Origin of the sequence: Clostridioides sp. ZZV14-6345, assembly GCF_020657775.1 — a bacterium.
Classification (GTDB): Bacteria; Bacillota; Clostridia; order Peptostreptococcales; family Peptostreptococcaceae; genus Clostridioides; species Clostridioides difficile_D.
The window spans coordinates 1-57671 of record NZ_JAGWCX010000013.1 but is presented as its reverse complement, the minus strand read 5'-3'; the positions used below and the strand labels follow the sequence as shown (position 1 = coordinate 57671).

The 57671-nt window shown below is 27.9% G+C and carries 58 protein-coding genes (1 of these 58 running past the window's edge); 3 read left to right on the top strand and 55 right to left on the bottom strand.

Features of this window, described 5'->3' with window-relative positions; genetic code table 11:
* The 12 genes from ffh to KGF39_RS05210 form a co-directional block, all read right to left on the bottom strand.
* Nucleotides 1-1145, bottom strand: partial view of a signal recognition particle protein gene (gene ffh, locus KGF39_RS05265; protein WP_054273257.1) — the 5' portion only. 208 nt of this gene lie to the left of the window's left edge; 1145 of the gene's 1353 nt are visible here — the first part of the coding sequence; the start codon lies at nt 1143-1145; its stop codon lies beyond the left edge, outside the window.
* Nucleotides 1142-1510: a YlxM family DNA-binding protein gene (ylxM, locus tag KGF39_RS05260; RefSeq protein WP_003419333.1), complete on the bottom strand. Its 369-nt coding sequence runs from the start codon at nt 1508-1510 to the stop codon at nt 1142-1144. The genes ffh and ylxM overlap by 4 nt, the downstream gene beginning before the upstream one ends.
* Nucleotides 1511-1612: 102 nt before the next feature.
* Nucleotides 1613-2881 (bottom strand): signal recognition particle-docking protein FtsY, encoded by a 1269-nt coding sequence (gene ftsY, locus KGF39_RS05255; RefSeq protein ID WP_107594207.1) that lies wholly within the window; start codon nt 2879-2881, stop codon nt 1613-1615.
* Between the two features lie 26 nt (nt 2882-2907).
* Entirely contained in the window at nt 2908-6462 is a 3555-nt protein-coding gene (gene smc / locus KGF39_RS05250; RefSeq protein ID WP_227821467.1) for a chromosome segregation protein SMC, read from the bottom strand.
* 27 nt (nt 6463-6489) lie between these two features.
* Nucleotides 6490-7560 (bottom strand): radical SAM protein, encoded by a 1071-nt coding sequence (locus KGF39_RS05245; RefSeq protein ID WP_227821466.1) that lies wholly within the window; start codon nt 7558-7560, stop codon nt 6490-6492.
* A 53-nt stretch (nt 7561-7613) separates the two neighbouring features.
* Entirely contained in the window at nt 7614-8324 is a 711-nt protein-coding gene (gene rnc, locus KGF39_RS05240; RefSeq protein ID WP_054273254.1) for a ribonuclease III, read from the bottom strand.
* Nucleotides 8325-8486: 162 nt separating this feature from the next.
* The gene (locus KGF39_RS05235; RefSeq protein WP_227821465.1) at nt 8487-8939 is read right to left on the bottom strand and encodes a CD1247 N-terminal domain-containing protein; all 453 of its coding nucleotides are present in this window, start codon (nt 8937-8939) and stop codon (nt 8487-8489) included.
* Nucleotides 8940-9030: 91 nt separating this feature from the next.
* Nucleotides 9031-9588: an elongation factor P gene (gene efp, locus KGF39_RS05230; protein ID WP_009889023.1), complete on the bottom strand. Its 558-nt coding sequence runs from the start codon at nt 9586-9588 to the stop codon at nt 9031-9033.
* Between the two features lie 311 nt (nt 9589-9899).
* A complete protein-coding gene (locus tag KGF39_RS05225; protein WP_227821464.1) occupies nt 9900-10430 on the bottom strand; it encodes a hypothetical protein in 531 nt (176 codons plus the stop codon).
* Nucleotides 10420-10839 (bottom strand): hypothetical protein, encoded by a 420-nt coding sequence (locus KGF39_RS05220; protein WP_107594205.1) that lies wholly within the window; start codon nt 10837-10839, stop codon nt 10420-10422. The genes KGF39_RS05225 and KGF39_RS05220 overlap by 11 nt, the downstream gene beginning before the upstream one ends.
* A 19-nt stretch (nt 10840-10858) precedes the next feature.
* Nucleotides 10859-11578 (bottom strand): hypothetical protein, encoded by a 720-nt coding sequence (locus KGF39_RS05215; protein ID WP_227821463.1) that lies wholly within the window; start codon nt 11576-11578, stop codon nt 10859-10861.
* Nucleotides 11562-11924 carry a hypothetical protein gene (locus tag KGF39_RS05210; protein WP_227821462.1) on the bottom strand — a complete coding sequence of 121 codons (363 nt, stop codon included), beginning with the start codon at nt 11922-11924 and terminating at the stop codon, nt 11562-11564. Before KGF39_RS05210 ends, KGF39_RS05215 begins: the two co-directional genes overlap by 17 nt.
* 680 nt (nt 11925-12604) lie before the next feature.
* Between KGF39_RS05210 and sigK the strand changes: the two genes are divergently transcribed.
* Nucleotides 12605-13246 carry an RNA polymerase sporulation sigma factor SigK gene (gene sigK / locus KGF39_RS05205; protein WP_107594202.1) on the top strand — a complete coding sequence of 214 codons (642 nt, stop codon included), beginning with the start codon at nt 12605-12607 and terminating at the stop codon, nt 13244-13246.
* Nucleotides 13247-13343: 97 nt separating this feature from the next.
* Here sigK and KGF39_RS05200 read toward each other — a convergent pair whose 3' ends face one another.
* The 17 genes from KGF39_RS05200 to KGF39_RS05120 all read right to left on the bottom strand — a co-directional run bounded on the left by KGF39_RS05200 (nt 13344) and on the right by KGF39_RS05120 (nt 31268).
* Nucleotides 13344-15008, bottom strand: a complete 1665-nt coding sequence (locus KGF39_RS05200) for a peptidoglycan D,D-transpeptidase FtsI family protein (protein WP_054273236.1) — start codon at nt 15006-15008, stop codon at nt 13344-13346.
* Nucleotides 15009-15079: 71 nt separating this feature from the next.
* Nucleotides 15080-16327, bottom strand: a complete 1248-nt coding sequence (locus KGF39_RS05195) for a peptidase U32 family protein (RefSeq protein WP_227821461.1) — start codon at nt 16325-16327, stop codon at nt 15080-15082.
* Nucleotides 16314-16988: an O-methyltransferase gene (locus KGF39_RS05190; protein ID WP_054273234.1), complete on the bottom strand. Its 675-nt coding sequence runs from the start codon at nt 16986-16988 to the stop codon at nt 16314-16316. The genes KGF39_RS05195 and KGF39_RS05190 overlap by 14 nt, the downstream gene beginning before the upstream one ends.
* Before the next feature lie 171 nt (nt 16989-17159).
* A complete protein-coding gene (gene mltG, locus KGF39_RS05185) occupies nt 17160-18239 on the bottom strand; it encodes an endolytic transglycosylase MltG (protein ID WP_227821460.1) in 1080 nt (359 codons plus the stop codon).
* A 213-nt stretch (nt 18240-18452) separates the two neighbouring features.
* Complete coding sequence (locus tag KGF39_RS05180; RefSeq protein WP_227821459.1) at nt 18453-19778, bottom strand: pyrimidine-nucleoside phosphorylase; 1326 nt, start codon at nt 19776-19778, stop codon at nt 18453-18455.
* 203 nt (nt 19779-19981) lie between these two features.
* A complete protein-coding gene (locus KGF39_RS05175; protein ID WP_054273231.1) occupies nt 19982-20794 on the bottom strand; it encodes a purine-nucleoside phosphorylase in 813 nt (270 codons plus the stop codon).
* A gap of 55 nt (nt 20795-20849) precedes the next feature.
* Entirely contained in the window at nt 20850-22022 is a 1173-nt protein-coding gene (locus tag KGF39_RS05170; protein WP_107594196.1) for a phosphopentomutase, read from the bottom strand.
* Nucleotides 22023-22063: 41 nt separating this feature from the next.
* Complete coding sequence (locus KGF39_RS05165; protein ID WP_227821458.1) at nt 22064-22978, bottom strand: tyrosine-type recombinase/integrase; 915 nt, start codon at nt 22976-22978, stop codon at nt 22064-22066.
* An 11-nt stretch (nt 22979-22989) separates the two neighbouring features.
* Complete coding sequence (locus KGF39_RS05160; RefSeq protein ID WP_054273228.1) at nt 22990-23595, bottom strand: stage II sporulation protein M; 606 nt, start codon at nt 23593-23595, stop codon at nt 22990-22992.
* 67 nt (nt 23596-23662) lie between these two features.
* Nucleotides 23663-24199, bottom strand: coding sequence for an NUDIX hydrolase (locus KGF39_RS05155; RefSeq protein WP_227821457.1), 537 nt, complete (start codon nt 24197-24199; stop codon nt 23663-23665).
* Between the two features lies 1 nt (nt 24200).
* Entirely contained in the window at nt 24201-25268 is a 1068-nt protein-coding gene (locus KGF39_RS05150) for a DUF3866 family protein (protein WP_227821456.1), read from the bottom strand.
* 4 nt (nt 25269-25272) lie between these two features.
* Nucleotides 25273-26097 (bottom strand): glycosyl transferase, encoded by an 825-nt coding sequence (locus KGF39_RS05145; protein WP_227821455.1) that lies wholly within the window; start codon nt 26095-26097, stop codon nt 25273-25275.
* Between the two features lie 7 nt (nt 26098-26104).
* On the bottom strand, nt 26105-26797 hold the full coding sequence (locus tag KGF39_RS05140) for a glycosyltransferase family 2 protein (RefSeq protein WP_227821454.1): 693 nt from the start codon (nt 26795-26797) through the stop codon (nt 26105-26107).
* A gap of 23 nt (nt 26798-26820) precedes the next feature.
* Nucleotides 26821-27696, bottom strand: a complete 876-nt coding sequence (locus KGF39_RS05135; RefSeq protein WP_227821453.1) for a copper transporter — start codon at nt 27694-27696, stop codon at nt 26821-26823.
* 17 nt (nt 27697-27713) lie between these two features.
* A complete protein-coding gene (gene steA / locus KGF39_RS05130; protein WP_107594194.1) occupies nt 27714-28835 on the bottom strand; it encodes a putative cytokinetic ring protein SteA in 1122 nt (373 codons plus the stop codon).
* A 411-nt stretch (nt 28836-29246) separates the two neighbouring features.
* Nucleotides 29247-30071 carry a sporulation transcription factor Spo0A gene (spo0A, locus tag KGF39_RS05125; protein WP_003424711.1) on the bottom strand — a complete coding sequence of 275 codons (825 nt, stop codon included), beginning with the start codon at nt 30069-30071 and terminating at the stop codon, nt 29247-29249.
* A 141-nt stretch (nt 30072-30212) separates the two neighbouring features.
* Nucleotides 30213-31268: a SpoIVB peptidase S55 domain-containing protein gene (locus tag KGF39_RS05120; protein WP_227821452.1), complete on the bottom strand. Its 1056-nt coding sequence runs from the start codon at nt 31266-31268 to the stop codon at nt 30213-30215.
* Between the two features lie 160 nt (nt 31269-31428).
* Between KGF39_RS05120 and KGF39_RS05115 the strand changes: the two genes are divergently transcribed.
* Together KGF39_RS05115 and KGF39_RS05110 are read left to right on the top strand one after the other, a co-directional pair.
* Nucleotides 31429-31869, top strand: a complete 441-nt coding sequence (locus KGF39_RS05115; RefSeq protein ID WP_227821451.1) for a GNAT family N-acetyltransferase — start codon at nt 31429-31431, stop codon at nt 31867-31869.
* Nucleotides 31870-31928: 59 nt separating this feature from the next.
* Entirely contained in the window at nt 31929-32420 is a 492-nt protein-coding gene (locus KGF39_RS05110; protein WP_227821450.1) for a GNAT family N-acetyltransferase, read from the top strand.
* Between the two features lie 160 nt (nt 32421-32580).
* Here the strand turns inward: KGF39_RS05110 and KGF39_RS05105 are convergent, their stop codons facing one another.
* From KGF39_RS05105 to KGF39_RS04985, 26 genes are all read right to left on the bottom strand, one after another.
* Nucleotides 32581-33306, bottom strand: a complete 726-nt coding sequence (locus KGF39_RS05105) for a hypothetical protein (RefSeq protein WP_227821449.1) — start codon at nt 33304-33306, stop codon at nt 32581-32583.
* Between the two features lie 353 nt (nt 33307-33659).
* Nucleotides 33660-35339, bottom strand: coding sequence for a DNA repair protein RecN (gene recN / locus KGF39_RS05100; protein WP_227821448.1), 1680 nt, complete (start codon nt 35337-35339; stop codon nt 33660-33662).
* 19 nt (nt 35340-35358) lie between these two features.
* Nucleotides 35359-36171, bottom strand: a complete 813-nt coding sequence (locus tag KGF39_RS05095; protein WP_227821447.1) for a TlyA family RNA methyltransferase — start codon at nt 36169-36171, stop codon at nt 35359-35361.
* A gap of 132 nt (nt 36172-36303) precedes the next feature.
* A complete protein-coding gene (gene dxs / locus KGF39_RS05090) occupies nt 36304-38169 on the bottom strand; it encodes a 1-deoxy-D-xylulose-5-phosphate synthase (protein WP_227821446.1) in 1866 nt (621 codons plus the stop codon).
* A gap of 33 nt (nt 38170-38202) precedes the next feature.
* A complete protein-coding gene (locus KGF39_RS05085; RefSeq protein WP_227821445.1) occupies nt 38203-38640 on the bottom strand; it encodes a divergent PAP2 family protein in 438 nt (145 codons plus the stop codon).
* 29 nt (nt 38641-38669) lie between these two features.
* On the bottom strand, nt 38670-39557 hold the full coding sequence (locus KGF39_RS05080; RefSeq protein ID WP_054273213.1) for a polyprenyl synthetase family protein: 888 nt from the start codon (nt 39555-39557) through the stop codon (nt 38670-38672).
* Between the two features lie 2 nt (nt 39558-39559).
* A complete protein-coding gene (xseB, locus tag KGF39_RS05075; protein ID WP_054273212.1) occupies nt 39560-39775 on the bottom strand; it encodes an exodeoxyribonuclease VII small subunit in 216 nt (71 codons plus the stop codon).
* Nucleotide 39776: 1 nt separating this feature from the next.
* Nucleotides 39777-40982: an exodeoxyribonuclease VII large subunit gene (xseA, locus tag KGF39_RS05070; protein ID WP_227821444.1), complete on the bottom strand. Its 1206-nt coding sequence runs from the start codon at nt 40980-40982 to the stop codon at nt 39777-39779.
* Nucleotides 40979-42046, bottom strand: a complete 1068-nt coding sequence (locus tag KGF39_RS05065) for an O-sialoglycoprotein endopeptidase (protein ID WP_227821443.1) — start codon at nt 42044-42046, stop codon at nt 40979-40981. Before KGF39_RS05065 ends, xseA begins: the two co-directional genes overlap by 4 nt.
* Nucleotides 42030-42536 (bottom strand): transcription antitermination factor NusB, encoded by a 507-nt coding sequence (gene nusB / locus KGF39_RS05060; protein ID WP_054273209.1) that lies wholly within the window; start codon nt 42534-42536, stop codon nt 42030-42032. The genes KGF39_RS05065 and nusB overlap by 17 nt, the downstream gene beginning before the upstream one ends.
* A gap of 84 nt (nt 42537-42620) precedes the next feature.
* Nucleotides 42621-42983 carry an Asp23/Gls24 family envelope stress response protein gene (locus tag KGF39_RS05055; protein ID WP_054273208.1) on the bottom strand — a complete coding sequence of 121 codons (363 nt, stop codon included), beginning with the start codon at nt 42981-42983 and terminating at the stop codon, nt 42621-42623.
* 109 nt (nt 42984-43092) lie between these two features.
* Nucleotides 43093-43779, bottom strand: a complete 687-nt coding sequence (locus KGF39_RS05050) for a SpoIIIAH-like family protein (RefSeq protein ID WP_227821442.1) — start codon at nt 43777-43779, stop codon at nt 43093-43095.
* Nucleotides 43780-43805: 26 nt separating this feature from the next.
* Nucleotides 43806-44360: a hypothetical protein gene (locus tag KGF39_RS05045; protein WP_054273206.1), complete on the bottom strand. Its 555-nt coding sequence runs from the start codon at nt 44358-44360 to the stop codon at nt 43806-43808.
* An 11-nt stretch (nt 44361-44371) separates the two neighbouring features.
* The gene (locus KGF39_RS05040; protein WP_227821441.1) at nt 44372-44989 is read right to left on the bottom strand and encodes a stage III sporulation protein AF; all 618 of its coding nucleotides are present in this window, start codon (nt 44987-44989) and stop codon (nt 44372-44374) included.
* Between the two features lie 60 nt (nt 44990-45049).
* Nucleotides 45050-46255, bottom strand: coding sequence for a stage III sporulation protein AE (spoIIIAE, locus tag KGF39_RS05035; protein WP_054273204.1), 1206 nt, complete (start codon nt 46253-46255; stop codon nt 45050-45052).
* A gap of 84 nt (nt 46256-46339) precedes the next feature.
* Complete coding sequence (gene spoIIIAD / locus KGF39_RS05030; protein ID WP_227821477.1) at nt 46340-46717, bottom strand: stage III sporulation protein AD; 378 nt, start codon at nt 46715-46717, stop codon at nt 46340-46342.
* A gap of 24 nt (nt 46718-46741) precedes the next feature.
* Nucleotides 46742-46939 (bottom strand): stage III sporulation protein AC, encoded by a 198-nt coding sequence (gene spoIIIAC, locus KGF39_RS05025; RefSeq protein WP_009888937.1) that lies wholly within the window; start codon nt 46937-46939, stop codon nt 46742-46744.
* 16 nt (nt 46940-46955) lie between these two features.
* The gene (locus KGF39_RS05020; RefSeq protein ID WP_227821440.1) at nt 46956-47477 is read right to left on the bottom strand and encodes a stage III sporulation protein AB; all 522 of its coding nucleotides are present in this window, start codon (nt 47475-47477) and stop codon (nt 46956-46958) included.
* Complete coding sequence (gene spoIIIAA, locus KGF39_RS05015) at nt 47467-48435, bottom strand: stage III sporulation protein AA (RefSeq protein ID WP_227821439.1); 969 nt, start codon at nt 48433-48435, stop codon at nt 47467-47469. The genes KGF39_RS05020 and spoIIIAA overlap by 11 nt, the downstream gene beginning before the upstream one ends.
* Nucleotides 48436-48603: 168 nt before the next feature.
* On the bottom strand, nt 48604-50589 hold the full coding sequence (locus tag KGF39_RS05010; protein ID WP_227821438.1) for a fructose-1,6-bisphosphatase: 1986 nt from the start codon (nt 50587-50589) through the stop codon (nt 48604-48606).
* Nucleotides 50590-50677: 88 nt separating this feature from the next.
* Nucleotides 50678-50809: a hypothetical protein gene (locus tag KGF39_RS19845; protein WP_255643246.1), complete on the bottom strand. Its 132-nt coding sequence runs from the start codon at nt 50807-50809 to the stop codon at nt 50678-50680.
* Between the two features lie 205 nt (nt 50810-51014).
* A complete protein-coding gene (locus KGF39_RS05005) occupies nt 51015-52328 on the bottom strand; it encodes an APC family permease (RefSeq protein ID WP_227821437.1) in 1314 nt (437 codons plus the stop codon).
* A gap of 21 nt (nt 52329-52349) precedes the next feature.
* Complete coding sequence (locus KGF39_RS05000) at nt 52350-53075, bottom strand: gamma-glutamyl-gamma-aminobutyrate hydrolase family protein (RefSeq protein ID WP_227821436.1); 726 nt, start codon at nt 53073-53075, stop codon at nt 52350-52352.
* A 35-nt stretch (nt 53076-53110) separates the two neighbouring features.
* Nucleotides 53111-53356: a TIGR03905 family TSCPD domain-containing protein gene (locus KGF39_RS04995; RefSeq protein WP_054273198.1), complete on the bottom strand. Its 246-nt coding sequence runs from the start codon at nt 53354-53356 to the stop codon at nt 53111-53113.
* A 357-nt stretch (nt 53357-53713) separates the two neighbouring features.
* Nucleotides 53714-55714, bottom strand: coding sequence for a sigma 54-interacting transcriptional regulator (locus KGF39_RS04990; protein ID WP_227821435.1), 2001 nt, complete (start codon nt 55712-55714; stop codon nt 53714-53716).
* A 30-nt stretch (nt 55715-55744) separates the two neighbouring features.
* Nucleotides 55745-57463, bottom strand: a complete 1719-nt coding sequence (locus KGF39_RS04985; protein ID WP_227821434.1) for a diguanylate cyclase — start codon at nt 57461-57463, stop codon at nt 55745-55747.
* Nucleotides 57464-57671 lie beyond the last annotated feature (208 nt).

Here is a 57671-nt window from a genome sequence, read left to right as displayed (position 1 = left end):
GATTGAATTATGGCTTTAGTTCTATTCATTTCTTTGCCATTCAAATCTACATCTCCAAGTTGGTCTTTTACATTTCCCATACCAGGTATCATACCAAGTATCTTGTCAAGAGGACCCATATTTTGTATTTGTTCCATTTGTTGTAAGAAATCCTCAAAATCAAGCTCTTGTTTTTTAATTTTTTGCTCTAGTTCCTTAGCTTTCTCTAAGTCTATGTTTTCTTGTGCTTTTTCTATTAAACTTAAGACATCTCCCATACCTAATATTCTCGATGCCATTCTGTCTGGGTGAAAAGGTTCTATATCATCTAACTTTTCTCCCATACCCATAAATTTTATAGGCTTTTGTGTAACTGCTCTTATTGAAAGTGCAGCACCACCTCTAGTATCACCATCTAATTTAGTTAATACTACTCCATCAACGCCAAGTGCTTCATTGAAGCTTTCTGCAACATTTACAGCATCTTGACCTGTCATAGAATCTACAACCAAAAGTATTTCATGTGGTTTAACTTCTGTTTTAATAGATTTTAACTCATCCATAAGTACTTCATCTATATGAAGTCTACCAGCTGTATCTATAATAACTAAATCATTAGCATTTTTAATTGCATGGCTTAAACCTGCTTTTGCAATATTTACTGGATTTTCCTTATCTCCCATATTAAATACAGGGATATCCAATTTTTCTCCAACAACTTGAAGTTGCTTTATAGCTGCTGGTCTATAAATATCACAGGCTACTAATAAAGGTTTTTTACCTTGTTTTTTAAAATATCCTCCAAGTTTTCCTGCTGTAGTAGTTTTACCTGCTCCTTGCAGTCCAACCATCATTAAAATTGTAGGAGGTTTTGAGGAAATCATCACTTTACTTTGTACATCCCCCATTAAACTTGTAAGTTCTTCATTTACAATTTTAATTACATGCTGAGCTGGAGTTAAGCTTTGCATAACTTCTTGTCCAACACATCTCTCTTGAACTTTTTTTATAAAATCTTTAACTACTTTAAAGTTAACATCTGCTTCAAGAAGAGCAAGTTTAACTTCTCTCATAGCATTTTTTACATCTACTTCTGTAAGTTTTCCTTTTGATTTCAACTTACTAAATGCCCCTTGTAGTTTATCAGACAATCCTTCAAATATCATTTTATCATCTCCCTACATACATCTTCTATATTTTCTAGCTTAGGGATTAAATTAGCACAATCTCTATTGTGCAATAAATCTTCTTTAATGTCAATAATTTTATCTTTTATAATCTTAATATTTTTTTCCTGCTCTTGAATCTTTGATACTAAGTGTAACTTCTCTTCATAATCTCTTAGTATTTTTTCTGAACGTTTTAAAGTATCATACACACCTTGTCTTGATACATTAAGATTTTCACTAATTTCACCTAAAGAATAATCTTCTTCATAGTATAGAGCAACTATTTCTTTCTGCTTGTCAGTTAATAATTCTTTATACTGTTCAAATAACAATCCAATTTCGACCATTTTTTCTATATTCATATCTTACACTTCCTAGCAGTATACTGTAAAGGTTATTTACTTTACACTATTGTATTTTATATCATATAAACACTCTTGTCAACCATTATTTTTAAAAGAACACTAGTTACCAAATAATGCATCTGAAAATGATTTTGCATTGAAATCTTGTAGGTCTTCTACTCTTTCTCCAACTCCAATAAGTTTTACAGGCACATCTACTTCTGATTTTACTGCAAGCACTACTCCGCCTTTTGCGGTTCCATCAAGTTTTGTAAGTACTATACCTGTTATATCTGCAACTTCTTTAAATGTCTTTGCTTGAACAACTGCATTTTGACCTGTTGTAGCATCTACTACAAGAAGCACTTCACGCTTTGCTTCTGGAAATTCTCTATCTACTATTTTAAATACTTTTCCAAGCTCATTCATAAGATTAGCTTTATTGTGTAATCTTCCTGCTGTATCACATATTAATACATCTGTTTTTCTAGCCTTTGCAGCCTTTATGGCATCAAATACTACTGCTCCAGGGTCTGCTCCTTCTTGATGCTTTATTATATCTACATTAGTTCTATTTGCCCAAATTTCTAATTGCTCTGTAGCTGCTGCTCTAAATGTATCTGCTGCTGCCAATAAAACTTTTTTTCCTTCTTTTTTATATCGATTTGCTAGTTTACCTATTGTAGTAGTTTTACCAACTCCATTTACACCTACCATTAAGATTATACATGGTACTGGTTCTATATCCAGTGTAGAGTTTTCATTTGTAAGAATGTCTTCAACTATAGATTTAAGTTCTTCTCTTACCTTTATTGGTTCAGTAATACCTTTTTGCTTTATTTTATCTCTTAGTTTTTCAATTATATCCATAGTCGTATTTACACCAACATCTGCTGTTATTAAAATTTCCTCTAAATCTTCAAGCAATTCTTCATCTACTTTTGTATATGATTTTAAAACTTCATCTATTCTATCAGTTATTCCTTGTTTTGCCTTTGTTAATCCTTGTTTTAGTCTTTCAAATAAGTTAACTTTCTTTTCACCTTTATCGTCCACTTCTTCAGGTTCAACATCCTCATCATAACTTTCTAATTCTCCTGTTATCCCCTCATGAGAATCACTATCTAAAATAGATTCTACTTCTTGCTCATCACTATTTATCTGACCTTTTGCTTCTTCATTTTCTCCAGTAATTTCATTAGTAGTATCTTCTTCAGCTTTTTCTTCAATATCTTCTACTTTATCTATCACTTCTTCTTCAAGACCCGAAAAAATGGTTTCTTCCATATTTTCTAGATTATCACTACTACCTTCTATTTCTTCTTCTGATTCAGTATCTTTTTTTTCTATTTCCTTTTCTTTCCCAAAACCAAATAATTTTTTTAACACTGTTCTTCCTCCTATGTCAATTTAAGTTATATAATATCAGTTATTTGCTGAGCTTCTTTTAATTTTAAACTAATAACTTTTGAAATAGCTTTTTCTTGCATTGTAACTCCATAGATATAATCAGCAGCCTCCATAGTTCCTCTCCTATGAGTTACTGATATAAATTGTGTTTCTTTAGATAAATCCTTTAAAAATTCTCCAAATCTAAATATATTTGCATCATCAAGTGGAGCTTCAATCTCATCTAGTATACAAAATGGTGTTGGTTTTGTAATTAATATAGCAAATAGTATACTTATTGCTGTTAAAGCTTTTTCTCCACCAGATAATAGATTTAAGTTTTTCATTTTTTTACCTGGTGGTTGAGCTGTTATTAGTATATCACTTTCTAATAAATTTTCTTTATCTAGAATAGTTAATTCTCCACAACCTCCACCAAATAATCTCTTATATACATACTTAAAGTTTTTACTTATTTCTTCAAATTTAATCTCAAATTCAGATTTCATATTTTCTTCTAATGTATGTATAAGTTTTTCTATCTCTTCCATAGATTCTTCTAAATCTTGTTTTTGTGCACTATAAAAATCATATCTTTCTTTTATTTCTTCGTATTCCTTTATAGAATCTATATTTATATTTCCAAGACTTCTTATTTCTCTCTTTAGACTTTCTAAGAATTTTTTGTCTATATCTAAATCTTCATTTTTAATTTCCAATGCTTGTACTAAAGTCATTTCATATTGCTCAAATAACTTATTTATATATGTGTCTTGACTAGACTTTAATCTTTCTAATCTTCCACCAACTTTGAATAAACTTTCTTTAAGTTCTATATGTTGTCTATCTATAGTTTTTAATTCTTTATTAATTTCATCAAAACTATTTTTCAAATCATCCTTTGCAATTTTTCTAGTTTCAAGATTTCTATTACTATCTCCTAATTGTTTTGTTAAATTTTCTTTTTCTTTTTCCTCAATAGCTATAGAATCTTGCAATTTAACTATTTCTTTTTCTTCATAGTTTAATGATTCCTCTAGCTGTTTATTTTTTTCTTCTAACTCACAGTTTTCACCAGATATTCTTTTTATATCTCTAACTATACTGTTGTAAGCTTCTGTTTTCTTTACTATAGTCAAGTTTAATTCATCAAATTCAGATTTTTCTTTATCATACAAATCGTTATATTTTTTTATTTCTTCATTCAATGCATCAATTTTTTCTTTGTTTTGGCTGTGTATATTATCTAACTCTTCCATATCTCTTCTAACATCATCACTTTTTTCGAGTGTGTAATTTAAATTGGAATTCAAATCATTCTTCTCATTCTCTAATTTAGTAATACTACCTTTTAAAGATTCAATTTCAGATTCAATATTCTTTATACTGGTACTTTTTATTATTATACTTTTTTCTAAATCTTTTATTTTACTTTCATGCGATTCAATTTCATTTTTTATATTTTTTATATCTTTGTCTAGAGATTCTCTTTTTAATTCTAATTCTGAAATCTGAATCTTGATATTATTTATCTTTTCTGTATATTCATTAATGTATCTTTTTCTCGATAGTATATTACCATTAGTTTTTAAACTTCCTCCAGTCAAAGACCCTCCTGGATTTAAGATTTCACCATCCAAAGTTACTATTTTAAACCTATGACCAGTTTCTTTTGCAAATTTTATACCTTCGTCTATATTATTTATAAGAATTGTTCTTCCAAGTATATTTTCAATTATATTTCTATACTTTTCATCAAATGTAATTAAATCACTTGCTATTCCTATGAATTTAGTATTCGCTTTTAAGTTTCCTAGACTTATTTTATTTGATTTAATTATATTTAATGGAAGAAAGGTTACTCTACCTAAATTATTCTGCTTTAAATAGTTTATTGCAGATTTAGCACTAAACTCATCATCAGTTATTATATTTTGCATATAAGCACCAAGAGCTGCTTCTACAGATTTCTCATATTTTTCAGGTACATTTATAATTTGACCTAATGCTCCATGAACCCCTTTTAAATTTTTATTTTTTAATACTTCTTTTACACCTCTGTTAAATCCTTCATAATGATTTTCCATGTCTATATAGACATTTAATTTTGAATTATATCCATTTAGATTATATTTATTTTTCTGTATTTCATCTTCTAGCTTATTGTGTTTACTAATTGAATCTTGCAAATTAGTTGATAATTCTTTATTTCTATTATTTACATTCTTTAAATTCTCATTTTGCATATTAAAGTCTTTATTTATACTGTCTAATTCAGATGACTTTATTTCAATACTCTTATTTAATTCTGCTATTTCTGAGTTTATATTTTCATCTCTGATATTCATATTTTCTTTATTTGCATTTAAAGTCGACAATTTATTACTAAACTCTTGTTTCTTATTTAATATATCTATTATACTTTCTTTCAATAATTCTACATCATTATTTAAGGATTCTAACTTAACTTTTTGTTTATCTTTGCTGGATTCCAATATTTTTATATTTTCTTGCAAAGTAGATAGCTCTTCACTACCTAATAATTTATTACTTTCTAATTCTTTTATGTACTGCTTATTTTCATTTAGTTTTTCTTTTATATCATTTATTTCTAAATTTTTTCTATGAATTTCATTCGTAAAATTCCTTATTCTTTCCTTAATTAAATTTATTTGAGACTCTTTTTTTGATATAACACCTTTAATTGAGTTTATATAATCTACAGATTTTTCAATTACATCTTGTAATACCTCTACCTCTTTATTAATATCCTCTTGCTTTTTCTCTACAATACTTTTTTGTTCTTCTTTTTCATTGAGTTCCTTTTCAATGACCTTACTATGCTCATTAACTTCGCTTAATTCTTTTTCTATCCCTTCAATTTCTCTTATAAAACTATTTACTTCCAGTATCTTCAATTTCTCACTTATTTCCAAGTACTTCTTTGCTTTTGTCTGTTGATTAAAAAGAGGTTTTAATTGATTTTCAATTTCTATATATATATCATCTATTCTTTCTAGATTTTCCTTTGTATTGCTTAAATTTCTTTCTGCTTCCTGTTTTTTATATCTATATTTTGATATACCACAAGCTTCATCAAAAACTTTTCTTCTACTTAAAGGATTATTACTTAATATTTCATCTACTTTTCCTTGTTCTATGATTGAATAACCATCTTTTCCAATACCAGTATCTAAAAAGACTTCTTTTATATCTTTTAATCTACAACTCTTATTATTTAGAAAAAATTCACTTTCACCATTTCTATAAGCTCTTCTTCTTATAGTTACTTCTGTAAAATCTAATTCCAATTGATTTTCAGAATTATCAATAGTAAGAGCAACCTCACAGTAATTCATAGGTTTTTTTGTATCTGTACCTGCAAATATTACATCTTCAAGTTTATCACCTCTAAGACTCTTAATACTCTGTTCTCCTAGCACCCATCTTACAGCATCAGATATATTACTTTTTCCACTTCCATTTGGCCCTACTATTGCTGTTATTCCTTCTTTAAAAATAATATCTGTTTTTACTGGAAAGGATTTAAATCCCTTTAACTCTAGTCTTTTTAAATACAAATCGTTTCTCTCCCTTCATCGTTAAAACTAAAGGTTATAAATGTCATACAATTTTCTATGAATGTCTTTCATATTAGTAATAATTAAACTTTTCCCATCTAACACAATTTCTAATTGATTTATATCTAAATCTGATTCTTGTGTTTTTAAAATCACGCCAAATTTTTCTTTCATATATTTAACATTTGTTTTTTTATTTCCTATTATCTTAGAAAGATTCTTTTTATTAGATTTCACCAACATCTGTTTTATATTTTTATTTTGTAAAATAATAAATTCCAAATAATCTTTTATCATGTCAGCTTCTACCAATTCTCTAAATGCAGGGTGATATGGTCCTGCTAAAACAGCTTTTCCAATTTGTATGTCATCAGTAGCTTGAAGTCCAACTCTTATTACATTGATATTATTGACATAAAACAATACAAGAACTTTTTTTACTATGTTTATACTCTGTTCAAGAGTAAATGGATTATACTCATTTTGTTGCATTAATTTTTCAAGACCTGTATCTTTTACTACTAAGGTTGGATAAACTCTAACACAATCTGGTTTTAGCTCTACAAATTTCTTTGCTGTAAATATACATTTTTCTTCTGTATCAGCTGGAAGACCAATCATCATCTGTAAACCAAGTTTAATTCCACTATTTTTTATCATATTTGAACTCTTGTATACAATTTCTGATTGATGGCCTCTAATACTATCTAATAACACTTTTTCATCTAAAGATTGTACTCCAAGTTCAATTATGCTTGTCTTATATTCTTTTAGCATACTTAATATATCTTCATCAATACAATCTGGTCTTGTAGACATTCTAATATCTTTTACTAGACCTTTTTCTACATATTCTTTAGCAACTGATAATAAACTTTTTTGTATATCAATATCTATAGCAGTAAAGCTACCACCAAAAAATGCTATTTCTACATCAGCATCTTTATCTATAGTCTCTAAACATTCTTCAATTATGTTTCTTGCATCTTCACTTGTAACATCAGTACTCACACCTGTTATTTTTTTTTGATTACAAAATATACAATCATGAGGACATCCTTTGTGAGGGACAAATATAGGTATAATTCTCTTTTTCATCTACAACATCCTTCTAATCTAAATATTTCTTTTTATATTTTTACATATTATATTTATTTTTCCCATAATTTTTTCTTTAAAGCTACTTTAGCAGCTAACTGTTCAGCTTCTTTTTTACTCTTACCTTCTCCTATACCCAATACATCTTCATTAATTCCAACTTCCATTACAAATCTTTTATTATGGTCTGGTCCTTTTTCTTCTATAAGCCTGTACCAGATATTGTTTTCTCCATTACCTTGTAACACTTCTTGAAGATGTGTTTTGTAGTCTCTAAATATGTTTCCTTTTCTTGAATCATAAATTATATTTTCCATGTAATGAAGTATAAACTGTCTTGCACTTTCAAAGCCTCCATCAAGATATATGGCTGCTATTACAGCTTCAAATGCATCTGCTAATATTGAAGTTCTATGTCTTCCTCCAGTTGCTTCCTCTCCTCTGCCTAATAACATGTGAACACCTAAATTTATATCATTAGCTACTTCACTTAACGAATCTTCACAAACTATATTTGCTCTAAGTTTAGTTAGTTCCCCTTCGGGCAGATTTGCTTCTTCATTGAACAAATAATCACTTATCACTATGCCTAAAACTGAATCCCCTAAAAATTCTAACCTTTCGTTAAAATTATACTTTTTATTTTCATTAGAATATGAACTATGAGTAAGAGCTTCTAGTATATATTCTTTATTTTTAAATTTATAATTTATAACATTTTCAAATCTTTGTATATTATCTAGTAATTTTTTACTTATTTTCATATTTACATCCCTCCAAAATCCTATTCTATAAATTCTAGTGTACTATTTTTGTCCAAGTATTGCAAAACCAAAATCTATAATACTCTTCCTCATAAAAATAAAACTACCTATGAAACAAAATATCTCATAGGTATCATAGGCAGTTTTAATTCTTATGAATTTTTACTCTCTATCATCACAACTTGAACAACCACCACATGTACAATCATCATCGCAATCATCTTCTGATGATAATATTACAGCCTTACAATCAGGACAAACAACATCTACTTCATCATCATATAACAAATCTTCGTCTATTTCTACTAACTCTCCACAATTTGGGCATTCCATTTCTATATAGCTGAAGTCCTCATCATCCTCATCATCTTCTTCATAAAGATCTTCTTCCATGTCAGCAATATCTTCTTCTAAATCTGCTAAATCTTCATCTATAGATTCAACAAAATCTTGAAGTTCTTCTTGTTCTTCATCCAATGTTACAATAGCATCTGCAAATACTTCTAATGCATCAACTATTTTATGTATCATTTTCCCTTCTTTGCTTTCAGTACTTATTTCTAGTCCTTCTGCTAGGCCTTTTAAGTATGCAACTTCTTCATATAAATGTTTCATGTAACACCCCTCGCTTTCTTTTTTATATATAAACTAAAAGCTCATATATCTTATATTATTAAGACATATAAGCTTTTATATACATAAATTTTTATACTCTTGACAAATATTCACCTGTTCTAGTATCTATCTTTACTTTATCTCCAGTATTTATAAATAATGGTACTTGAACAACTGCTCCAGTTTCAACTGTAGCTGCTTTAGTTACATTACTTGCTGTATCACCTTTTATACCTGGTTCTGTATCTGTAACTTCTAACTCCGCAAAGTTTGGAGCTTCTACTTGGAATGGTTGCCCTTGATAAAATCTTATTGTAGCAACTTCATTTTCTTTTAAGAACTTAATTGCATCTTCAACTTGTTCATAGTTTAATGGTATTTGTTCAAAATTTTCTTGATCCATAAAATAATATAACTCACCATCATTGTATAGATATTGCATTTGTCTTGTATCTATAACAGCCTTAGGGAATTTTTCACTTGGATTGAAACTTTCTTCTCTTATAGCTCCTGTTTTTAAGTTTTTGTATTTAGTTCTAACGAAAGCAGCTCCTTTACCTGGCTTAACGTGTTGAAAATCAACTACTAAACATGGTTGTCCATCTTTTTCAAATGTAACACCTTTTCTAAAATCACCTGCTGATACCATTTTTTGTTCCTCCATATTAAAATAAATTTCTTATTTTTTAGTAAATTTTAAATTACTATGCCTCTAAAATTATATCTCTTACTTGAATTCTGTCAAGTCAGGATTACAAATTTTTACTAATATCATAATATCATAAGTTATACAATATAAACAAGTATTTGGCAAATTACTTATTTTATATTTTTATTATTCTCCTATACAATCTTAATCTATACATTTTACATATTGATATTATTTAATTACATAGTTCTTAGTAATTATACTTTATATGATTAATAGCTTTTATTTCTTTCTCATAAATCTATTCGTTTTCATATGCTTTCGCTAAAATTCCACACTTTTATTTTAAACTTAGTTTCATAGTTTTGACTACGCTTTGATAATTTCAATTTTATATTAACATATTGACCATTATTACTAATTGATACATACATTTCATCTACATAATCTCCAATTTCATAACCACCTGCTTGACTATTTTCACCATTTAAAGAATTCACAAATAACTTATTTCGTCTTTCATTTAATATGATTTCTTTATTACTTATGTATTCTTCATTATTAGTTATATTTTCATCTACATATCTACACTTTATAGATGTTGTCCTTTTAAAGGTTTCTTCGTCATTAGATACATTTATTATTCCCATAGAATTACTAATAATTCCTTCCATAGATTTTATGATTTCAAGAACTTGTTGTTGTAATTCTATCCTATCTTCTATTTTTAGTTTTAAATCTATTGTAAGCACGAATATAGAATATAAAACCATTATCAGAATTACAATCGAAGTTAATGATACCACACTTTCCAAAAGTAAATAGCCATATTTACGTTTCATATTTTCCCTCTTTCAGAAGTACTCTTCCACTTACAGGTGTAATTGTTATAGTTTTTCTTAATCTATTATTATATATCTCTATTGTAGATGCTTTTTGAGGTGAGCCATCAGACTTAAATTTTATTATATCAATGCTTCTAGCTATTTTTACATTTTTAGGCAGTATTATTGATTTAATATTTTTACCATCTTTTCTCAATACATAACCTTCATGTTTATCTTGATTTATATAGTATATATATGTATTGTAGTTGCTAAACATATTAATTCGCCTAACATACCTTATATCTGAACAAAGTTGACGTGCAAATAAATTTATTTTATGATTTTCAAGATTATCTTTTGGAAAAGATAATGTAACTATCAATAGTATTATACTGATAGATACTACTAATTCTATTACAGTCACATTCCTTCTTTTTTCAAAGTTATACACCCCTATACTTATACACATATACTAATTTTTTTTCATCAAAATTCTTTTTTATGTTTTCAATTATGTTTTCTTTAAGTTCTTCTTCAGATTCTTTAATATCTATTTCTGTGGATTCAGCAATCTCTTGATTGCTGATATCTTCATTCTCAGTTTTGAATTCATTTAGAAATTCATTCTTTTTAGATTCTCTATAACCATTAAACATTTTGTCATTAATTTTATTGTTATTAGATTTATCCATATAATCTTCAATATCAATTCCTACCCATGGATTTTTAATTTTTACTCTTGCTTTTATTACTTTTAATAATTCTTTTTCTCTAACTGTACTTGCTATATCAAATTCAAAAAAATCACCTCTATCGTAGATAGTATTATTTTCTACTTTTAAAGAAAGTTCTTCTAACCCGCTATAAGACGTATCTTTTATTTTTTTTATACAATCAATCATGTTATTTCCTAAGAAATATTCTCTAAATTCATCTTCATTATTAGCTTCATTAATAGCTTCTTCAACACAAGAAAGTACATTACTTACCGATATTTCTATTCCACTTAAAGAAATTTCTTTTAGTTGAGTATCCTTGTACCCTAACTCAAATATATTATTATGTGTGTAGATTAAACCTATACACATAATACACACAGTACTTATAATAGAAAATATTATCAATGTTATTATTAATATAGAGCCTTTATTTTCTAGTAACATAGCTATTAAACCTCAACTTTTTAAATTTATTTTTTATTTCTATATTTATTTCATAACATTGATAATAATCTAAAATTTGTTTTACTGTACTGCTAATCTCATATCCATTTATGTAATTTTTTTCTGTTTCATCTTCAATTGACTCATATTTACTATTTTGTATTCGATACTTCTCATCTTCTATATATTTTTTTGCTGTAGCTAACATTTCTCTATCAGATGAATTTCTACTGATAAAACCATAGCAACTATACAATGATGTAGAAACTAAGTAAACAGCCACATATAATATAGCAATACTTATTATACATTCGATTGATATAAAACCACTCTTTCTTATTTTCAATAATAAAAACCCCTAAGTAATATTTTATATAAAAATTTAACTATAAGTTTTTTCATAAATGTCTTTTATAAGTTTTTTCATTGTTACTTAAAGTTTTTCATGTTCATATACAAACATAGATTTTTTAAATCTTATTGCACCAGTAATTATATCCTTTTAATACACCACCTTCACTCTTAATAACATTAACTGAAACTACTAATCTTTACTTGTAATCAACATTGTAAAAATAATTAATTATATTTACTTTATAATGTATTGTAAGATTCTCCACCCCCTATACCTATATTTTTTATACAGTCTACTGTTTTTCTTAAATCTTTTGCTCAATATCAAAACATACATAAACATTATTTTTTATATTTTCAAATAAATAATTATGAATGATTTGTGAAAAGCATTGTTTCACTATTTATAATAATATCTTTCTCATTTATATTTATTGACACCTAAATTTCAATTTATACTTCATAAGTTAATAATTCTTTCGCCCTGTTTTATGCATCTACAACAAAACCTTAAATTTAAGTTACCATTTTTCATGTCATGTTCTATCCAAAAGTTTGCAAATATATGCTTTAAATTCTAAAAGTATGCATATTATTTTATTAGATAACAGTCAACTTGGATAAGTCTCTTTCATATAATTTAAAGTGACCGTTGAAAAGGGGGGTGACCTATTGGCAGCTCTTAAATCTTTTGAAAAACCCTTAACCCCTGAAGAAGAGATTGAGTATTTAACTAAATTTAAAATAGAAAACGATAAAAGTGCAAAAGATACATTAATTGAAAGAAACATGAGATTAGTAGCTTATATAGCAAAGAAATATAATAATTCGACGGAAGACCAAGATGACTTGATATCCATAGGTACAATAGGATTAATTAAAGCTATAGAAACTTATAATATAGACAAAGGAACTCGATTGGCAACATATGCCTCTAGATGTATTGAAAATGAGATTTTAATGAATATTAGGTCTAACAAAAAAAATAAAACTCAAGTATCTCTACAAGACCCTATCGGAACAGATAAAGAAGGTAATGAAATAAGCCTTTTAGATATACTTGGTACAGAGGCTAACTATGTTCTTGATGAAGTTGAGCTAAAAGTTCAAGTTGGAAAACTTTACGAGCAACTAAACAAAATTCTTACTCCTAGAGAAAGAGAAATTGTCCAGTTAAGATACGGGTTAACTCCTTATGGCTATAAGACGCAAAGAGAAATTGCACAAAAACTCGATATATCGAGGTCATATGTATCTAGAATCGAAAAAAAGGCTCTTAAAAAACTAGAAAAAGAGCTTGTTCAAGAAAATTAATACTATATTTAAAAGGATATATCGTACATTGTTAGACAAAACTTTCTGTCTGAAAATCAAAATTACGATATATCCTTAAATTTTAAGCTACATAATTTTATTGTATACTTTCACATATTTCTTTAAATATAGGTATTGCAGATTTACTTCCTTTTTGAGTTCCTTCTACTAGTACAGTTATTACATACTTAGGTCTTTCTTCTGGATAAAATCCAGTTATCCATCCGTGGTCTATTGCTTTTTTGTTCAAACTACTTTGAGCTGTACCTGTTTTAACTCCACATCCACCATCTAAATCCTTCAAGTCTTTGGCTGTACCAACCTTAGACACAGACTTCATATATTCTTTAACTTGTGTACACACATAGGGAGAAATAAGTTCTTCCTTTTTTGAAGATTTATAAGTTTTTATTGTATTCATATCATTGTCCACAAGACTTTTATATAAGTACAATGGTTTGAATGTTCCATTATTAGCCATTATTTGAGTCATTTGATTTATTTGCAGTGGTGTGAATTCTATATTTTCTTGACCTATAGCTAAATTTCGTATTGATATATTTTTGGGAGCTTCCCTAATTTTTTCTTCATCAAGACCAATATCAACTTTTTCAAATAAATGCAATTTTTCAGCAGATTTCAAAATCTTTTCTTTGCCAAGCTTCATAGCTATATCTAAAAATGCAGGATTGCATGAATTAGAAAAAGCTTGTCTTAAATTTTGAAAACCATGCCCATCTCTTTTGTTACATCTTAGTATCTCATTAGTATTCCCAACTTTAGTCTTTCCTGTACAATTATAAGTGTAGTTCTCATCTATAACACCATTTTCAAGTGCAGAAAATAAAACTACCATCTTAAATACAGACCCTGGTGGATATGTCGCTTTTATAACTCTATTTTCAAATTCCCCATTTTTTCCTTTTAAACTTTTTGATATGTCATTTTGGTCAAAATTAGGTCTAGAACACATTGCAAGAATTTCACCTGTAGATACCTCTGAGATTACTACTGCTGTAGGATTTTCTTCTTTGTTTAGTATCTGTTCTAATTTTTTTTGAATGTTATAATCAATTGTAGTTTTTAGATGTCTATCTTTATCCTTATCATCAACAGTTTTTACACTTCCCTTTAGTATGTTTAGAGACTTTTCATTTCCTGCATCTCCAGCTTTAAAAGCACTTATATACTTTTCATTTGAATTTCTAAGCACACTATCCATACTCTTTTCAATTCCTGATTGACCTGATTTATCGTCTTCTTTTATATATCCTATTGTATGTGATAATAAACCATCTTTTGAATATCTCATAGTTTTTTCTTCTACCATTATTCCATTTTTCTCAAGCTCTTTTTTCATGCTCCTATCAATCTTTTTAGCCTGAATCTGTATTATAGGACGTGTCAATTGTTCTTGTATAGCTTTATATATATCTAAATCATTCATCTTAGTAGCTTTCTTAACAAGCTCTAAAATTTTATAGTTATTATTTAATTTTTCTTTTTCAACAACCAATACCTGAGACTTACTTGTATCTGTAAGTTTTTTGTTATTTCTATCATAGATTATTCCTCTTCCACTATTTAACTCTACTTTCTCAACACTTTGCGATTCAACACTTTGTTTGTATTTATCACCTTTTAATACCTGTATATCAACTAGTCTATAAATTAAAACACTATAAATTATTAAAATTATAGTAAATATATACCAGCTTCTCTTTCCCACTTTTTTCAAAAATGGAGTCTTCTTTTTTGACATGAAATCACCCCTTAGATAATTTCATTATTGACAATTTCTAAGGGGCTAATACTATTTTTATCAATTTTTTATTATTCTTCAACCTTTTCTTCTATAACTTTTCTAAGCATATAATCTTTACCAACTTTTACTGATAGCTTTAACTTCACTATTTGTCTAGGATGAGGAGCTGACTCTATAGCTTCTCCCTCTTCATTATACATTTCTTCAATTTTAGTAAACATAGTTTCTTTATATGGTCCCATGACCTCTATTTCATCACCAACACACATTTTATTTCTTTGCTCAACTACAATAAGACCATCTTCATCTTCTGTTTCTCTGACTATACCTATAAAATCATAGTTTCTAACATATGATGCTGATTGATAGTTTTGGTCTTCTGTTGTTGGTTTATTCAAGTAAAAACCTGATGTAAAATGTCTATGACTACCTTTCTTTAACTCTTCCATCCACATTGGATTAAACTTCCAGTTTTCTGGGTCTTTGTAAAATTCATCTATTGCCATTCTGTATGCTCTTACAACAGTAGCTACATAGTATGCAGTCTTCATTCTACCTTCTATTTTTAAACTTGTTATACCAGATTTGATTAATTCTGGTATATACTCTATCATACATAAATCTTTTGAGTTAAAAAAGAATGTACCTCTTTCATCTTCATATATTGGGAAATACTCTCCAGGTCTTTTTTCTTCAACTAAGTGATATTGCCATCTACAAGATTGAGCACAAGAACCTTTATTGGCATCTCTTCCAGTCATGTAGTTGCTTATTAGACATCTCCCAGAATAAGAAATACACATAGCACCGTGCATAAACGCTTCTATATCCATATCTAAAGGTGTTTTTGCTCTTATCTCAGATATTTCATCAAAAGACAATTCTCTTGCCACTACAACTCTTTTTATTCCATGCTCGTACCAGAAATTTGCACTTAGATAATTAGTTGTATTCGCTTGTGTACTTAAATGTATTTCCATATTCGGAATTACTTTTTTAATAACACTAAGCACTCCTGGGTCAGCTATTATAACTGCATCTATACCTATCTCTTCTAATTCCAACAAATAATCTTCTAATTGTAGAAAATCTTCATTATGAGGTATTATATTTACTGTTACAAATACTTTTTTACCTCTTTCATGTGCAAAAGCTACTCCTTCTGCCATATCTTCCTTACTAAAATTCTTTGCGGCAGACCTCATTCCAAAAATTTCTCCACCTATATAAACAGCATCTGCTCCATATGTTATAGCTATTTTCAATCTCTCCAAATCACCTGCTGGAGCTAAAAGTTCAACTTTATTTAATTCCATCTACGTCACCTCTTTTACTTTCTTTATAACTTAGTGCCACACCATCACCTATTGGTATCAATGATGTACTTAAATAGTCACAATTACATATATAATCTAAATAATTTCTCATCCTTTTTACTATGGTCTTCTTTCTTCTTACAACAAAATCATCATGAGCAACCATACCTTTATATAAAATATTATCAGATACTAAAAGTCCACCATCTTTTAGTTTATCTATAACTAAATCAAAGAATAACTTGTATTGCCCTTTAGCTGCATCTATAAATATAAGGTCAAATTCACCTTGGACTTGACTAAGTTTTTCTTCTGCATCTCCTTCTAGTATAGTTATGTTATTGTCAAATCCAGCTAATTTTATATTTTCTTTTGCTTTTTCTATCATTTTTTCATTTCTCTCAACAGTTACGATATCTGCATCTTTCCCTATAATAGTTGCAAAAAAAATAGAAGAATAACCAATAGCACACCCTACTTCTAAAACTCTCTTTGGCTTTTGAATCTTTAATAATACTTTTAATAAATCTGAGACCTCTTTATGTATTATAGGAACACTATTTTCCTCTGCATAAATTTCCAAATCTTTTAAAAGTCCTTCTTTTTCTTTTAATGTCACTCTTATATAATCTTCAACCAAATCATTAACTATATTACTCATAAAAACACTCCCTAAAATAATAAATGTTCAAGTTTTGTCTTAATTTATTATTTTTTAAATTCATATTGTTATATATATTTACACTTTCTTTATTATAAATCTAAGAATAACAATTTTCAATAAAAAAGCCCAACATTATTCTTACCCTGTTAGACTTTTTATAATCATTGTTTATTCTTTTGTATTCTCTTTATTCGTTGCCTTTGTATCTTTTGCTTGCTTATCTCTTGCTTCTTTATACTCTTTAACATATTTTAAATGGTCTTGATAGTTTGTACTATAGTTATTTCCACCATCAATCTTAGCTACAAAGTATAAATAGTCTGTCTTGTCTGGATATAGTGCTGCTTCAATAGATTTTATACCAGGATTTGATATTGGTGTAGGAGGTAATCCTTTATTTTTGTAACTATTATATGGTGAATTAATTTTTAAATCATCATACGTTACAATTTTCTTTCTCTCTTCAAATATATATTGTATTGTAGCATCTGATTGAAGAGGCATACCTACCTTAAGTCTATTATAAAACACACTTGATATTATTGGTCTATCTTTGTCAAGAACAGCTTCTTTCTCAATTATTGAAGCCATTTCCATTACTTCTTGAAGAGTCATCTTTGATTCTTTTTGTTTCTTTTTAAACTTGTCCATATATTTACTGTCAAATACATTTAACATTTCGCTTAGAATATCTTTTTCTGATTGCTTCTTTGAATTAAAATAATACGTTTCTGGATACAAGAACCCTTCTAAAGAAGTTATTCCATCTTCTTTCAAGTATGGAAATTTATCATAAAATTCTTGAGGCTCTTTTATTAATTTTTCAAAAGTAGCTTTATCCCCTAAATTTTTATTTACTAACATTGCTATAATTTCTTTGGATGTAGCACCCTCTGGAATAGTTACTTTTATACCATTCTGATATATTTTGCCTGAAACTAAAAGACTTATTATATCATTATTTGAATATGATTGATTAAGTAAGTATGTTCCTGATTTTATAGATGGAGCTTTATTGCTAACCTTTACCAAAAGTTTAAATAATAGTTCATTTTTTATTAATTTATTTTCATATAATATGTCAGATATTTTTCCAACAGATGCTCCACTTGGAATATCGATAATTACATCATTCTTGTTACTTTTATCATAAGGACCTATTTGCATAGATACAAATATCCCTGCTAAAATAATTAATATAACAATAATTAATGCTGTTAACTTTAATCTATTTTTTTTAAATCTCATAATATAATCTACTCCTTATGTATATTTATCCATTTTCTATTATAAAGCTAGATACTTTAATTTTCAATCATCTTGTAGAATAAAATTATTTATATTGTAAAAAATGTTTTAAAATATATATTTTTGTTACCATTTATCGCTTATCAAAAAAATAAAAAACCTAACACTATTTTTGACATGTTAGGTCTTTTATAATCACTTTTCTAAAATTTTCTAAAACTTTTTAATTTCATCTTTAGTTACAATACCATATATTAATTTATTTTTGTCTATTTTTTCATCTACAATAGAATATGAATCAATAAATCTGTCTTTTGCAAATGATAGTTTTTGTTCATCATCATAATACATATATGCTAAAATGTCACCTTCATTTACAAAATCTCCAACTTTCTTTTCTAAAATTACCCCTGCTGATAAATCTAAAATATCCTCTTTAGTTTCTCTGCCTGCTCCAAGAATCATAGCTGACACACCAACATCTTCAGCTTTAATTTTGCTTATATAACCTGATTTATTTGATTTAACTGGATATTTATATTTTGATTTTTTGAATAGAGAATAATCATCTACTACATCTTTATTCCCACCTTGGTTTTCTATAAACTCTTTAAGTTTATGTATAGCACTACCAGATTTTATAGATTCTTTTATCTTTTTTACACCATCATCAAAATTGTCTACAACTCTTGATAAAACCAACATATATGCTCCTAATACTTCACATAGTTCAACAAGGTCTTCAGGACCATTTCCTTTTAAAGTCTCAATGGCTTCTATAACTTCCAAAGAATTCCCTACTGCAAACCCTAAAGGCTCATCCATATCTGTTACAATTCCTATTGTATCCCTATTCATACCAGTACCTATATCAACCATAGATTTCGCTAATTCAAAAGACTCTTCTAAAGTCTTCATAAATGCTCCATCTCCAGTTTTTACATCTAACACAATTGCATCAGCCCCTGAAGCTAATTTTTTAGACATTACACTGGATGCTATTAATGATATATTATCAACTGTAGCTGTAACATCTCTAAGAGCATATATTTTCTTATCTGCAATTGCTACCTTTGCACTTTGACCACAAACTGCTATTTTAGACTTATTTACAGAGTCAATAAACTTATTTATATTCATTTCTGTTGAAAAACCTGGTATAGACTCCAATTTATCAATAGTACCACCAGTATGACCAAGACCTCTACCAGACATCTTTGCAACTGGTGCTCCACATGAAGCAACCAAAGGTATAAGAGCTATAGTGGTCTTATCTCCAACACCACCAGTACTATGTTTATCCACTTTTATACCATCTATATCTGATAAGTTTATCATGTCACCTGAGTTCATCATTGCTTCTGTAAGATACACAGTTTCCTGTTTATTCATCTTATTTAAATAAATAGACATTAACAGTGCAGAAGCTTGATAATCAGGAATATCCCCTTTTGAATAGTTTTCTATAAAATAATTTATTTCTTCTTTACTAAGTTCTAGATTATCTCTCTTCTTTTTTATAATATCATACATTCTCATACTTGAAATCTCCATTCTACTCTTTAATAATTTAAATAAGTTTTAAACTTTAAAATATTTTTAAATATGATAGTATTATAAAAAAACTGTCCCTTATTAGAAATAACTTTCTATATCAAGACAGCTCCTTATTAATTATTTTTAAATCAAACATTGACTATTTTGTTATAAATTTATTCAAAAATTTTATAAATTCAAGATATTTATAAATTTTCAACTGTACTTTTAACTAGGTTCATAAATTCTACTTTAACTTTTTTAGTAGTCTGTATTACTTCCTCATGACTTAGTGGCTGATTTAAGATACCAGCAGCCATATTTGTTATACAAGATATACCAATAACACTTATATTAGAGTGTGCTGCTACTATGACTTCTGGAACAGTAGACATACCTACAGCATCAGCTCCTAAAATTTGAGCCATTCTTACTTCTGCTGGTGTTTCATAGTTTGGTCCACTAAAAAACATATAAACACCTTCTTTTACATCTATACTGTATTGCTTAGCACACTCTTTAACTATATCTACATATTTAGAAGAATAGGCATCTGACATATCTGGAAATCTAGCTCCAAGCCTATCATCATTTTTCCCTACCAATGGATTATTCCCACTAAAGTTTATATGGTCTCTTATAATCATCAAATCTCCTGCTTTAAACTTTTTATTTACGCCTCCAGCAGCATTAGTTACTATAAGAATCTCAACTCCTAAGGCTTTCATAACTCTTACAGGAAAAGTAGCTTCTTTCTGAGAGTATCCTTCATAATAATGAAATCTACCCTGCATAGCAATTACTTCTTTTCCTCCAAGTTTTCCAATAACAAGTTGTCCAGCATGTCCTTCTACAGTTGATACAGGGAAATTTGGAATTTCGCTATATTTAATTGTAACAGAACCTTCTATATCATTTGCTAAATCGCCAAGTCCAGAACCTAATATCAAACCAATTTTAGGCTTTATATTGATTTTAGAATTTATAAATTTACTACTTTGTTCTATCTTTTCAAACATTCCAATCCCTCCATCCTATTAAGTTAAGTTTTTTAACTTTTTATCATTTTCTAATTTAAAATAAATCTTCTTTAAAACTTGACCCATGTTTAGGCAATTTTACATTTAATATATCTGCAACAGTTGCTCCAATATCAGCAAATGTATCTTTCACTCCTAAATTAAAACCTTTCTTAACCTTTTTACCATAAATCATAACTGGAATATATTCTCTCGTATGGTCTGTACCTTTATATGTTGGGTCATTCCCATGGTCTGCATTGATTATTAGAATATCATCTTCTCTCATATTGTCCATTATTTCAGGAAGTCTACTATCAAACTCTTCAAGGGCTTTCTTATATCCTTCTGGGTCTCTTCTATGACCATATTTAGAATCAAAATCAACAAGATTTGAATATATCAGACCTTTATTATCTTGTTTCATATAATTTAAAGTTTCATCTACTCCATCCATATTACTTTTAGTGTGAATAGCCTCTGTAATTCCTTTTCCATTAAAAATATCTTCTATTTTTCCAACTGCTAAAACGTCAAATCCTGATTCTTTTATATTGTCAAGAACTGTTGGCTCAAATGGGTCTAATGAATAATCTCTTCTATTTGAAGTTCTCACAAATTCACCTTTTTTCTTACCTATGAATGGTCTAGCTATTACTCTAGCTACTGCATTATCTCCCATCATTATTTCCCTAGCTATTTTACACATCTTATAAAGTTCTTCTAGTGGTATTATTTCTTCATTAGCAGCTATTTGAAATACACTATCAGCTGAAGTATATACTATTACATCGCCAGTTTTTATTTGATGTTCTCCATACTCGTCTATTATTACAGTTCCTGAAGCTGGTTTATTTCCTACTACTCTTCTTCCAGTTTTCTCCTCAAATTCTTCTATTATTTCTTTTGAGAATCCATGTTCAAATGTCTTAAAAGGTTTTTCAACTATTATACCAGTCATTTCCCAATGACCAGTAGTAGTATCTTTTCCTTGAGACATTTCCTTACATTTTCCAAAACAACCTATTGGATCTTTTATACTTTCAAAAAAATCTACACCATCTATATTTCCTATACCCAGTTTTCTCATATTAGGAATCTTTATATCTGGATATTCCCTGAATATATTTCCAAGAGTACTTACATCCTTACTATCTCCAAAATTTTCAGCATCAGGCAATGCTCCTATCCCAACACTATCAATTACAATCCAAATTACTCTGCTCATATAAATATACTCCTTTTAAATTATAAAATTTGCTATACAGTCTATTTAGCTTCTGCTTTTTGTAATTCTATATCAATATCATTTCTAGGATGTTTTTCCTTTATTTCTCTTCTCACGTTTTTATCTATATGATTTAAATATACTTGCAAACTAGATAAATTAACATTTCCTAAAATTTTACTCACAACAGCAATGTTAGCGCCTTCATTTAACAGATGAATTGCAAATGAATGTCTAAGCATTGTAGGATTTATATTTTTATCTATATTAGCTAAATTAGAATATTTTCTTATAACTTTCCAAAGACCTTGTCGTGTAAACCTTTGACCTAATGAACTTACAAATAATGATTTTTCACCTTCTACAGCGATTTTAGGTCTTGCTTCTTTTAAATATTTCTCTAAATAAAGTTTTGTAATATCACAAAGTGGTATCACTCTTTGACTTTTACAGCATGAATTACAATAAATATAATCAATGTCAAGGTCAACATCTTCTATATTCATATCTACTAATTCAGATACTTTTATACCAGTACCATATAATACTTCGAAAATAGCCTTGTCTCTAATCAACTTAGGTGTTGTTAACTTTGGAAAGTTTAGTAATCTTTCAATTTCTTCTTCTGTAAGTATATTTATATCTTCTTTTTTTATTTTAGGTTTTTTTATATCCTTTGCAGGATTATTTGTACATACATGATTTAAAAATAAATAATCATGAAAAGATTTTATAGATGATATCATCCTCGCTATTGTAGCTATTGATACATTATCTTTTTCCAACTTTATTAAGTAACTTATAATATCATTTTCCACTATATCTACTAGTTTAATACTTTTTTGATTTATATATTCCATATATTTTTTTATATCCATAACGTATGATGCCACTGTATTTTCTGATAATCTTTTTTTATCTTTTATGTAATCTATATATCCCTCTATAATATCCATTATAAACTCCTTTATTTAACTAGGAACTTAATAATACCAATACTTACAGTATTCAATATTAATTGCAACCCCAATGATAGTGCTATTATAATTATAATATTTAGTATATACCTCTTAACTAAAAATTGCATATTTTTTTTATTTTTCTTTTTAAATTCATAAACCATCTCTTTAAAATAGCTTAGACTAATTAATGTTAGTATGATTGCACATGGAATAATAATCAAATTTTTAAATAATATTATTAAAATCATTTTTATACTTTTAAATTTTAATGCCAGTATACAACTATTTATCGTATAACCAATTGACATACCTTTTAATACAAAAGCTACCAGCACTGCTGGAATTGTTACTACAAACAGACTCAATAGAGCTATTGAACCCATAAAGATTACATCTGATTTTAAATTTTGTATAACTGTATCTTTTATGTTTATATTTAGATTGTAATACTCTACAGCAGGATTTATATTATTTAATATATTGTCACTAGAACCTGGTAAAATTTTATTTATGTAAGACCCAACAACAATAGACATCATAAACAACAATCCTATAATAATTATTTGTCTATTCAATTCTCTAAAATCATTTTTTCTATATGTTCTTCTCAATTTTATTCCCCCTTGTCCTTTATAAAATAATATGCTTTAGGACAAGGGGTTATTCATTTTATAAATATTAATTTTTAAACAAATCTTTTACTAATAATAATCCAATAGAAGTTTTTGCATCCTCAACATCATTTTTTAATACCATATTATATGCTTCTTCAAGCTCAATTTCATAGACATCTAAAAACTCATCTGCATCTAGATTATTATCTCCTGGAGTAAGACCTGTTGCTAAATATACGAACATTATCTCATTAGAAAAACCTGCTGAAGTGAAAAATTTATGTATTAGCTTAATATTTTTTGCACTATAACCAGTTTCTTCTTTTAATTCTCTTTCAGCACATTCTTTTGGACTTTCATTTTTTTCTAGTTTACCAGCTGGAATTTCAAAGATTGGCTTTTCTATAGGTTTTCTAAATTGCTTAACTAGTACAACTTTATTATCATCTGTAATTGCAACTATTCCTACTGCCCCACCAACTTCTACTAACTCCCTTTTTTGATAGCCTTGCCCTGGAATTTCAACAGTATCAACCTTTAAAGTAATTACTTTACCTGTATAAACCCTATCACTACTAATAGTTTTTTCTTCTAATACCATCTTAAACCTCCATTAAGTAATATGCTGCTGTACTTGCAGCTTTGAAAAATGCTTCATCTTGTTCATAATTTCTTCCCATACTTTTTACTTTTAGATTAAAATAGTCTAAATCCTCTTTAGTTTTATTATTATCTATATAAATTATATTATGCTTTTTGTCTAAAGCACTTGAATTAACTTGCTCTTTTATAAATTTTAATTTTTCATCATCATATATAGTTATTGGTATATCTACATTTACATTTACAATGTCTTTAAGTATAGTCATACTATGATGTGAAATGCCTTGATGTCTTTCTCGTTTATCAGCAAAACTAATTCTTGGAATCGCTATTGCTCTTCCTCCAAGTTTTTTTACAGCATCAAGAATTGGACCTTGTTCAATTCCTGTAAATCCATACTTCGTTCCTGTCCCAGCAATTCCTGGTCCCATACTTACAAATACTACATCTGCTTTTAATACTTCTTTTGCTGTAATTAGTGCAGTATATATATTTATACATTCACAATCTCCACCAAATGCATTTCCTATAGTTATTGTACTATCTATTATTTTTTTTTCTTTTAAAGTACTCACATTTTTACTTAAATAAATTGGAAGAGATGCTCCATCAGTCATTATATATACTAATTTTTTATTTGGATTATTTCTTTTAAATGAAGCTGCAAATGGAGTCAGCATACTGTGGAGAGTTCCCACTACAACAGAAAGACCTTCTAAGCTTTTAAACTTCTCAAATTCATCATGATAAATACTCTCTTGTTCTTCAACAGAATCCACTTTTATTTGAAGAGGTGTATATCTAAGTTTCATTATATGACCACCTTCAGTTAAGGTAGATTCTAAATTATTTAAATTAGTTATTACAAAATGGTATCCACCTGTACCTAAGCTCAGTTCTACTGCTGTTGTATTTAAGACTACTTCATCTCCTATACTTATAGTTCCAGATATTTTTGGATAATTATATGCCCTTTGTATTTCCCCATTTATATTTACTCTTATATCATCTAGAGTTTCAGTTTGACTTACTATTGATTCAACAGTCCCCATTCTTTTGCTTATCATAATGTTACCTTCCCAATTTATCTATAAAATTTAATAATTTATTTTTTTCTATTATTTTAGTCAATGAGTATTTCTCAGTGAACATATGCATAATAATTACAAATATTAGCCAGCCTAATCTAACGTTAAATGGATACCCAAAAGAAATAAGCATTCCAATAGATATTCCAAGGACATTTGAACCAGTATCTCCCATCATAGCCCTTGCCTTTAAATCATAATTAAAATATGCAAGTACATTTGGTACTATAAGTAATGGAAGAACTTGAACAAATCCTGTCAATGTTAAAAATATAATTACCATTATGAATAAATATGCTTTTATTGCCCTTCCTGGTCTTAAATCCAAAAGATTCATCAAATTAGTTGATAGAGCTATTATTAGTGTATTTATCATTATATCAATTAGATCCTTTGATATAGAAACAGAAACTATAAGTCCTACAAATCCACCAAATAAAGCTTTAAAACCTCCTGTTGTAAGACTTCCTTTAAATAGACTTTTAAAATGCCCCTTTAAACCACTTACATCTCTATTTCCAACAACATCGTCTAGTATCCCTGCAAAAAACATGGATATCATGCCAAACATAAACATAAATATATATGCTAAATCCTTAAATTCTGTAGTAAAGAAAGCAAGTACTATTCCATTAATTACAATCATAGGCAAAAATACAATTCCCATACTTACTGGTATCATATCTTTTTTATAGTTTGGTCTAAGTACATTTCCATTTATCAATAAATTCTTAAATAGTGGAATTACAGCATAGGTTCCAAATAATCCAGTTAATAATAAAATGGTATAAAGTATATAATCTTTCACTAAGATATTACCTCCATTCTTTCTTTTTTTGTCCCAAAACCTTTTTTATATGATAATACTGTTTCCCTCTATGAATAAAACCTTTTAAATTTCTTCCTGTTTCATTATGAGTCATATTTACTAATACTTCTTTAATTTTAAATCCATACTTTAATATATCAATGGTCATTCCAACTTCTACTCCATATCCAAAAGGTATTTCATCAAATTTTTCTAAAACTTCTCTTTTAAATATTCTTTGACCTGATAAAGTTGCATCTAACTCAACACCAGTCATCTCAAACACAGAATTCTTAGCTAAACCCTTTACAAAACCCAAGCCTCCTTTTTTCTTTGCAGGAGGAAACTTGGCTATAGTAACATCAGCATCACCATTTAATATAGGTACAATTAATTTTTCAACTTCTTTAGCAGAACTTTCTAAATCTCCATCTAAAAACCCTATAATATCTGCATTTTTCATTGATAACTTAATACCATAATTTAAAGCATATCCTTTACCTCTATTCTTATCTAACTTAAAAAATTTAATCTTTTCATTCTCTAGTTTAGATACAACGTTAGCAGTATTATCAGTTGAGCCATCATCAACAACTATTATTTCATTTATTTGCTTAATATCCACTATACTTTCTAATGTATATTTTATTCTACTTTCTTCATTATAAGCTGGTATTATTATACTTATATAAGAATCCATTTTTTATCTCCTTAAAATTATTTCTATTTAATAGATGGCAACAATGAAGTTGCAGTATCTAATCTACCAAAATTACCAACTATATTACCTTGTTGTAAAAGAATAGCTAAAGATAAACTTCCTACACCTTCATCAATATTATCTATAGTTGCAATCTTGTTTTTAGAATATAGCCCTACATAAGAAGTTTTAACTCCTGTATTTTGAACTTCAACTAAATATTTATTTTCTGATTTAAGTTTTGAAACTACAAATTTTTCTATCTTTTCAAACTGTTTTGTACTATCTTTTGCATCATTTCCACCAGCTATTACAACAGAATCATATTTTAGATATGTATTGTCAAGAGAGTTAAATTTTATTACATCTAGCTCTTGAAGATATGTCAGAATATCACTTGCATCTTCCTTTTTAAGAGTATCAATTATATAATTAACTGCATCATTTGCATTTTTTACCTCTGTACCTAATTTAGTTGAGATTTCTTTTAACTTTTCTGGATTTGCTATATTTTCTTTTAATACTATATTAAATGCAACACTTCCATTAGATTTATTTATTATGTCTTCTATATTCTTTGTATAATCGTCATTTTCATTAGCTGATATTATTCCTATACTTTTACCATTCAATAAACCAGCTAAAATCTTATCTACATTTTTATTTATAAAATTAACTGCTTCTTCATAATCTCTATTTACATTTGCTAGGTCACTGCCAAGTTTATCATTTTTTTCTTTTAAGATACTAAATTTATCATCTAAATCATTTATTATATTTGCTTGTTGTTCACTTAATTGTTGATTATTATTTAAATTAAATCCTACTAACATGCCTATACCCAAAGCTATAAATATAGCACCTATAGTGACTATATAATATTTCATATTAATATGCATATTTATCCTCCTAAAATTTACATCTGTAATAATACTCTAAACTTCAATTGCATTAGCTGTATGAATTGTTGAACTCCTGGTGACAATGATGCAACTACCAACACAGGAAATAATGCTGTTGCTATTAATGCCCATATGTACTTTATTTTTAATTTACTTCTATATAACAAATTCACTCCTTTAGCATCTATAAGTTTTGAACCTATTTTGAGTCTAACTAAAAAAGTACTTGCCATACCTTTTCTTCCTTTTTCAAGGAAATCAATCATGTTTGAATGTGTGCCAACCGCCACTATTAGCTCCGCTTTATACTCATAAGCGATAAGCATAGCTATATCTTCACTAGTTCCTGGTGCAGGAAATACAACTGCATCCAAACCTAATTCCTGAACCCTCTCAAGACCTGGTGCTCTTCCATCTGTATAAGCATGTACTACTATTTCACTAGCCTTTTTTAACGCTTCATCACTTACACTATCCATATCTCCTACAATTACATCTGGAGTATATCCAAACTCAATTAAAGCATCTGCTCCTCCATCAACACCAACTAAAACTGGCTTTACCTCTTCTATATAAGAAAGCATTGTACTTAAATCTTCTTTATAGTCCTGACCTCTTACAACTATCAATACATGTTTATTAGCATAATTAGTTTTCACTTTTGGAATTTCTACTTCTCCAAGTATAAATCCTTTTTCTTTTTTAGCATAATCTATAGTATTATCTATAAATCTGTCCAATTCTACAGCTAAATTCTCATAAGCAGCCTTTATTTGATGTGCAACTTCATACTTGTCCAAAACTTCGCCTGCACCTAAAAATTTCCCTTCTCTATATATCTTTCCATCTACAACTTCTATAGTCTGTCCTTCTTTTAATTCTTCAAATAACTCTTCTCCAATATTATCAATTATTAGTATATTATTCTCAGTTAATATTCCTGGACCTTTATTGGGATACCTACCACTTATAGAAGGAGCCGCATTTATGACAAGTTTTATTTTAGCTTCTACTAAAGAGTTTGCAGCAACTTCATCTATATCGATATGATTTATAACTGCTATTTCCCCACTTCCAACTCTTTTAGCAAGTTTTTTGGTTTTTCGATCTACTTTTATAGGGGCCTCGACTCTCATTTTTAAACCTCCACTATCATTATTAAAATCACATTATATTATAGCATTACTTAACAATAAAATAAATGTTTTAAGTTTGTTTTGCATCTTGGGTATTCACAATGCTATATTTCATCATTTTTTTATTTAATATATTCCATAATACACTTAAAAATACAAGGTTTATCTACATTAAAGCCAATATTTATATTAAAAAATAAACCACTGTCAATTTACAACTTGTAAAGACACATACTATAACTATCGTATAATAAAATTATTATATTGATATATTAAGCAAATAATAAATAAAAATTTTGTATTTATTAAAATAGCGAAACGGTATAACCTTGCTGGTTATACCGTTTCGCTGCTTGTAATACGCATTTATAGCCAATGCCTTAATTAAAAAGCCTTACTTTTTATGTCTGTTTATTTAACCATACTATGTTCTAGTCTTAATTTATCAGCAATCATTGCTATAAATTCCGAGTTAGTTGGTTTTCCTTTAGTATTGTGTACCGTATATCCAAATAGCTGATTTATTGTATCAACTTTTCCTCTACTCCATGCAACTTCTATCGCATGTCTTATCGCTCTCTCAACTCTACTTGGTGTTGTATTGAATTTTTTTGCTATACTTGGATATAACTCTTTTGTTACTGCACCTAAAAGCTCAACATTATCAATAACCATTTTTATTGCTTCTCTTAAATACAAATATCCTTTTATATGAGCTGGTACTCCTATTTCATGTATTATATTTGTGATTTCTGTTTCTATATTTCCTACATTCTTAACAAAATCACTTCTAGTCATTTGAGTTTCTTGAACTGGTCTAGGCTTTGGCTCAACTTGAGTAACTCTATTAGAAACTAGTTCTCTAATTCTGTTTATAAACACAACAAAATCAAATGGCTTTACTATGTAGTAATCTGCTCCTAGATTTATTGCGCTTTGAGTTATCTTATCTTGACCTACTGCTGATAGTACTATTATTTTTGGCATTTTAGGTATATCCATAGTATTCAATTTTTCAATTACACCTAATCCATCTAGATGTGGCATTATTACATCCAATATTAATAAGTCCGGTTGTGTCTTTTTTACTAAGTCTAATGCTTCAATTCCATCCTTAGCTATGCCTAATATATCGATATCATCCTCATTAGACAAATACTCTTTTAATACCTGACAAAAATCCTTATTGTCATCTGCTAAAACTATTTTGATTTTTTCCACTAAAAATCCCCCCATTAAAAAACATCTTCTTATTACAGAAAACTAAACTTTTTACACAATTGCTTCCTAATTATCTACTCTAAAGCATATTCGACACTCCAAAATTATATTCCTTCTAGATAATTGATAAAATAATAAAATTTTTTAATGCCTCACCTACAATTTTATCATTTCATCTATAAAAATACCATATCCTTTTTTCGGATTATCTCTAAAAACATGAGTTATTGCACCAATAATTTTATTATTTTGTATTATTGGAGCTCCACTCATACCCTGTACAATACCTCCTGTGTATTCCAATAACTTATCATCTACTACTTTTATTACCATATCTCTATAATTTCCTTTATCATATACTATACTTTCTATTTTTATATCATAGCTTGTTATATTTTTGTTTTTGTCCTCAAAAAGAATTACTGCATCTCCTATTTTTACATCTTGTGGTGTTCCAACTTCTATTAATTGCATTTCTTTATTTGCTAAATTAAATTCTTTATTATGTTTTTCTGTAATATTACCACTTATACCTAGTTCTGAATTATTTGAGAAATTCCCCATTAAATTACTGTCATTAAAATCACCTTTTATTTTACCTACTTTTTCATTACTAGCCTTTACTATTTTTAATTGTTCTGGCTTGTATATATATCCTTGTTTTATTTTTAATAGTTCATTGGTGTCCGAATCTTTTATGGCATGACCAATTGCTTTAAACTTTTCCATGCTAGGGTCATAAAAAGTCATAGTTCCAATTCCAGATATTTTATCCCTTACCCACAATCCAAGTTTATATTTACCATTTTCTTTTTTAGTTTCTATTACTTCTGTTTTATACTTATTTTTTCTCTCAAAAGTCACTTCAACTTTACTCTTTTTAACCGTATTCAAAATTTCTGATACATCTTGACTATTTTTTATTCTTTTATTATCTATTTTTACTATATTATCACCAATTTGTATGCCTCCAATATAGTCTACATCTTCCTCCTCATACCCTAAGACCAATACACCGTCTGTATTTGCTTTTACTCCAATTATATTTCCCATAGGATATACAAATTTTTTATTATGATTCTTAATTGTAAAAGCTTCTATTGGGGTTTCCGTATTACAATTCTTATTTTGAAAAATTATAAACATGGTAAAAATCGATACAGCTACTAATACTATCCAAATATTTTTAAAATTTTTATTTATTTTGTTCATATATCCATCTACTCCTATGCTGTATTATTATGTATTTATAATTCCTTTTTCCAGAAAATTTATTCATTTAAAAACCTCATTTAAAATCTTACTAAGTGCTTTTTAATATATAATATGATAGTATTATATTGTAACAAAAAGTTTGAAGGGCGGTAATATATTGAAATTAAATGTAAGAATTGCAGACATAAATAATTGGCGTGATTTAGTTAAATTGTCTGTAGATAAAAGTCAGTTAGATTATATTGAAAGCAATGCACTTTCTATTGCTGAATCTAAATTTATAACAGCTTGGATACCTGTTGGAATATATGATGAAAATTCTCTAATAGGATTTGCTATGTATGGTCGTCTAGAAGATGATAGAGTTTGGCTTGATAGATTTATGATTGATTCAAAATATCAAGGCAGAGGATATGGAAAGGCATCATTAGATTTTCTTGTAAATTATCTTAAAAAGGAATATAACTGTGAGGAACTATATCTTAGTATATTCGACGATAATAAAATGGCTATTAAGCTTTATAAAGATTTTGGATTTGAATTTAATGGAGAGCTTGACTATGGTGGCGAAAAAGTAATGGTATTAAAATCTAATTGATATTAACAAAAATATATATATATCAAGGAGGTGAAGTCATTATATAAACATATCATATAATGATGGATAAAATGACTCAAAATACAACTTTAGAATTTATTGAAGAAAAAGATTTAGAAAACCTTGAAAACGTAAAAATTTTATTTACTGAATATTCTAATTCCTTAAATATAGACTTATGTTTCCAAGACTTTAATAATGAATTAAAAACACTTCCAGGAAAATATAAAAAACCTTCAGGCTCATTGATATTGGCATTTGTTGATGAAAATTTGGCAGGCTGTGTTGCTTTAAAAAAACTTGAAGGCAAAGTATGTGAATTAAAAAGATTATATGTAAGAAATCAATTTAGAGGGTTAAAGATAGGAAAAATACTATTAGAAGAAATCATTGAAGAAGCTAAAAAAATTGGATATACACATATGAGATTAGACACTCTTCCAAGCATGAAAAGTGCACAAGGATTATATGAAAAGATTGGTTTTTATGATATAGAGCCTTATACTTATAATCCAATTGAAGGGGCTAGATATATGGAATTAAAATTATAATTTTTAATAGGGAGTGTCTCAAAGTGGACGTTTTAGTTCATAAGGCACTCTTTTTTGCATGAAATCAAATATATTTTCATCTTTTCAACAGTGAAAAAGATACTTATCTCTGTTTTGAGACAGCCCCTATTTTATTGAACAAATTTATTTAAATATGTATTTATTTTTCTAAATCTTGTAAGCCCATAGTTATATCTTCAGTTATATCCTTTATATATTCTACTCCATTATTGTATGTAAGTTTAGCTTTAATATAAATAATATCATCAATATCTCTTTTAGGAAAACTTACTTCATAATTCACTTGATTTCTATTTGAATTATTAGCTTCACCATCATTCAAGTTTTTAACAGATTTAGCTTTGTATACAGTATCTTTTTTCCCTTCATTTACAATAATATCTACTTTCTCTAAACTAATATTGTTATAAACTTTATTTTTTGACTTTTCACTTTCATGATTAAGTAGTTTACTATTTTCTACTATTTCAATAAAGTATTCTCTATTATCTCTTATTCCAGAATTAAATATAGGTTGTTTAGGCATATAATCAGAATTAGTCAATTTTTGTACATCAGAACTTTCAGATATAGTTCCACTTGTAACTACTTTATAGTCATATTCACTGCCTGTATTTATTTTTATTTCACAAGCATATGATAATTCTCCATGTTTTGTCATTTCAATTTCATTCCATTTATCACCATCTTTTTTATACATAAAAAATACTTTTCCATCTTCTCCAAGCTTACTCAATTGGACATCTACATCAATAATACATTCTTTTTTTTCGATTTTTTTAACTTTTAAATCAATGCTTTTTGTTATATAACTTTTTGACATTTCTTCATTTATAGTATTGCTAATATCCGACTTAGTACTCATAATCTCTTGTGACAAATAATCCAATTTATTATTACAGCTTTCAATATTTTTGTTAATTTCACTTGCTGTTAACGAAATATACCATAATAAAATAAAAATTACAATTGTAAAAATTAAGTGCATAGTATTTTTTTATTCATCTTATGTCCCCCTCACTACTACCTTAATAAATAATATTATGCTTAAGCATCTATAAATTTCAAAGTTACAAATTTATACAAATTTTATTCCGTTTTTAATTTCTCTTTTCTTCAATATAACCATTAAATATTTTAAAATAATTTAATCATAAAAAATAGGTGTAAAACATTTATCTAAAAATTCTTTACACCTGTTAAAATACCCATTTTTCACTAACACTTTTTAGCCATTTCAATAATTTCACTTGCATGCTCAATAGTTTTTTCTGTTATATTATTACCTGCTATAAGTCTAGCAATTTCATTTTTTCTTTGACATTGATTTAATTTACTAACATTTGTAAATGTCCTATTATTTGAGGTATCTTTCTCTATACAATAATGAGTATCTGCATTTGCAGCAATTTGAGGTAAATGAGTTATACATATTATCTGTTTTTTCTTTGCTATATCACTCAATTTCTCACCAACAATTTGTGCTGCTATTCCACTTATGCCTGTGTCTATTTCATCAAACACTAATGTATCAATATCATCTATATCAGCCAATATTGTCTTAAATGCCAACATAAATCTAGACATCTCACCACCTGATGCAACTTTATATATAGGTTTAATATCTTCTCCTAAGTTAAAGGATATCATAAATTCAATATCATCTATCCCATTTAGGGTAAATGAACTTGCTTCAAAATTAACCTTGAACATTACATTTTTCATATTTAGACTTTTTAATTCATCAAGAAGTATTTTTTCTAAAGTAGTTGCTACTTCTATTCTCGCATTAGTCAATTTATTAGCTTTTATTTTTAAATCTTCTTCTATATTCATCAGTTGACTTTTTAACTGTTCAACTCTTTCATCTCTATTTAATATTTCATCTAATCTATCTTTAATTTTTTCATAATACTCAAATATATCGTCTATGCTATCTCCATATTTTCTTCTTAAATTGTTAATCTCATCAATTCTAAGTTCAATCTGTTCTAACTCATAAGGTTCAAAGTCTATATTATCTTTGTAATTTCTTATATCACCAGATATATCTTGTAACTCATACATAATCCTTTCTACAGTATCACTGTATTCACTTAAAACACTGTCATATTTAGATATATCATTAAGTTCTTTAGATGCAAGACCTATTAGGTCAATAACATTATACTCACCATTATGTAATTTACTGTAACTCGAATTTAGATTATTATATATCTTTTCACTGTTTCTATAAACTTCTCTTTGTTTTAATAAATCTTCATATTCATTCTTATTTAAGTTTGCAGCCTCAATTTCATTTATTTGAAATCTTAATAAATCTATTTCTCGTTGAATTTGCATCTCATCCTTATTTTCTGTCAAGCTATTCAAAGCTTTTTTTAATTCACTATACTTATGGTATACTTTTCTATAGGCAGCTTTAAACTTTTCTAATTCATTTTCTCCAAAAAGATCTAGAAATTTCAAATGAGTATCTTTATTAAACAAAGCCTGATTTTGATGTTGACCATGTATATCTATAAGTGTAGATGCAATTTCTTTAAGAAGAGATACTTTAACAGTCCTTCCATTTACTCTAGCAGTACTCTTTCCGTCTGAGTATATCAACCTAGTTATGACCAATAAATTATCATCTTCCATACTTATATCATTTTCATCTAATATTTTTTTTAGATATATATTATCTGACAAAAACACAGCCTCAACAAGTCCCTTATCTGTTCCTTTTCTTAGAAAAGACCTATCATATTTATCACCTAGACAAAGTCCAAGTGCATCTATTATTATAGATTTTCCTGAACCAGTTTCACCTGTAAGTATATTTAAATTTTTATCAATATTCAACCTTAGCTCTTCAACTAAAGCACAGTTTTTCATATATAATTCGAGGATCAAGTCTAAGCCCCCTTTTAACCTATTTGTCTAAATTATGAGAAGCCTCAACGACTTCTATTATTTTATTATTGTGTATATCACTATCAAATTCATATCCTTCATTTCCATTTCTCAAATGAATTAGATATTCTATATTTCCCTCAGGTCCCTTAATCGGAGAAAAATCTAATCCTAAAATCTCAAATCCATTTTCGACGGAGAAATCAGAAATCATTTTTATAACTTCTATATGTGTAGATTTTTCTCTAACTACCCCTTTTTTGCCAACTTTTTCTCTTCCTGCTTCAAATTGAGGTTTAATCAAAGCGACAATTTCTCCATCATGACGTACTAACTCCTTTGCTTTTGGAAGTACTAATTTTAATGATATGAAAGACACATCAATTGATGCAAAATCTGCAAACTGCTTCGTATCTTCTATTGTCACGTTTCTTATATTTGTTCTTTCCATACACACAACTCTATCATCTTGTCTCAATTTCCATGCGAGTTGACCATAGCCAACATCTATAGAAAATACTTTTATTGCTCCATTTTTGAGCATACAATCTGTAAAACCACCTGTAGATGCGCCTATATCCATACATACTTTTCCATCAATAGTTAAGTCAAAATTTTTCATTGCTTTTTCAAGCTTTAAACCACCCCTACTGACATATGGTATTGGATTTCCTTTTACTTCTATATTGCAGTCCTCTTTTACTTCTGTACCAGCCTTATCACATCTTTGATTATCAACAAAAACTAATCCAGCCATTATTGCTTTTTTGGCTCTTTCTCTACTTTCAAAATGCCCTTGTTCTACTAACAATAAATCTATTCTTTTTTTCATAAAATTACCTTTCTGTTAAAAGCTACTTTAATAATAACTAAAGTAGCTTGAAGTAACACACTTGATATTTATTCTAATTGATAAATTTTATATTTTATATAAGTTTTAATTTATAATATTCATATTAATCTTTTACTCGATAACTAGTTTTCTTATTTTATCAGCAATACTCTTTGGCGATAATCCTACAAAATCATATAATTCATCTGCATTGCCATGTTTTATAAATTCTTCTGGTATTGCTATATTAAGTACATTTACCTTATATTCATTATCTATAATAAACTTATTTATTCTACTTCCAAATCCTCCAGTTACAATATTATCCTCTATTGTAACTACATTTTTGTGATTCTTTAATAAGACATTCAGCATATCTTCATCCATTGGCTTTAAAAATCTCGCATTGACTATTGTTGGATTTATTCCTTCTTTTAATAATATTTCTTTAGCATCCAAAGCATGTTTTACCATACTTCCAATAGAAAGTATAACTGTATCTTGTCCATCATCTAATACCTCATATTTACCCAATACAATCTCTTTATATTCTCCCTTATCTAGGTAATAACTATTTCCTCTTGGGTATCTAATCGCTAGTGGACAATCTAATTGTAATGACAAATCCATCATAAGTTCCATCTCTTTTGTGTCTTTTGGTGCCATTACTACAATATTTGGAATAGAATTTAAGTAACTTAAATCAAACATACCATGATGAGTTTCTCCATCATTTCCAACTAACCCAGCTCTATCTATAAGAAAAGTAACTGGCTTTTTTGTTATACATACATCGTGAATAAGTTGGTCATATGCTCTTTGCAAAAACGACGAATACACAGCGAAGTAAGGTTTCATACCATTTTTTGCAAGACCTGCTGCAAATCCTGTTGCATGTTGTTCAGCTATACCAACATCATAATATCTTTTTGGATATGCACGTTCAAATAGGTTTAGACCTGTACCAGATGGCATCGCAGCCGTTATAGCTACTATCTCTTCATTTTCATTAGCCATATCAACCAGTTTTTCTCCAACACTAGTTGACATAGACTTAACTTTTGAAAATGTAACACCTGTCTTTATATCAAACTTTGATACTCCATGATATTTATCAGGTTGTTCCTCTGCAAATCTGTACCCTTTTCCTTTTTTCGTAATTACATGTAAAAGAACAGGTCCTTTTTTGTGTTTAGCCTTTCTCAATATATCTATTAAGTCTTTAGTATTATGACCATCTATAGGACCATAATATCTTATACCTAATGAATCAAAAAATGAACAGTCCTGAGGAGAAAAGCTACACATTAGTTTATCTTTAAATCTATGTGCAGTCTTGGATAAAATTTCACCTGTTTGTGTAACATTTAAAATTTTATCAACTTCATCTGTCATTTTCTCAACTGTTGAGTTTCTTATAATACTTGACAGATATTTAGACATTCCACCAACATTTTTATCTATAGACATCTCATTATCATTAAGGATTACTATCATATTGGTATTTATATATCCCAATTGGTTTAAAGCTTCAAGTGCCATACCTCCTGTTATAGAACCATCTCCAATTACAGATATAACACTATAGTTTTCTTTTTTTATATCTCTAGCACAGGCAATACCTGTAGCTATAGAAATAGATGTACTGCTATGCCCTGTGTCAAAAATATCATGAGGACTTTCACTCTCCTTTGGAAAACCACTTAGTCCATTAAATTGTCTCAAAGATACAAAACAATCTTTTCTTCCAGTAACCATTTTATGAACATAAGATTGATGTCCTACATCCCACACAATCTTATCTTTAGGACTATCAAATACTTTATGAAGTGCTAATGTTAACTCAACTACTCCTAAATTAGAAGCCAAATGTCCTCCTGTCTTAGAAACAGATTTTACTAAGAACTTTCTTATATCCTTTGCAAGTAAATCCATTTCTTCTATGCTCATATTTTTTATATCCTTTGGAGAATTTACTTTATCTAAATATTTATACATATTATCCTCACCTTTATTTTGTAAATTTTCAATTTACATCAATATTAAAGCTGTTACTATACCAAGTAAAGCTCCAAACCAAACTTCTAGTGGTGTGTGACCTATTAATTCTTTTAATTTCTTCTGCTCTATATGCTTTCCATGTTGTATGTCTGCTACTATTTGATTTAATATAGTAGCTTGTTTACCAACAGCCCGTCTAACACCTGCTGCATCATACATTATAATCAGAGCAAGCACAGTAATTATAGCAAAATCAGTAGAATTAAAGCCTTTTTCAATACCTACCACTGTAGCTAAACTTGTAACAAAAGAACTATGGGAACTAGGCATACCTCCTGAAATAAGTATTCTTGATAACTCAATTCCTTTTTCCTTGCCAGTAAATATTTTTATAAATTGTGCTAAGAAACAAGCAATCAGACTTATTCCCAAAGCCCCATTGTTAAAAATCTCCGAAAAAAAATCCATTTTTCCCTCCTCGATTTTAGCTGTATATTTTAGTATTCTCTATCTATTATATATTCAGCCAATCCCTTTAAAAAATCTACATCTTCAGATAATTTTTCTATACTCTTCTTTGCTTCATCAATCAAATTATGTGCAATTTCTTTAGATTTATCTAAACCTAAAAGAGATGGATATGTTGACTTATGATTTTCTATATCACTTCCAACCTTTTTCCCTAATTTAACTTCATCTCCTACTATATCTAGTATATCATCTACTATCTGGAATGATAATCCGATATTTTTTGCATATTTAGTTATTTCTTCCATTTGCTCTGCATTTGCTCCACCTATAGTAGCTCCTGCTCTCATACAGCCCACCATCATTGCAGCAGTTTTATTCATATGTATATAATCTAGTTTTTCTTTTTCAATTTGCTTATTTTCACTTTCTACATCTACTACTTGACCGCCTATCATTCCATATATACCAGCACCCTTAGCAATCTCATTTATAGCTTTTAGATACTTTTCTGGGTTTTCTTTATTGATTGAACCTGCAAGCATTACTTCAAAGGCATAGTTCAATAAAGCATCTCCTGCTAAAATCCCCATCGCTTCTCCATATACTTTATGATTTGTTGGTCTTCCTCTTCTTAAGTCATCATTGTCAAGAGCAGGTAAGTCATCATGTATTAGCGAATATGTATGTATCATTTCAATTGCAACAGCAAAGGCAATAGCGTCCTCTTCATTCCCTCCAACTATTTTACAAGCCTCTAATGTAAGTATTGGTCTTAATCTTTTACCTCCAGCACTCAAACTGTAGTTCATAGCTTCAATAACAGTTTTTTGGTATCCCTCTTCTTTAGGCATATATTCTTTAAGTACATTTTCTATAAAACTTGCTTTCTCTTTCAGACATTGTTTAAATTCCAATTTTACTCCTCCTCTACTTTAAAATCTTCTTCTATTCCTAATTGATTAAATTTACTTATTTTCAATTTAGCATCATCTAAAAGCTTATTACAATGTTTATAAAGGCTTATACCTTCTTCATACAAGCTTAAAGATTCATCTAAGCTAGCATTTTTAGATTCTAATTCATTTAAAATACTCTCTAATCTTTTATAAGCTTCTTCATAGGTTAAATTCATACTATACCTCTTTATTTTCAATTTTATCTATCATACATTCTAAATTTCCATCTTTCAATACTATATCTATGCTATCTTTTGTTTTCAATCCTTTTATACTGTTTATTACTTTTCCATCTTTTTGAGCTATACTATAACCTCTATCCATAGTCGCCAATGGACTTAAATTATGGAGTAATGCTCCAATTTTTACTAATTTTTCATCTTCTAATTTTAAATTATTTTCTATTCCAAAAATTATTTTATCATATATTTTGTCCAATTGTATAACTTTATCTTTTATTGTGTAAGAATCTAAATAGTTATTTATCTTATTAAATACTGATTCTAATCTATATTGGTCTAGCTCAATTTGATTTGTAAGAGACTTACTCATTCTGCTTTTTATATTTCCAAGTTTATAGTTTATATCATCTAGTGATGGAGTAGCAATCTCTGCTGCTGCTGATGGTGTTGGTGCTCTCATATCAGATACAAAATCACAAATAGTAAAGTCAGTTTCATGCCCAACTGCTGATATTATTGGAATTTGAGAATTAAAAACCTCTCTTGCTACCATTTCATCATTAAAAGACCAAAGTTCTTCTATCGAACCCCCACCTCTACCAATTATAAGTGTATCAATATTCTTCATATGATTGAAAAACCTAATTGCTTCACATATTTCTTCTGCTGATTTGTCTCCTTGTACTGTTACTGGGTAAAGCTTTATGTTAACTTTTGGGTATCTCCTTTTTATCACATTTATTATATCTCTTATAACAGCACCTGTTGGAGATGTTATAACGCCAATTGAGTTTGGCATTTTAGGTATAGGTATCTTGTATTTAGGGTCAAATAATCCTTCTTTATTAAGTTTTTCTTTTAATCTATTAAATTCTATGTGTAAATTTCCTATTCCCTCTATTTCAATTTCATTAATATATAATTGATACGCACCATCTCTTTCATAGACCGATATATATCCATTGGCTATAACTTTCACACCATTATCTAGTTTTAGATTACGATTAAAATTACTTTTAAAAATTACACAGTTTAACTTTGATGTTTCGTCTTTAAGTGATAAATATACATTTCCACTACTATGAACCTTAAAATTAGAAATTTCTCCCTTAACTTTAAGATTGGAAAGTATTGGGTCATTTATTAAAATTCTTTTAATATATGAATTTGCTTCACTTATATCTAAAGCTCTTAGTTTCATACTCTTTCTCCTAAAAAGTTATTCAATCCTATTATAGCACACCCAACAGCATTATCAGTTGAATATTGTGGTTCTGTAAAATGAGCTTCTATATGCTTTTTTCTTAATTTCAGACTTAATTCTTTAAGAATATACTTACTTGCAGAAACTCCACCTGCAAAGACTACTTCATTTACATTGTAAGTTTCACATAAATATACTAAAGATTTAAACATATTTCTGACTACTGAATCTAATACCAACTTAGATACGTATTCTTTTTTAGTATTATCTCCATTATCTTCTATAATCTTATTTACCTGATTTTCTAACCCAGATAAATTCATATATCCATCTCTTACAGAAGTTTTCAGACCACTTTCTATTTTAAGATTACAATTTAAAGCATTTTCATCTAAATATTTTCCTGAAGGAAACTTATATCCTAACTTAACTCCTATCCTATCTATAAGTTGACCAAAACTAATATCCTTACTTCCTCCAATTATATCTATATTATATCCAAAATTATTGTATAATTTACTTTTATTATCTTTTTTAATACTTATTTTGGCAATTCTATCTAAATTAGTATTACATATATTGTAATTACTATCCTGTTTGGTTATTAAAAGTATCTCTGTAGTACCACCAGATATATGAACAGAAATAAATCTATTATTATTTTTCAATTTACTATTTAATAAACTTGATTCTATGTGATTTTCTTGATGAGTAGTCTCATAAAACCTACAACCATATATACTAGATAATAGCTTTCCAAAATTATGTCCTACATTAAATACAGGCATATATGAATTTTCAACAGGTCTAGGTTTTGTTGAGGAACAAATCCCTTCTACATTAAACTTATCTTTAAATGATTTTATCCTATCACTAAGAGTCCCTAAATTATTTATGTGTTGGAATACAGCTTCACTCTGTCTTAAGCCTTTTGCATTATCCCTTACTTCTAGCATTATTTTTTCATTAAATATAACTTTCTTCTCTAAAGAGATAGCTGCTATAGAAGTAGTATAGCAGCTAGTATCAATTCCAATTATTATATTATTTTCCAATTTCATCAACAACACTTCCTAATATACCATTTATAAATTTAGGAGATTTATCATCACAATATATCTTTGCAAGTTCTACAGCTTCATTTATTGATACTTTATTAGGAGTATCTAAATAAAGTATTTCACACACAGATAATCTAAGTATAGACACATCTACCTTTGGCATTCTATCTACTGTCCAGTTTTTAGCATGCTTGTTTATTAATTCATCTATCTTATCATGATTTTCTTTTAGTGCTTTGCATACTGAATTTATATATTTTCTGTCTATAACATCTTCAAGCTTAGTATCTTCTAACTTTAAATTTGAGTTACTTGAATATTGAAGAGCAAGCTCTTCATATCTATTTATAATATGCTCTGAATTATCTTTTAAAAAAGTATCTACCTTATCCTCTAAAGCTTCAAAATCTTCTTTATTAATATTTATTTGATATATAAGTTTCATTATATATTCTCTTGTTGTACTCTTTTGTGCCCTATCTTTTTTCATCAATTACAATTCTCCTTTAAGTTTAATTATCTATATAAAATCAATTGTCATCAAAAAACCCTCTGATTTTTCAGAGGGTTAATATTAATTTTTCTTAGCTGCTTTTGCTTCTTCCTTATCAACTTTATCTTTCTTAAAGCTGATTCCTTGAATGTGTATATTTACTTGAGAAACCTTCAGTCCTGTCATTGTCTCAACAGTATTTTTTACATTTTCTTGAACTTTAAAAGCTGTATCTGGTATTGACATTCCATACTTTATCGTAACCATTACATCTAAATTAACATCCTCTTCTTCTATTTGTATTTTTACTCCATTATTTTTTAACAACTTATCTGTTAATGTTGCTGTAGTTTCTATGCCTTCAACTTCTAATGCTGCTAGACCCGCTATTGTAGCTATTACATCATTAGATATTTTTACTTGTCCAAATTTATTATCTTCCATATTAAAACTTACCTCCTGATTTTAAGGAACTATTTTTATAAGTATAATAATACCAAATACAAGTCTACTTTGCAAGAAAATAACCTCAGTTAATTCTGAGGTTTATAATTTACTTATTATTATTATTTGTAAGTTTAATATTTTCATACTTTACATTAGCTTGCTCTGCAACTAAATCAAATATTTTTGCTGCATCTTTCTTTTCTAATTTAGCTTCATTTACAACGACATTAACTTTGTTATCACTTATATAAACTAATGCTTCTTCATATCCTTTTGTACTCAAAAGATTTTCTATTTGAAGTTCTTTTTCTTGAATTTTAACTATATTTAATTTCATATTAGAAGCTTCTTTTCTAGATTCTTCTGTTGTAGATGGATTATTTATCATTTCATTTAAATCTTGAACTAATTCATTTCTTTGTTTTTCTCTATTCATTTTCATATCTAAAATATAAGATGCCTTTTTCATATTTTTTTCAGATGATAATTGAGCTTTTATTTCTTTACTTGTTTCAGTTGCCTTTTCCTTTACTTTACTGGCTTTGCTATCAACTATGTCAATATCAGCACTTTCCCTTCCGTCCTGTTTACTTACGTTACTAGAATCCTCTGTTTTGCTACTATCACTATCATCAGTATTTTTTTGTAATTGTGCTTCTTCATATGCCTTAAACTCTTTTGATGTTTCCAATAAAGATTTCTTACTCAATTGGTAATTCACTGTTCCTACTACCACTAGCATTGCAGTTAAAGTTATTATTACAAATCCTCTTCCCTTATAATTAAACTTCATTCATTTATCCCCCCGGTTATATGTATTTATTTAGAATATATTTCTACTTGATGACCAGCCACTTGTAATGATGTTTGTACTGCACTATAAAGTGTTTCTTTAACACTTGGGTCACTTGCTCCACTTGCTACTACTATCACTCCCTTTATCTTTGGCTCTGTAGTTTTTATAACTACAGGGTCACTTGAATTTGAAGTTATCATTGTTTTATTTTCACTAGAAGTCGTAACTGTTCTTTCTCCACCTTGTGCATCTTTTTCCTCTGTTGTTTCTGTTGTATTATTTGAATTAAAAGCAGGTTGTATTTCTTCACTTGATTCAAATGTAACCATTACATCAACATCCCCTGCTCCATCAATTTTAGATAGTATTGCTGTTAATTTTGATTCTAAATCATCTTTTTCTTGTTCTTTAGTAACTTGTTTTTCAGTTGTTTTGTTAGTATCTGTTTTTCCAACTTGTTTTTCATTTTTGCTACTAGGAAAACAAGATAATAAGACTAATGACACCACACATATTCCAGCTATAGTTATTAGTGAATACACTTTTCTCTTATCTTTGTCATTTAAGTTTTTCAACATTATCCCAACTCCTATTTATCAATTTGTATATCTTCTATAGAAACATCTAGCACCTTTATTAAGTCATTTTTTAATTTTTCTTCATTTAGGTTCAGTCCATATTCTGTACCTTTTTTAAAGACTTGTTTAGAATTTTCTTTGTCATTAGAGTTTATGTTTTCTCCATCCCCTTTAGTACTATTATTTTTATTTTCTTTATTAATACTGCTATTACTTTTTGTAGTATTATTTTTTTCTTTTATTTTTATATTGTTTATGTTTGCCCCATTGAGCTCTATATCTTCTAAATCATAACCATATTCGTCAAGCTTTAACTTAAGCACCTCTTTTAAACCGTCCTCATATCCCTTGGATAAACTATTATTTCCAGTCTCTTTCGCCAAATCATTTGTACTATCTACATACTGTTTGTTATAGTTACCCATAGATTTCAAGATTCTATCTCCTAAACTCATATCTTTTGAAAAAAAACCCACTACTGGAGTTATTACAATAAATACAAACATAAAGTTTAAAACTAGGTTAACATAAGGTTTTATCTTAGAGCTTGGCAAAATCATATCTACTATATTTACTATAAACGCTCCTATCAAAACACTAACTATCCATGTCTTTATGCCCTCTAACATAGCATCCTCCTCTCTAAAAAATTTAGATTAAACGTAATAACTTTTTTATTTATATATGAATTATCCTTGACTTACGACACTTATCGATGTCAAGATAGCTACAGTCACAAAGAACATTACTGTTATAGCAATTACCGATGCTAGCATTATTATCATTAAATTTGCAACTTCATTTAAAAAATTAGATATTCCATCTTCTCCAACAGGTTCTACAATTATTGCTGCTAATTTGTATACTACTATTACTGATAAAATTTTTATCACTGGAAGTAAACAAATTCCAACAAGTAAGATAAGTCCTATTCCTCCAAATATATTTTTTATAAGCTGAGATGAAGATAATAAAATATCCACTGAATCAGATACAAACCCGCCAACAACAGGAATAAAATTACCTATAGCAAATTTAGCAGTCTTTACACTGAATTTATCAAAACTAGTTACATACAATCCTTGTATAGATACAAGACCTAAATAAACAGTAAACATTGCTCCAATAGAAACATAATTGATTTGTTTCACAAAGGAGAAAAATCTCTTTAACCTTATATTTTTTGATAAATTGTTTATTATTAAAATTCCAAATGCAACAGTAATGGATACAAATAGGAAATTTTTAAAAAATACATTTATAAATGTTACTCCTCCTATAAAGATAGGATTTAAAGTAGTAGACGTTATTGGGAATCCAATCAAAAGTAAAAATGTTATTAATATTGGCATTATAACTTGCATAAGACCTACAGTATGGTCTATTGCATCATAGCAAATCTGTAATACATCTTTGAACCCAACAAGTGTAAGTGATACCATTGTAATAAATATTATATATGTTGCTATTTGACTTACTGCACCTGATGAAAAAGAGTTTTCTAGACTCTTTAAAATAGATGATAATAGAGCCAATACCAAAATCACTGCTACTACCTTTAAGCTCGCTTTAAATTCATCAAACATCAATATCTTCAATCCATCTTTATTGAATAAATCTAATATATTTTTTTCCCCACTAATTAAATCTTTTACAAATGATTTTAAATTAACATCATTAATAACTATTTCTTTATTTATATAATCTTGAATTTCATTTATATCAAGCTTGTCTAACTGACCATCTATATACTTATCTATACTATTTTTTGTTTCACCATATTCTTTATCTTCACTACTTGGTACTTCATTAGCAAATATCATAATAGCAAAAATATTTATAAAAAAGAAAGTAAATAAAAAACCTATAATCATTGGTAAAAATCTTTTTTTCATAAGCAACCATGCCTCTCTTCACTCTATAAACCTCAATACAACAAAAGCACTCTAATATACCTATAGTTATTTCAATATACACAACTATGGAATTATGTTCATGACCATTTCTACAATGGATAAAAGTATAGGGAAAGACATTGACATAACTATTATTTTACCTCCAAACTCTAGTTTTGAAGCAATGTTTCCTTCCCCACAATCTTTACAAAGTTGTATCGCAAATTCCATTAAGTATGCTATCCCAATTAATTTTATTATTAATGATATATACATAGTTGGGATATTAGCCTTGTTAGCTAAGTCTTGTATACTATCTACTATAAAATTCAACTTAAACATAACTGATAATAATATTATTACTCCAGTTATTATTGCTATGAAATTTGCTATCTCTGGTCTATCTTTTTTAATTACTAAACAGAGTGTAGTTGAAATGATTGCAATTCCTATTAATTGCATTATTTCCAAATTACTCCCTCCTCTTTAGTAAAGTTGAAACATTGTTCTTACAGTATTAAACAAATCACTTATTTCTGTTATCACCATACCCAATACAATTATTACACCTGCTAATGTAGTAAGACCTGCCCAATCTTTTCTATCTGTTTTTTCCAATATCATATTCAATACTGATATTAGAATACCGACACCTGCAACCTTTAATATCAATGATATTTCCATAATAAACCTCCCCATACTAAATCAATATAATACATATACCTATGCCTATAAATGTCACTAGTTTTTTATATAATATGCCCTTTTTGTTTATATCTTCCTTTGTCTCATAGGTTTGTTTTTTCAAATTTTCTATAGATAAATCTATCATTCTTTGTTGTGACTCTATATCACTTTTACCTAAAGTAAGGATTAGATTTTTCAACTCCTCGATTTCTTTATTACCTAGATAAGTTTCTTTATTTAGGACATCAATATTTTCTGATATTATCATTTCCAAAGTTTTACTTTGTTCATTGTGAAGTTCTTCTGATATTTGATAGAAAAACTTCCAAAAACAAAACTCTTTATTTCCACCTATTCTATTAAAAATTTCTTCTAATGTATAAAGCCCGAAAGATAAATCCATCCTCAAAATTTCTAGAACTCTTATTAAATCATTCAATTGTTTATGTCTACGAGTATAAGTTTTGTATATATGTTCACCTATCAAATAACTACTTCCTATTAAAAGAGCTATAATAATTATTTTAATTTGCAAAATACCATCTCTTTTCTTCTAAATCGTAAATTTTTTCAATCGTTCCTGCTCCTCTTTTTGCAGAAAGAATTATAATTTTTTTAAATAATTCTTTATCTAGAAGCCTGTTTAATTCTTTTCTATTTTGTATATCATCTATTGAATCTCCATGTACAGTAGTTATTAATCCTATACCTCCATTTAATGCTGTGTATAATGCCTTTATTTCTTTTTCGCTTCCAATCTCATCTGTCACAATAACATTTGGTGACATAGACCTTAAAAGCATTGTAATACCCAAGTCTTTTGGGCAAGTTTCTATTATATCAGTCCTTATTCCAACATCCATTTGTGGAACACCTAAATACGCACCTGCTATCTCATTACGCTCATCTACTAAAGCTACTTTTAAACCTTTAAATCCATAATACTCATTACCATTACTTAAATTCCTTACTATATCTCTTATTAAAGTTGTTTTTCCACATTGAGGTGGTGATATTATCAAAGTATTATTAATCTGATTTTTTCCTTTTATGATATGACTTAAAATCTTATCCGAACATCCAATAATTTCTCTTGATACTCTTATATTTAAAGATGATATATGCTTTATGTTTTTGACTTGTCCATCTTCCACTATTACTTTTCCAACTAATCCTACTCTATGACCTCCTCTCAAAGTTATAAATCCTTTTTTTATATCGTCCATAAATGAATGTATTGAATATTTACATATTATTTGAAAAGTTTGCTCTACATCTTCTCTTGTAACTACATATGAGTTTTGTTGATTTAAATCAAGTGTCATAGTTTTCTGATTGTAAAAATAATCTTTAGAGTTTGCATTCAGTATCAATGGTTTTTGTGAACGTAACCTAATTTCTTCTATATTTAGATTATTGTTTGATATTTTTTCTACCTTTTCTCTTATAGTTGTAGAAAGAGAGTTTATTATTTCATCAGAAAGTTTATTCATTTCTTGTCCTCCTCCTTTGTTTATATAATTCTATTTATAAAGGACAAGGAATATTACCAAAACATATATATTTTTTTTAATAATGTTTATCAATAAAAAAAGTGAACCCTTTTATTTAGGATTCACTTAGTGAGTAGACTCTACTAATATTATTAATCTTTATAATATCTACATTTCTTTTATTAGCCCCTTTTTATAAGCCATTAAAAGTAATTTTAAGTCTTCTATTTCTTCTTGTATTTTTACTCCTTCATCAGTATCTCTCACCATTTTTCTCTTTGCCTTATGCTCTACTACAACAGTTGTCGATAAAATATCGCTTTCATTTGCAATAGCTTCTTCAGCAGAATTAAATGGTTCATGTGATACTAATTGCAGAGTTCTAGAATTATATATTAAAGTATATCCAGCTATACCAGTAGTTTTTTGGTAAGCTCTAGAAAAACCACCATCTATAACAAGAATTTTACCATTAGCTTTTATTGGACTCTCTCCATTTTTACTTTCCACAGGAACATGCCCATTTATTATATGTGATTCATCAAGTTCTAAATCAAATTCTTCAAATATTTTTTCACAAGCCACCTCATTTTCTCTAAGTTTAAAATATGGGTTCTTATTTTCTTTATGAGTCTCTTTTTCTGCTATAAAATATCTTTCAAATGTGGTCATATCATCTTTACCAAATAATGATGAACACTTTCCAGTCCACAAATACCACATAATATCCATACCATATAGTTTTTCTTCTGCTTTATCTTTGAAGAAAAACCCTTCTCTTGCTAGAGATTCCATTTTGTCCATAAGAGCCTTACCTTTATACTCTTTTCTCATTATATTCATAGACATAAAACTTCCATCTTCATTTAATGGTACACATCCATGAATCAGTAAATTTGAGTTTGCCTTTAAATATATACTTCCTTTAGAAAATAAAAATGAAACATGTTTTTGTAATTTTTCACTACCTCTAAATGAAGACACTAATTTATCAATAACGTTTTTTTCTTCCATTGTTAATTTATATGGGTCTTTTTTGTCTATTGTAGGCAAATAAGTATCTTTTAGTTTATATGTTTTTCCTTTTAGAGTAATTGTGCCTTCATCATAGTTTATCATATTAAGTAAAAGTCTATGTTCCATCTCAAACTCGGGTCTTCGTCTTATAACTTCACCTTCAAGCTTAAATTGAATTATACTTATTGCTTTGTGCATTTTTGCCATTAAAGACTTTTCTGTTGTTGTCACACTTTGGTCATTAATCTTTGGAATAAATTCTTTACAAGGGTCATCTTTATACATCTCTATAGCAAAAGTGGCTAAAGGCAATAAGTTTATTCCATATATGTCTTCTACAATATCTAAATTCGCATATCTAGCTGATATCCTAAGTGCATTTGCTATACAAGTTTTTTCACCTGCCGCCGAACCCATCCATAATATGTCATGATTTCCCCATTGAATATCTACACAATGATGTTCAATAAGCTTATCCACAATTATATCTGGTCTTGGACCTCTATCATAAATATCTCCTATTACATGTAGTCTATCAACAACTAATTTTTGTATCACTGTAGAAATAGCAATTATAAACTCTTTAGCTATTCCTATATCAACTATTGTTTCAACTATACTTTTATAGTACTCTTCTTTATGTTCACTTTTAACATGCTCATGTAAAAGTTCTTCTATTATGTATTTAAAATTTTCTGGTAAAAGTTTTCTAACTTTAGACCTAGTATACTTGCTAGAAGCATACTTGCACAGTTCTATAAGTCTATAAATATTTATTCTATAAAAATCATCTATATTTTCCTCTTGCTTAATTATTAAATCTAACTTTTGTTCAGGATAATATACAAGAGTTGCTAACATCTTTTTTTCGCTATCTCTTATTGTGTTTGAAAATAATTCTTCTATTTTTCTCTTTATTACACCAGAACCATTTTTTAATACATGTACAAATGGTTCATATTCACCATGTACATCTGTTATAAAATGCTCTGTCCCCTTTGGAAGATTTAATATAGCCTCTAAATTTATTATTTCTGTACTTGCTTTTGATATACTTGGATATTGTTTTGATAATAACTTTAAATACTTAAGTTTGCTGTTTAAATAATCATCTGATATTTTACACAGATTTTTCATAATTCGTCCTCCAAAATTATATTAAGTTATATTCTTTTTTAATTATACCATACTTAATATACTTTTTTCGAGATAAAATGTACACTAATTATATTTCCAATACTCCAACATGCTTTCCTTTTGCTTTTTGATTAGAATCAATCGTCGCAATACCAACTATTTCACCATCTATAAATGCAATCAATTTTACTGAATTATCAGACAATGTTATTGTTGGCATAAATTTACCTCCTAATAAGTATGTTGTCTATAAACATAATACTATTGTTCTTCTGCTGTTACAATATTTTTCACGTATTAATAACAATATAAGGCTATATTAAAATAAAAAATTAATAATATTTTAATATAGCCTTATAGATACTTATTTGTATTTAATTTTATGACAATATCTAACTTTAACTCAATAATCTGTTATAATATAATTAAATTATTTTCTTTAAATTTTCACCATAAACCTTTCTATTATAAGACTTCATTATAAAATATAATGGTACTCCAATTGCCAATGCTCCTAATCCCATAATTAATTGATGAATAGATGCTTGGAATAATAACCATGTCCCAACACATACAGCAATTAGAGGAATCACTACTCCAAAAGGTGTTTTAAAGGTACCTACTAATTCTGGTCTTTTCTTTCTAAATACTAATACTGATAAAGATGTTGGTATGTATTGTATGAATCTAGCAACTGCACTTATTGCTGCTAATTCAGCAAAACTTCCAGATAAAGCTATTGGTATAGTGATTATCATAGTAGCTATTATCGCTATATATGGTGTACCTTTTTTATCTTTTCTTGCAAATATTCTTGGTAACATTTTATCATCAGCCAAAGCTACACAACTTCTTGGATTTACGAAAGCACCACACATACAAATTCCACCAACAGAAACCAATGTTCCAAAAGTAACTAATCCAGCACCCATATTTCCAAAACATATTCTTGCAGCATCTGCAACTGGTGTAGATGTACTAGATAATGAATCTCCTAGTATACCAACACATACAACTTGATTTAATATATATATTATTGATGCAATTACTATTACACTTATAATTGCTATTGGTATATTTTTTCTAGGGTTATCCATGTCCTCCGCTGCAACTGCTATAGATTCAAATCCTGTAAATGAATAAAACATTAAAAGTGCTGCTGCTCCAAACTCTGTTGCTCCAGCACCTGGAGGCACCATTGTTGAAGTAGTAAAATTAACCCCTTTTATAAAAAATATACCTATTCCTATAAATAATATTAATGGAATTAGTTTACCTACAGTTATAACATTTTGTACAATTTTTGATAGAGACACACCTAATAAGTTTATAATTGTAAGTCCAACTATCATAGCTACAATTATAATTTTTTGTATATGTGGGTCACCTGCTGGAGCCCATACTGCTGATAATGATGTAGGAAAACCTACTATTAAAGCTGCCCAAGAAATACATCCTATTACCCATTTCATAAGACCTACTTCAAAGCCACAAAAATCTCCAAAAGCTTCTTTAGTATAAACATAAGCAGCACCATTTTTATTGAATTTACCTGCTACTTCAGCAAAACAAAATGCCATGGATAAAACTAATAACATATCAAACATATACACAAATATACTTGCTACTCCAAATGCTTTCATTGCATCTCCTGGTAATAGAAAGACTCCTGCTCCTACTACTGCATTAATACCTAAAAGTATAATACTTATTAATCCCATTTTATTCTTTTCATTCATGTTCAATCCCTCCAAGGTATATTATAAATTTGAACAAATATTTATAAAATATTTAAATAGATTTTCCATTTTATTACAGTAATCTACCATCATTTCTGGATGCCATTGTACTCCTACTACAAAATTATCATCCTCTTTTTGAATAGCTTCTATTATACCATCTTTCGAATGTGCTATAGCCTTTAATCCTTTCCCAAGCTGATTGATACTTTGATGATGATAGCTATTTGTAAGCAACTGTTTTCCTAAGATTCCTTCTAAAATACTTCCTTCTTTAACATCTATTTTATGAGTAGCTACATGTCTTTTGGAAGATTGTGTATGTTTTATATAATTTCCTTCTACAAGATTATTATCCTGGTACAAAGTTCCTCCTAAGCTTACATTTAAAATTTGTAGCCCCCTACATATACCTAACATAGGCTTTTTAAGCTCTAATGCTATACTTATTGCAATTAAATCAAATTCATCTACTTCTGGATATATAAAGGTTGTTTCTTCTCTTGTTTCTTCTCCATACAATTGAGGATTGACATCCCATCCCCCAGATATTAATACTCCATCAACCATCTCAATCTGTTTTTTTATCACTTCTTTATCTGTATTTACTGGAATAATAACTGGGCTACCTCCACCTTTTAGTACTGCATTTATATAATCATTATTTACATATGACCTTTCAAGCCCTGGAAACATACCATTTTCCATTATTATTAAATTTCCTAAAATACCTATTATTGGTTTCATAATCAAGCTCCTAACTAATCGATTGTTTTATGTATTTATTTTATATTCATATAATTTTCCAATGCTAAAGAAAGTTGGTCTGGGCAAGATGTTGGCTTTGTTTTACACTCTATTCCTTTTAATTTTTGAATTACATCTTCTACATTCATACCTTCAACTAATACTTTTAGCCCTTTTAAATTTCCATCACATCCACCAGTGAAATTGACACTTGTAACTTTATTTTCTTTTACCTCAAATTCAATTTCTGTAGCACAAGTCCCTGTTGTTTTGTATTTCATAATTAAACCTCCCAATTATTTTGTCATCTTATCTCTATAATTAGCAATATGTATGCCAAAATTTTTAATTATTTTTATTTATTCTTCTTCTAGTATTTTCAATACTTTTATCAACTATATTTTTTATTTTTAACTGTGTGTACGTTTTTTTTACAAATAAAAATAGGTAATGGGTTATTTTATTATAACCTATTACCTATCTAAACCTATTTTTTAAACCTATTAGTATTTAATTTAAACTATTTTAAATGTATAAAATTCTTTCTCTCACAATATAAACTTAAATTTTATAAGTATAAAAGTTTATGATTATTTAAATATTTATATTTTGAATATCTTATTTTAATATTAGTATACTTAAGTAATACTATTGTAAAGTTTTATCCCCTCTGGAGTTATTTGACTTCCACATCTTCCAGATTTAGATGATATATATCCACATTCACTTAAATAAGATAACACCTTTCTAACTTTACTTTCAGAAATCTCAATTTCTTCCTCCATAAGTTTTTCTATTATAAATCCTCTTCCAACTCCAGAAGATGAATCTCTCCTTTCATATAGAACTCTTAATATCTCCTCAAATTCTTTTTTGGTATAACCAAATCCATCTTCATAGCTAGCAACATATTCTGTCTTTATATATGGTGGTAAGTCATCCTTAAAAACCATGCTATCACACATTAAACTTACATAAGAAGCAACATTTTGTAACTCTCTTATATTTCCTGGCCAATTATATTTTTCTAAAATAGTTACAACTTCAGGTGAAAGTCTTATATTATTTCTCAAAAAGAAATTCATAAGCGTTATTATATCTTCTTTTCGATTCCTTAGTGATGGTACATCTATTGGCAATACATTTAGTCTATAATACAAATCTTCTCTAAATTTTCCTTCTCTAATCATCCTTGGCAAGTTTTTGTTTGTTGCTGCTATGACCCTAACATCTATATTTATAACATTATGAGAGCCTATAGGCATAACCTGCTTTTCTTGTAGTACCCTTAGTAACTTTGTCTGCAATACTGGAGGCATATCTCCAATTTCATCTAGAAATATAGTTCCATTGTTAGCAAGTTCAAATAGACCCTTTTTTCCTTCTCTTAAAGCTCCTGTGAAAGAGCCTTTTTCATATCCAAATAGTTGACTCTCTAATAGGCTATCTGGAACTGCTGCACAATTAACTGCTATAAATGGTTGATTACTTCTATTAGAGGAATTATGAATTGATTGTGACAACAATTCTTTGCCAGTACCACTTTCTCCTATTATTAACACAGAAAGGTCTGATTTAGATATTTTTTTAGCCAATTCTATGCATTTTATCATATTCTTATTTTTAGTTTTTATATCTTTAAATGTATATTTAGCTATTTGACCTTGCTCTCTTAGTTTATTAGTAAGATTTTGTTCTAATTTTTTTATATATGTTATTTCTTGTAAATTATAATATACACCAGCTTTATTTCCCATAGAAAAAATACTTTTTTTATTTACATTTATATATTTTTTATTTGTAAATACGACTTCATCAACTATTTCATTGTCTCCAAGTAAAATATTTAAATCCTTAGAAATAATTTCTTCTATGTTTTTACCTTGTGGATTTTCATTTATCCCTAAAATTTTTAAAGCTTCTTTATTAAATGTGTTTATAACACCATCTGCTGAAGTAAATATTATTCCATCTTTTGATAGATTCAATATAACATCTTGTTCTTCTATTTTCAAAAACAGTTGTCTATAATTATCTTTAACTCCATTATCTAAGCTTATTAAGCTCTCAGAATATGCCATTAAGTTTTTACGTATTTCTTTGACATCAATTCTAAGACCATTTATTATTTCTATAAAAGTAGATATATCAATATATCTATTACCAAGGTCGATTACTTTATTTATATAACTTGGTACTTTCTCCTTTACTCCAGGTGTTATAGCTATGTCTATATTTTTATAAGTTTTTCCTTCAATATATGGGGTAAACTTCAAATTTTTTACTCCTATCTTATAAAATAAGCTTATCGTTTCTAAGGTAGTTTCTTTTGTATCATTTACAACCAATACTTCTGTTCTATTTGGTATTGAAAATAATCCATAGATTTCATTTTCTTTAAGAGTTCTCCTCACCACTATAATCTTGCTATCTTGTACTAAATGCTTTCTCATGCTATTTAATCTATCATCATTCATTACTAATACAAAATCACCTTGTATTTTATCATCCTCGTTTAAATTTTCTAGATAATAATGGTTTATATCAACATAATCCCCTAAAACCAAGCGTATATTTTCTTCTAAAAAAGATGATAATTTGGTTATTTTATCAGTTACTATAGCTATTGATTGTTTCATATTTATACCTCTTATTTATATAGCATACAATTACTTATATACTACTTTATTTCTACCAAGCTGTTTTGCTTTATATAGATTTTTATCAGCTTCTTCTAGTACATTTTTACTATCCGAAATATGAGCCACACCTGAACTTATAGTCACAGTCACACCTTCATTCCACTTTTTATTTTCAATTGCAACTCTTATATTGTCAATTATATCTGCTACTTCTTCACCAGATTTATTTCTTATCAATACAGAAAACTCTTCTCCTCCATACCTAAAGACTTTATCATCTTGTTCCAACATAACACAAATAGTATTTGTTATCCCTTTTATAACAACATCACCAAATTTATGCCCATAATTATCATTTATGAGTTTAAAATTATCAATATCTATCATTACAAGCGCAAAATTATCATCTTTCTCTCTGTACTTTTCATACATAATATCAAAACTTTTTCTATTATAAACATTTGTAAGACCATCATGTAAATTTTGTGCTTTAAAATACTTCAATCTATTATATAAAAAAGTAGACCCTAATATAGCGATTAAAATTACTGTAAACAATATTTTATAATATTTTATTTCTTTTTTAGTTTTTTCAAATAGCTCACTTTCATTTGATACTTTATCAATTATATAGAAACTAGTCTCTGAATCTCTTATACTTTTGTTCTCTTTATATTCATTTATTAACATCTTTTGATACTCATTTAAAGATTCTACATTTCCTTGTTTTTCATATATATTTAATATCTTATTTAAATTTTTTATTTTCTCCTGAGTTAATTTTCTCTTAGTGGATATCTCTAAGCTTTTTTTATAATTATCTATTGCAGAATTATAATTTTCGCTTTTATATTCTAAATTTCCCACTGCCATATAATAATACATATCTTTATCTAATATATGAACTGTTCTATCAGATTTTATAAGATAATCAGCTCTTTCTAAAAAAGTCTTTGACTTTTGTACATTATTTTTTCCTACATACGCATTTGCCTGTATTATAGAAGCCATTATCTCAAAATCATTGTAATCATCTGTATTTACAAATTTTTTATAATCTTTTACTCTGTTACTTATTTCAATGGCTTTATCATATTCTCCCACCTCTATATATATTTCTGCCAGATTTATAAGAGCATATAATCTAACCATTCCATTTTTTTCACCTTCGTCAATATCTATCTTAAAAGAATCTTTTATTAATTTCTCTGCTGTTTCATAGCTACCTACCTTTAAAAGTATGCTCGCCAAATCAACATCTAGTCTTGCTTTTTCATAATTATTCCCCAACTTCTCAGCCAATTTTATAGATTTTACAGTTAAATCTACTGCTTTAGAATAATTATTATCCATTATGTACACTGATGCTAATCTTTTTTCTATATTAAATCTACACTCATCAGATAACTTTACATCTGATTCTCTCATCTTTTCTAAAGAATCAATGACTACCTTCGTTCCATCTGGAACATATGAAATAGTCTTTAACATATCCCAAACTTCATTATATACTTTATTGTATTTTTTTTCTGGGATAGATTCAAAAGAAGTCTTAACCACTTTTTTTGCTTCATCATACTCTTTATCTGCCACAAGACTTTCAGACATATATTTTCCCTTATTTATAATTTCTCTTTCTTTCAGTCCATTTTGGTCATATTTTACAAACAAAATAATACTAATAAGTACTATACATATAAAAATTAACTTTTGGGGTAACCTTTTTTTTGGTAGTCTAAAATTCAAAATTTTAGTCCTCCTTTTGTATATTGTAGAATGACAACTTGCATATATAAATAACCTCTTAATAATTAATAATACAATATATCAAAATGATTTACAACATATGCTAGAATTAAATCTTAATAAAAAAATCTCCTAAAATAATTTAGGAGACTTTAAATTTAAGTCAATATAAATTTATAAAGTTAAAATAAGTACTTATTATAACTTA

What these genes read in the sequence shown, in the direction of transcription:
- ylxM (WP_003419333.1), bottom strand. Translation starts at nt 1,510, where the DNA reads ATGAATATAGAAAAAATGGTCGAAATTGGATTGTTATTTGAACAGTAT.
- KGF39_RS05245 (WP_227821466.1), bottom strand. Translation starts at nt 7,560, where the DNA reads ATGAAAAAGAGAATTATACCTATATTTGTCCCTCACAAAGGATGTCCT.
- rnc (WP_054273254.1), bottom strand. Translation starts at nt 8,324, where the DNA reads ATGAAAATAAGTAAAAAATTACTAGATAATATACAAAGATTTGAAAAT.
- KGF39_RS05235 (WP_227821465.1), bottom strand. Translation starts at nt 8,939, where the DNA reads ATGAAACATTTATATGAAGAAGTTGCATACTTAAAAGGCCTAGCAGAA.
- efp (WP_009889023.1), bottom strand. Translation starts at nt 9,588, where the DNA reads ATGGTATCAGCAGGTGATTTTAGAAAAGGTGTTACATTTGAAAAAGAT.
- KGF39_RS05225 (WP_227821464.1), bottom strand. Translation starts at nt 10,430, where the DNA reads ATGAAACGTAAATATGGCTATTTACTTTTGGAAAGTGTGGTATCATTA.
- KGF39_RS05215 (WP_227821463.1), bottom strand. Translation starts at nt 11,578, where the DNA reads ATGTTACTAGAAAATAAAGGCTCTATATTAATAATAACATTGATAATA.
- KGF39_RS05200 (WP_054273236.1), bottom strand. Translation starts at nt 15,008, where the DNA reads ATGTCAAAAAAGAAGACTCCATTTTTGAAAAAAGTGGGAAAGAGAAGC.
- KGF39_RS05195 (WP_227821461.1), bottom strand. Translation starts at nt 16,327, where the DNA reads ATGGAATTAAATAAAGTTGAACTTTTAGCTCCAGCAGGTGATTTGGAG.
- KGF39_RS05190 (WP_054273234.1), bottom strand. Translation starts at nt 16,988, where the DNA reads ATGAGTAATATAGTTAATGATTTGGTTGAAGATTATATAAGAGTGACA.
- mltG (WP_227821460.1), bottom strand. Translation starts at nt 18,239, where the DNA reads ATGAGATTTAAAAAAAATAGATTAAAGTTAACAGCATTAATTATTGTT.
- KGF39_RS05180 (WP_227821459.1), bottom strand. Translation starts at nt 19,778, where the DNA reads ATGAGAATGTATGATATTATAAAAAAGAAGAGAGATAATCTAGAACTT.
- KGF39_RS05175 (WP_054273231.1), bottom strand. Translation starts at nt 20,794, where the DNA reads ATGTTTGAAAAGATAGAACAAAGTAGTAAATTTATAAATTCTAAAATC.
- KGF39_RS05170 (WP_107594196.1), bottom strand. Translation starts at nt 22,022, where the DNA reads ATGAGCAGAGTAATTTGGATTGTAATTGATAGTGTTGGGATAGGAGCA.
- KGF39_RS05165 (WP_227821458.1), bottom strand. Translation starts at nt 22,978, where the DNA reads ATGGATATTATAGAGGGATATATAGATTACATAAAAGATAAAAAAAGA.
- KGF39_RS05155 (WP_227821457.1), bottom strand. Translation starts at nt 24,199, where the DNA reads ATGGTATTAGAAGAAAAAACTATTAGTAGTGATAGGGTTTATACAGGT.
- KGF39_RS05150 (WP_227821456.1), bottom strand. Translation starts at nt 25,268, where the DNA reads ATGATAAGCAAAAGAATGGGGACTGTTGAATCAATAGTAAGTCAAACT.
- KGF39_RS05140 (WP_227821454.1), bottom strand. Translation starts at nt 26,797, where the DNA reads ATGGATTCTTATATAAGTATAATAATACCAGCTTATAATGAAGAAAGT.
- KGF39_RS05135 (WP_227821453.1), bottom strand. Translation starts at nt 27,696, where the DNA reads ATGCATATTAATATGAAATATTATATAGTCACTATAGGTGCTATATTT.
- steA (WP_107594194.1), bottom strand. Translation starts at nt 28,835, where the DNA reads ATGAGAGTCGAGGCCCCTATAAAAGTAGATCGAAAAACCAAAAAACTT.
- spo0A (WP_003424711.1), bottom strand. Translation starts at nt 30,071, where the DNA reads ATGGGGGGATTTTTAGTGGAAAAAATCAAAATAGTTTTAGCAGATGAC.
- KGF39_RS05120 (WP_227821452.1), bottom strand. Translation starts at nt 31,268, where the DNA reads ATGAACAAAATAAATAAAAATTTTAAAAATATTTGGATAGTATTAGTA.
- KGF39_RS05110 (WP_227821450.1), top strand. Translation starts at nt 31,929, where the DNA reads ATGATGGATAAAATGACTCAAAATACAACTTTAGAATTTATTGAAGAA.
- KGF39_RS05105 (WP_227821449.1), bottom strand. Translation starts at nt 33,306, where the DNA reads ATGAGTACTAAGTCGGATATTAGCAATACTATAAATGAAGAAATGTCA.
- KGF39_RS05095 (WP_227821447.1), bottom strand. Translation starts at nt 36,171, where the DNA reads ATGAAAAAAAGAATAGATTTATTGTTAGTAGAACAAGGGCATTTTGAA.
- dxs (WP_227821446.1), bottom strand. Translation starts at nt 38,169, where the DNA reads ATGTATAAATATTTAGATAAAGTAAATTCTCCAAAGGATATAAAAAAT.
- KGF39_RS05085 (WP_227821445.1), bottom strand. Translation starts at nt 38,640, where the DNA reads ATGGATTTTTTTTCGGAGATTTTTAACAATGGGGCTTTGGGAATAAGT.
- xseB (WP_054273212.1), bottom strand. Translation starts at nt 39,775, where the DNA reads ATGAATTTAACCTATGAAGAAGCTTATAAAAGATTAGAGAGTATTTTA.
- xseA (WP_227821444.1), bottom strand. Translation starts at nt 40,982, where the DNA reads ATGAAACTAAGAGCTTTAGATATAAGTGAAGCAAATTCATATATTAAA.
- KGF39_RS05065 (WP_227821443.1), bottom strand. Translation starts at nt 42,046, where the DNA reads ATGAAATTGGAAAATAATATAATAATTGGAATTGATACTAGCTGCTAT.
- nusB (WP_054273209.1), bottom strand. Translation starts at nt 42,536, where the DNA reads ATGAAAAAAGATAGGGCACAAAAGAGTACAACAAGAGAATATATAATG.
- KGF39_RS05055 (WP_054273208.1), bottom strand. Translation starts at nt 42,983, where the DNA reads ATGGAAGATAATAAATTTGGACAAGTAAAAATATCTAATGATGTAATA.
- KGF39_RS05050 (WP_227821442.1), bottom strand. Translation starts at nt 43,779, where the DNA reads ATGAAGTTTAATTATAAGGGAAGAGGATTTGTAATAATAACTTTAACT.
- KGF39_RS05045 (WP_054273206.1), bottom strand. Translation starts at nt 44,360, where the DNA reads ATGTTGAAAAACTTAAATGACAAAGATAAGAGAAAAGTGTATTCACTA.
- KGF39_RS05040 (WP_227821441.1), bottom strand. Translation starts at nt 44,989, where the DNA reads ATGTTAGAGGGCATAAAGACATGGATAGTTAGTGTTTTGATAGGAGCG.
- spoIIIAE (WP_054273204.1), bottom strand. Translation starts at nt 46,255, where the DNA reads ATGAAAAAAAGATTTTTACCAATGATTATAGGTTTTTTATTTACTTTC.
- spoIIIAD (WP_227821477.1), bottom strand. Translation starts at nt 46,717, where the DNA reads ATGCAATTAATAGGAATTGCAATCATTTCAACTACACTCTGTTTAGTA.
- spoIIIAC (WP_009888937.1), bottom strand. Translation starts at nt 46,939, where the DNA reads ATGGAAATATCATTGATATTAAAGGTTGCAGGTGTCGGTATTCTAATA.
- spoIIIAA (WP_227821439.1), bottom strand. Translation starts at nt 48,435, where the DNA reads ATGAATAAACTTTCTGATGAAATAATAAACTCTCTTTCTACAACTATA.
- KGF39_RS05010 (WP_227821438.1), bottom strand. Translation starts at nt 50,589, where the DNA reads ATGAAAAATCTGTGTAAAATATCAGATGATTATTTAAACAGCAAACTT.
- KGF39_RS19845 (WP_255643246.1), bottom strand. Translation starts at nt 50,809, where the DNA reads ATGCCAACAATAACATTGTCTGATAATTCAGTAAAATTGATTGCATTT.
- KGF39_RS05005 (WP_227821437.1), bottom strand. Translation starts at nt 52,328, where the DNA reads ATGAATGAAAAGAATAAAATGGGATTAATAAGTATTATACTTTTAGGT.
- KGF39_RS05000 (WP_227821436.1), bottom strand. Translation starts at nt 53,075, where the DNA reads ATGAAACCAATAATAGGTATTTTAGGAAATTTAATAATAATGGAAAAT.
- KGF39_RS04995 (WP_054273198.1), bottom strand. Translation starts at nt 53,356, where the DNA reads ATGAAATACAAAACAACAGGGACTTGTGCTACAGAAATTGAATTTGAG.
- KGF39_RS04990 (WP_227821435.1), bottom strand. Translation starts at nt 55,714, where the DNA reads ATGAAACAATCAATAGCTATAGTAACTGATAAAATAACCAAATTATCA.